Below are 57671 nucleotides of genomic sequence, written 5' to 3' on the forward strand. Positions count from 1 at the left end.
CTCCATCTGTGCGTAAGCTGCCTCTGCTTCTTCCAGTTTTGAAAGGTTGCTTACCTTTCCTTTTTCCTGCTCTGACAAGGCATCATATGCTGCTCTGGCTGCCTCTATGGCTTCTTTGCTGTCTGCTGTTATCGTTCCAATGGCTTCGATCAGACTTTCTACATTCTGGACCGGTGCCAGCAGCTCTGCATAACTGCTTTCTGCTTCTTTCAATGTTTCATATGCAGTTACCAGTTTTTTCTCCTCTTCAGACAACTTATCATATGCCGCTTTGGCTGCCTCTATAGCTTCTTTACTGTCAAGAGTTACGGTTCCGATAGCATTGATTAACTTATCTGCTGCTGCCGCATTGCTCTCCATCTGTGCATATGCCTTCTCGGCTGCTTCAAGATCAGAAATAGAATTTACCAGTTTCTTCTCTTCTTCTCCAAGTTTGTCATATGCTGCTCTTGCTGCCTTAATGGCTTTTTTGCTGTCCGCAGTTACATCGCCAATCGCTTTAATTAATGTATCAACTGCTGCTGCATTGCTTTCCATTTCTGCATAAGCTTTCTCGGCTGCAATTAAAACGCTTATATTTGTTACATTCTGTTTTAATTCATCGCTCAGCTTTTCAAATGCTGCTCTGGCCGTCTCAATGGCCTCTTTACTGTCTGCTTTCACCTCACCGATTTCATCTATCATTTTTATTACATAGTCAGGTGCAAAAATCTTTCCGTACGCTGCGATAGCAATTGCCAGTGTTGTGCTGTTTGTAACTTTTTCCCGATTCTCAGGAGATAATTTATTGTAGGATTCACGTGCTGCGTCAATTGCCTCTTTGCTGTCTGCCGTTACTGTACCGATAACATCAATCAGTTCTATTGTGTGTGCAACTGCAAGCTCACCGTATGTGATCTCTGCTGCCAAAAGCAGATCAACATTGCTGACTTCCTCCTTCTGTTTATCTGTCAAGGCATCATAGCTGTTGCGGGCTGCTTCTATGGCCGCTTCACTCTCAAGGGAAATCTGATTGCCAATTGCATCAATTAACTGAACCGTCTCTTTTGCTGCCAGAAGATCATATTCACGTTCTGCTGAAATTAACGTATTGATATTTTTAACTTCCTTCTGCTGCTCCTCTGTTAATGCATCAAAGCTTTCCCGCGCATCCTGAATTGCATAACGGCTCTTTAATGTTACCTTTCCGATAGCATCAATCAGTTTTTCTGTTTCCTGAACTGCAAATTTGCCGTATGCTTTTTCCGCAGCTTCCAGTATACTGTAATTTTTTACAAGATCTTTTTGTACACTTGTTAAAGAATCATAAGAATTTCTTGCAGCACTGATCTTGCTTCCGCTAGAAGCCAGTACTTCGCCAATGGCATCAATTAAACCATCTGTATAATCTGCCGCTTCATAATCTGCAAGCTTTTCCTCAGCCGCACATAATACATTGTAGTTTGTTACTTTAGCCTGTTCCTTCGCATCCAGCTGATTATAAGCTGCTCTTGCTGATACAATCTGTTCTTTACTGTCCAAAGTTACCGTTCCAATTGCTGTGATTGCAGCTATCACGGCATCTGCATTCTGTTCTTCCCATACAAGGCGGGGAACACTGTTCATAATCTTATATGCCGCGCCCAGAGCATCACCAAGAGCTGCAATTTCTGCTTCCGTTTTAAAGACTGCTTCTTCTGCCTGCGGGGTTTTACCGCCGATTAATTCATCTGCAGAGCCTTCCAGCGCATAGTTGTTTTTAAATAGATCTATTGCTGAGGAATTACCTGTGATTGCACCGGTATTGGCACTGGCATTTGTGCTTTCAGTTGAAATATTACCCGAATTATAGCAGTTTTCAACTGCATATTTACCGGTATTTCCCGCAATGCCGCCGATCTTGACAGCATATGTACTCTCCTTGCAGGCAACATCCCCTGTATTATAACAGTTGGTTATTTTAGTACTTGTATTGGTTCCTGCATCCCCGGCAATGCCGCCCATTCTTGCTAATTTACCGGTTACCGTTCCATGATTGTAGCAATTATCAATTACCACAGCTGAACTTATACGTCCGATTACGCCTCCGGCTGCATATGAGCTTGATGAGCTTGCTGCTCTTGCCGCTGTTACGGCACCTTCATTTCCACAGTAAAGTATCTGATTTGTTCCAGATACATATCCGGCGATTCCACCTACATTATATCCTGCATTAACCGGTGCTGTGTTCACACATCCTGTTATCATTGCATTCTCACTTACCTGTCCTGCAATACCTCCTACCGAATTTACAGATGTTGATGAGCCGATAAGAATTTCACCTTCATTTCTGCATCCGCTGACTACAGCATTTCCACGCAGTGTTCCTGCAATGCCTCCCCGGCTGTTCCCTGCCTGGATGGTACATTTATTTACACAGTTCATAATAGAGCCTTCCGAATTTCCCGCAATGCCGGAAACCGAAAGAAATTCTGCTGTACTGTCTACAGTTACATCTTTTACAACAGCACTGCTTCCAAGACTTCCAAAGAGCGCTCCGCTTCCTTTTATTACAACTGCAAATGTAATTGTTTTTCCATTTCCATCAAAGGTTCCCTGGTATACTTTTGCTGTTGACACGCTGGCGCTTGTTCCAACCGCATACCATGGCTCAGATTCTTCCATCTTAATATTACTTTCCAGTCTTGCATTCAGGTCTGTATTCTCAATGGAAACCTGATTTGAAAACCAGCGCAGATCATCCGCGGTCTTAATGACTACAGTCTGCTCACCTGTAGCGGTATCCGTTTCTATATCAGGTTTTTCACTTCCGGCAACAGTAACTGCAACTGAATCTGTCACCGTTTTTCCCTCATATGTATAGGAAATTTCAACCTCCTGGTCAGATGCAGACAAAATACCGCCTTTAGAAATTGTATAGTCTGTAATTTCAGATGTAATTCCGTTGCTGTATGTTGCTTTTACAACCATGCCTTCCGGATCGAATGTCTCTCCAATTGCATAAAAAGTATTCACCGGCTGTTTTGTAATCTGGATTTTTTCCACAGCACTTTTCTCAACGGTAACAGCAAAATCATAGTAAAATGCTTTTCCTTCATATTCGCCGGATATAGTAACAGTTGTATCTTCTGTAGTAAGAACATCCTGTCCTTTTTCATAAGTAATTGTATAATCTGTAATTTCTTCTTTTGTTCCGTCATTATAATTTGCCCAGATCTTCATATCACCAGCATTAAATAACTGTCCGCTGACATACTTTGTTTCCGGGAATCCTGTCATTGTAACATTTTTTACAACAGCATGATCTGCGGTAAATGCTCTTGGAACAGCAAGGCCCAGTGCATTATACGACTTCAGATCCACTGATAAAGAAGACACATTTTTTAATGTTTCTTTTAGATGGTCTGAAATCAGATTACTTTCCGTACTAAGCACCCAGCCGCGTCCGCTTCCGGAAAGCTTCTTCAAAAATTCTGCTGTCTTGTATTCATCCGGAGAACTTATCTCAAAAAAGGTGCTGTCAGCTGAAGGACTATATATAGCCGGTGAATTAACCGCTGCACTAGAACCGGTCAGCCAATAACAGTTATCAAACAGAGCTCCTCCGTTATTTGTTCCTAATGCCTGAGCCTGTTCTGCTTTTGTACTGCCCACATAACCAAAGTTATAGCAGTTATAAACATCTGCCTCACAGCTTCCGGAAATACCGCCGGCATTTTTATAAGTAGTATAAATATAACCAAAATTTACACAGTCTTTTATAGTAAGATCATTCCATCCGGCACCTGCAATACCGCCAACACCTTTGGAATCAGTATTTTCTACCATAGCAAAGTTAATACAGTTCTGTATCAGAACTTCTCCGCCTCTTCCGCTTTTTCCTACGATACCCCCAATGGAACGATTGCCATAAATATATCCGTCTACCGCTACATTTTTGACATTTGCCTTGACTTCGCCGTCATACATATCTGCCTCATTATCATGAAGTCCCAGCCGTCCGATCAAAGCTATCGACTGGTTATCACCGAAAGTATCTCCCCGGCGATTGCAGTAAATGTTATAAACCATATGTCCCTGCCCGTCAAAGCTGCCAAGGAATGACGCGCTCAACTTTGTATATCCATTGCTTGGAATCATACTGTACTGTCCGCTGACAGGCATATACAGCGGTCCGCTCCAGTTCTCCCGTGAATTTTTGCTTCCTGTATATGAGCCTCCCATATCAAGATCCGCCGTCAGTTTGATTTCCTTTTCAAAGAAATTTTCGGGGCCGTACCAGTAATCATTGGTTGTTGCCTGATTATTTCCGCCGGTAGAACCAGTGGAACAATATGCCTCCAGGTATTCTGCATCACCAACTACTACTGTAGATGCAGATTCTTTATCATCAGCTTTAAATACATTGTAACCAGATTCACTGTATCCTGCCGGGTGATTATTTTCATCTGTATTTGGGATCAGATTTCCATCTGTATTTGTTGTCATGGGGAAATTATTAAATAAACCGTTGTTTAATGCAGCTGCACCGGCCAGCTGTGCCCCATACTGTAATTCATATACTGATTTATTTGGATCATACCATGTTAAATCAATAGTTCCATCCCATTTTACGGAAATGCAGTCCGCTGCAACACTAACAGAACCGTCAGTAGGCATTGTAAATTTATAAGAACCGTCGCTCTTCTTTAGAACCTGATAAACCTCCCTGCCATCAGCAGTCTCATAATTTAAACGAACCTGCGCAAGATAGTATCCTTCTGCCGGTGATGCTGATACTGTAATTTCATCACCTTTTTTAGCATTCTGAGAAGATACGGAAATCTTTCCTTTTCCAGTAACAATAGAACCTACGTTACACTGTTCAAAAATGCCTTTTTCTTCATTCCAGGTATAAGAATAATTTTTGCCATTTACATTTACTACATGATTTTCTTTTGTCATATACAGATAAAGACTTTTATCTTCTATGGCCTTCCAGTTAGACTGAGTTGTAGTAATTGGTATCTGGTCATTTTTCTCTTTATCTTCATTTACATAGCCGTAGCGATGAAGACCACCCTGATAGTAAGTTTTTCCGTCAATTTTAACTGTATAGGAATCTGCGCTTATATCTGCTGTATCTAAAACAAACAGCTGCATATCTTCACCATCAGCATTTACCTTTTTAGCTGTAATTGCCGAATCATTGACTCCTGCAGTTGCAACTCCCGGCCACAAATTTGCCTCTACGGCATTTTGATCAATAAAGGTCCGGATAGAGCCGCCGCTTAAGATCAGCTCTCCGCCTCCGGCATCATTCCCAGCATCAAATCCGCCTCCGCCGATAGCAGCTCCCGAAAAATCTACATTCAAAGTAAGGGTTCCGCCGCTGACATAGACCTTTCCTCCCGCTGTGCCGCCGGCACTCCCTGCACTTCCGCCAATAAGAGCTCCTCTGGCATTTGCTATCAGATTTATTTCACCTCCGGTAATCCGGATATCTCCCGGAGTATTTCCCGCTGTCCTTGCTCCGGTTCCGATTACAGCGCCCTGTTTGCTTCCTTTCCCGAAAATTTTACCGCCGGCTATGGTAATCTTTCCATTTACTTCCTGCTGGTTACCCCCGATTCCTGAGCCCTGCTCATTTTTATAAAAATATAAGGTTCCAACTGTGCTGTCACCGGAAGCGTCATCTATTGTAAGTGCTGCATCAGGTCCTACATGAATCATTGCATATCCGGTAGCGTTGGTATCTTTCTCTATTAAATTCGTTCCCTTTAAATAGAGAAAATTATCTGCTCCGGTGAAATCTATGGTATTCTCACCGGTTGCAGCTCCCACTAAGGCTACATCCTGCAAGGTCAGTTTTGTTCCTTCTGAAGTACATTTAATTGTTAAATCATGAAATGCTTTTTCTGCAGTTCCTCCAAGTCCAACCAGTGTTACATTCTTTGCCGCAACGGTCAGAATACCGGATGCTCCTTCTTTAATCTCATAGATTCCGTCTTTGGAAATTGTATCCCCGCCGGTAACAGACGTATCTTCCAGATCTCCCTGTGCATCATTGGATATCTTCTGGGTTTTTGACTGCTGATTCCTTTCCGCAGTTTTCTCATTGGCTGCATCTGTAGTCTGCTTCTGATTTTCCGTCTTCTGGTCAGATGTATTCTGACTTTCTTCCGTCTGATTATCTGTTGTCTGTTCCTTCGACACATCATTCTGACTTTTCTTGGTCTCTTTGTCAGCAGAATTTGCGTTGTTTTCAGATAATACAGCGGCGTCATCCCGAACCATTTCCTGAGCGTTCAATGTCCCGACACTTCCAAATACCATGGACCCGGTCAGTGCAAACACCAGCAAACGCCTCATGTTTCTTTTTAACATGTTTCTCCTCCCTTTTCCTTTTTATCTTCAGGCCCTGCAGAGATTCCCTGCACCTGTATGAATAAACAGTTATTTCACTGTAAATTCTATCTTTGTAACCATTCGAATCCATTTCCCGGAATCTTCCTCCGGAATTACAATTCGAAGAGGCTGCTGTCCCTTCTCTAGAGACTCCCGCCCATTGGCAATCGAGAATACAATCTCTTTCTCTTCCAATGTTTTAACAAGTGCGGTTGTATAATCATCATCAGCATAGAATTTTATCTGTTTAAAATCTTCCCTTGTTTTTCCGTACTGGGCTAAAAACGTATCCAGTGTCGGCCCTACTCCTTTAACAGTTCCCGCTTTCTGGCTTTTTCCTACAGCAGTCACCTTCTCCAGTTCCAGATGTGACAATTCTTCCGGTGTCACATAAAAGTCTTCATCCGTAAGCCCGGTAATCAGAATCTTATCATCGGCATATGCTGAGATGTCTGCCCACAAAATAGTTGGGCCCACTGTAATCCGAAGTCCGATAATAATAACAGCCGCCACTGCAAGCAATACAATCCAACGCCGGATGTTTCTCTTTTTTCCTTCCGGATGTTTTTCACAGCTGGTATCTGATGCCACACTATGATCTATCCCGTTGCGCAGATTTAATTTCTTATAATCTTCTTTTTCCATAACAACATATCCTATTATTTTTCATTCACAACCACGTACATTTTCCCTGTATCCGGATCTACATAAACAGAGCCCTTTTCCTGCAGTCCTTTATCCCCGGTTATCTCTGACAGATCATCATCTGAGATCGCATCATAATCCTCAAGTTCAGACATCTGGCTTTTGTCAATTTCCGTAACGGAGCTGCTTCCCACATCAATATTCCAGTTAATAACAAGAGCCAGCATAATTCCCACTGCCAGCACAAGCATTGCATCAGCCAGGTTTGATATTCCGGACATAGGATTTACTTCTTCCCCTCCAAAAGTATCGTCCTCTAAATTCCCGCTTCCGAATCTTCTAAGCATACTTTTTCTCCACCTCCAGAACACATTCCATCAATGTTTCCAGTATTGATATATCATTTGCATACCATTTTTTGCGGATGGTAGTAATAACTGTTGCAATCGCGGCACACCCAAGCCCCATAACCGTTGTATCAAAAGCTGTCATCAGTGATTGAGACAGTGTATAGGTATCCCCCTGACCCAGAGCGATGATTCCCGGCCCTAAAGGAATCAAGGTTCCCAGCAGTCCAAATACCGGTCCAAGCCTTACAATTAATTCTGAAATTTTCAGGATTGTATCGTATCTTGATTTATTCTCCTGGAGCAGTCTTACTGCCAGCGCTTCCCTCATGTTCTCTGTAAGCTCCTTATGATCTGTAAGCTCGATCAGAGCAATTTTCTGGCGCTTTAGCAGCCCGCTTCTGCGTATGCTCTCTTCCGGCAAAACTTCTCCGGCCCGAAGTTCATCTACCAGTTTGGGCATCCATACCTTTAAATGTCTCCGCTCTATTATTACTTCCACAATCAGACTTCCCAAAATAATCAGCGTTACCGCCCCTATAATAAACAAAATAATAATTACGGGAACCTGCAAAGATCCACAGATAGTCCGCATCGCTTGTGTCAAACTTGACAAATTCATTTCCACTACCTCTTTTCAACTCAATCCTTCTTTATTTTTCCGTCCTTCTTCTGGCCGCTAAACCAGATTCCCTCAGACACCGCTCCGATTCCAAACAGCAATACAGCTGCCACTCCGATTCCTGCTGTCATAGAATTTGCCTCTTCTATCATTGGAAGCTGCCGGACCTCTTCAGACATCTCATACACTTTCACACGATTACTCCCATGTCCTTTTTCAGCACTGCTTCCTCCTGCTGCCTGTTCTGAAACAGATGCTGCCTGCCCTGCAGGCTCATCTCCCAAAGAGGCATCCTCTGCTTTCGCCAGCTGACCTCTGACCTGTTTAAAAGATTCTAACGCCAGACGGCTGTCTTTTTTCTGTATGTCATAGGTAATCTGATCTTTTTTCTGCAGGGAAGATTTATCCGAATTATCAGCATTGTCTCCCTGTACCTGTTGATCTTTTATTTCTGTATCCGTTTCTGAATCTGTCCCGCTATCCTCATTATTTTCATTATGATTAAGATCTTCATCTGTACTTCCATCTCCGGTCTCACTTCCGTCTCCGGCCTCACTTCCGTCTCCGGTCTCACTTCCATCTCCGGCTTCACTTCCGTCTCCGGTTCCGCTTCCATCTCCGGCTTCACTTCCATCCCCGGTTCCGCTTCCGTCTCCGTCTCCACTTCCATCCCCGGTTCCGCTTCCGTCTCCGTCTCCACTTCCATCTCCGGTTCCGCTTCCGTCTCCGTCTCCACTTCCATCTCCGGTTCCGCTTCCGTCTCCGTCTTCAGTTCCGTTGCCGGTTCCGCTGACTCCCACAGAAAAATATGCCTTTCCGTTATATTTCGCAGATATTTTAGCTGTTCCTTCTCCTACAATTGTGACATTGCCATCTGCATCAACTACCGCAACATCTTTATCACTGGATACCCATTCTAAGTCTTTAGCGATTTCCTGGCTTAGGAACTCATCCGGGCTCTGGACAGTAGCCGTTACCTGTTGTTTGCTTCCGATTTCTCCCTCCAGATCCGCGGAATTGCTGGTGATTGTGGGATATCCGTCAAACCAGATGTGAATCTTCTCTACTAATTTTGCCATTTTACTGCGCCCTGTATCTGTTCTGCTTTTCTGCCCAAACATCAAACACGGCCGTTCCTCTGATTTCATTTCTGTAAAGTCCAGATAAGATGCAATTCCATCACCGTTCCAGCGCATAGAATGCCCCTTAAGCATAAGCATTGGTTCCACACTTTCCCGGTTGTCCCATGCTTCCTGCAGATACTCTACTTCCCCGCGTTTATCTGAATCCTGAATAAAATCGGAAACTTTATAATGCGCTTCCGGATTTGCTCTGTAATCCTCCGGGTCAGCCAGATAGTCATCTACTGCCTGCTGAAAACAGGATGCAAAACTATATCGGGTTCCAAAAAGCTGGTCATTACTCCACTGCTCCCACGCCCCGTCATAGCTTCCGGCATCTGTTGTATAAAAGTTGTAATATAACACCGAGCTCATATCAATTCCCGCATAATCCATGACATCCCGCAGATAGACTCCTTCTGCCTCTGTTGTCCCTGCAGCGGGCAGATTATCAATCCATGTATATATAACCTGATTTGTTCCGCAGTTTGCTTCCAGCTCATCCATTGACACTATTTTTTTTGTATACTCCTTACCGCCCCAGTAACCTACCGTTATACTTACTGTGCTGCTTCCTGCCGCTTCTGAATGCAGAGCAGGAATACCTGTAATCCCAAATATTCCGGCAGATAAAATTCCCAGCAGACACCAGACCGCCCTTTTCATTTTCATCTTTGCTTTCATCGTTTTTTAAGCCTCCCGTCAGCAATAGGTATCATTCTGATTTTAGAATTGACCGTTCTGTCAGATGCTGATACTGCTCATCTGTAAGCTCACAATGGTAAAACAGCTTATAATATTCCTTAACCTTCTCTTTTAAATCAAAATCTGCCTCCTTTGGATACAGCAGCTTCGTCATCCACAACATTCCCAACACCCGGTTGCTGGATGGCGGAGAACCCATCCAGTTATAAGGACCATTGGGAACTTCATAATAGGTATCTGCATTTACCGCCTTCAGGGAATGCCAGACGGTATCCTCTTTTACATACTCATAATATCCATCCGGTGCAAATATAATAATCTCCGGGTCCCAGTTCATAAGCATCTCCATATCAACCTCATTTCCTGTTCCCTTGGCCGATGGATTTTTTAACACTGCCAGATTGTCTGACACCAGATCAATAATCTGCGACTGATAAGAATTTTTTGCAATTACATTTAGTCCATTTTCACCGGTACAGTACAAAAGAGATTTTTTCTCTCCGTTCTCGGTAACGATTTTCATAGTATCCTCTGTCAGCTGATATGCCTCTTCACAGTACTCTGCAAGCTTTTCTCCCTGCTCTTCCTGATTCAGCAGATCTCCCAGGGTTCGGAAAGCATCACCCATGGATTCAATGGACACACTGATATGTACAGCAGGTATCCCTGTTTTATCTGTAATCTCGTCCAGGTCTTCTTTTAGAGAATCCTTCACTTCACCTACGTCTATAATAATCTGAGGATTCAACTTGGTAATTTCCTCATAATTCAAATCATGTCCTACAAACAAAGCTCCTACATCCGGCAATTCAAGATACTTTCGGTCAATGTATTCTTCTGCATCATCAGACCAGGAACCCGAAATTCCCATCAAAGAATCCGGTGCAGCCGCAAAAAGCATAATCTGTGCCAGATTGCCCGATGAAACTACACTTGTGATTTCTTCTGGCACTTCCACTTCTCTGCCCAGAGAATCCGTAAATATGCGGGTCTTTGCTGTCTCTTTGTTATTATTTATATCCGAGCCCCCTGCACAGCCCCCCAGGGTACTAATTAACAGGGCTGCTGCCAGCAGCACCCCGGCTGTTTTTTTCCATCCTTTTTTTATTCCACCCATTTTTTGTCCTATCTTTTTCATTTTCCTCTTATTGTTTCATACTATCTTTTTCTTAATGCCGTAACCGGTACGCAGACGCGCATCTGATCGTCATAAAGGCTCTGCACATCTACGGTTACGTCATACAATGTATTTATAAAATCTGTAGTTATAATTTCCTTTGGAGACCCCTGTGCCAGTATTTTTCCATCTTTTAAGGCCAGTACTTCGTCTGCAAATAAAAATGCCTGATCCGGCTGATGGGTAGCCTGTATAATGGTATAACCATCCTCTGTCAGACTTTTTACCTGCTCCAGCACCCGGATTTGATTCCCGTAATCAAGATTTGCCGTTGGCTCATCCATAATCAGAACCTTCGTCTGCTGTACCAGCGCCCTGGCAATTAACGTAAGCTGTCTCTCTCCACCGCTTATCTGCGCAAAACCTCGATTTTTCAAATGTCCAATTCCAAGCCGTTCCAGCGCCGCCTCTACCAGTTCCCTTTGTTTTTTCCCGGGGATAGATATCAGAGACGTCTGGGAAGTGGTTCCCATCAGCACCATATCAAACACAGAAAAATTGAATGTCGTTTCATGAGACTGGGGAATATAGGCAATCAGCTTTGCCATCTGCTCAATACTAAGCCCCTCAGTGTTTTGTTCATTCACCAGTATGGTTCCTTTGTATCCTGAAAGAATACCAAGAATATTGCGAAAAAGAGTGCTTTTCCCTACTCCGTTAGGCCCCAGCAGACAGACCAGATTCCTTTTCTTTATCTGAAAGGATATATTGTGCAGGATCTCTCTGCTGCCATAAGAAAAACTTAAATCTATAACCCGGACACTCACATCAGATCCTCCTTTCTTGTGATCAGATAAATAAAGAAAGGTGTTCCAATAACTGCTGTTAAAATTCCAAGGGGTATCTCTGTTGCCAGCAGATTTCTGGAAACATTATCAACCAAAAGCATAAATCCTGCCCCTATCAGCATTGTTGCCGGAATCAAATGAACATAATTATTTCCTATCACTTTTCTGGAAAGATGAGGAATTACCAGACCGACCCACCCGATCATTCCGCTGACTGATACGCTGGCGGCAGTAATAAGTGTAGACGCAATAATTACCCAAAACCGAATCTTCTGAGCATTAACGCCAATACTTCTAGCCTCATCGTCCCCCATGGTCACTACATTAATCCTCCAACGGAACAAAACCAGCGGAACCAGTCCCACTGCCATGGGTACTGCCGCAAATAAAACATCTTTCATTTTGGCCCCCGCCAGACTTCCCATCAGCCAGTATGTAATCTCCGGCAGCTGGTTATTGGGATCCGCAATCAATTTTAGAAAAGAAGTTCCCGCAGAAAACAAAGAACTGACCATAATTCCGGCCAGAACCAGGCCCAGTATTTTACTGCCCCCCGCATGTTTACTGATAAATGTTACTAAAAGTACTGTTCCTATACTAAACACAAATGCACTAACTGTAGTCATTGCAGAAGGAAGATTTAATACAATAGCAAGGGCAGCCCCAAAAGCTGCTCCTGATGACGCCCCCAGAATATCCGGTGCCGCCATTGGATTTTGGAAAATCCCCTGGTAAGACGCGCCGGCCACAGACAGACTGCATCCTACCAGACAGGCTAAAATAATCCTTGGAATACGAACATTGAATACGGTATTTTCCATATTTGCAGCCCAGAAGGGTTCTATAGGAAATATCTTTGATCCTAAAATTCCAAACAATTGAGAGGGTTTAATGGGATATCTTCCTATAAAAAATGAAGCAAAAAAAAGTATTATTAAGATTATCACCATCAAAATAAATATCTTTTTTTTCTTCATCGGGCTGATTCCTTTTCAATCGTAAACATATACATCTCCTTCTTATTTGGAAGATAATACGGATATTTCCCACCGGGCAGCTCCTTTAAATGTGTCTTTAAATACTGGGACATGGTTATATGATCCGGCTTTAAACTATAATGAAGAACAAAACGCTCTGCTTCCCACCTGCTTGTCAGAGGCTGTCCAAATTCCATATCAAAAAATTTCAGCTGTGTGTTCAGACCGCACTGTTTTACAAACTCCACATCCTGTTCCATAACCCGCTTTCTGTTATATACAGAGGAAAAGCCTCCATCAATCTCTTTTGGTGATTTCCGAATTATAATAATGCGCTTTTTGCAGATCCCAAGATATTTTTCCAGATATGTATGCACATTTCCAAATGCGCACATCAGCAAAGTGTCACAGCATTCATCCGTAAGAACGCTCCAGTCAGCGCATCTGACAGTTAAATTAGTCAATTTACGCTCTGATACCTTTGCAGACAACAAATCTGTAACTTTCTTTTCTCTGTCAACTGCAGTAATCGCCTTTACAAAAGGCGCCAGTTCAAGGTCAAGATACCCAAGTCCGCATCCAATATCACAGACAGTTTCATTCTGTGAAAAAAACGGCAGCAGAGTCTTTCTTAAATTCACATGATACTGTGTATAAAAAGCAGCTCTCTGATACCACTCAATACTTTCTTTTGTCCACTTAAACATGTTTTACTTTTCCATTCATTACCTTGTTTTATATTGTTTTGTCTTGTTTTATATTTTATTACTTACCAAAATAACACATTTTTGTTCTGTTTTGTTTATTTTTATTCATCTTTTTCCATGCTTATTTATGCAATATTCGCATTGATATCTATTTCTACTTTCAAATAAAACTCTCCTAATTGTTATATTCTTAAATATCAATGTTTACTTCTCAAACATAAAAAAGGTCGCTTTTGCGACATGACTCCATTCTGCCGCAGTGCCATCCACAGCGGAGCGTTTTTTTACTCTATAGGAATCGGTACTTTTCAGCTTTATCACAACACAGTATTTCCTATAGAGCAAAAAAGCATCTCTGCAAAAGATTCTGATCTCTAAAGATCCTGAATCCCGCAAAAATGCTCTTCAATCTGCAAAAGATGAAACCTGACAGCGCCAGACACATCTTCTTTTGTATTTTATTTTTATGCTTCTTTTTTCTAATAAATTTCTTTTTACTTCTGAAGTATCTTTTTGGTTTTATCAACTACATATCCGCTTCCGCCTCTGTTTTTCACATCTTCGGTCATAGTAACAAGGCAGAAGGAATCCTCCTCTGAGGCATCTGGGGTAAACACCACAAACCAGCCCAGTTCTGTTCCTGTAGTATCATCCTTTGAAGCCTTAATTTCCGCTGTTCCCGTCTTCCCGGCAAGTTTCATCCCGTCTATTTTACATCCCCGCCCGGTCCCGTGAGAGCTTTCGATGACCTGCACCAGATCATCACATATTTCCTTTACTGCCTCCTCTGAAAATACCTGTTCTTTCCAATATTCCGGCTTATTTTCCTTTGTAAGCAGAAGTTTTGGCTTTATCATGTTTCCATCATTGACAAATGCAGAATAAATATCTGCCAGATGCAGCGGATTAACAAGCATCTGTCCCTGGCCGTAACCACTGTCTGCCAGCTGGATCTCTGTCTCAAAAGTATCTCCATTGGAAAACTGCGACTGACTCATCTGAATAGGGAACGCCAGCTGTTCACAAAATCCCAGTTTCGGCAGCTCTTTTAAAAATGTATCTTCTCCGATTTTTAAAGCCGCTTTTGCAAAATAAATATTGTCTGAGGAAATCAGTGCTTCCCGAAGCTTTCCGTCTGCAGCCTCATGCAGTGTTGTCACCTTATAACTTCCCCAGCTGTCATCCTTCTGCCAGCTTAAGCCGTCCTTTCCAAGACTCTCATCTGCCAGAAGCGTTCCCGTTGTCAGTCCAATTGCCGCCGTTACCGGCTTAAAGGAAGAGCCCGGACACCATACCGCCCGGAAACGGTTCTGGAGAGGTTTCTTCTCATTTTCATTCAGTGCACTCCATTCCTGTTGTGTCATCCCACGCACAAACAGATTGGCGTCATAGGAAGGCGTACTTACAAGCGCCAGCACTTCTCCGTTTTTTGGATTCATCACCACACTGCAGCTTTTATCAGAGGCATATTCTTCATAAATTTTCTTCTGAAGTGCGGCGTCAATGGTAACGGTGATATCTTCTCCATCTGTTTTCGGCTTTGAAGCTATAATTTCTTCCTCCTGACCGTCTTCTGAAACAATCTGAACCTGATATCCGTTCTCACCTCTAAGCCGGTCTTCGTATAGAACTTCAAGACCGCTTTTACCGATAACACTGCCGTCGGTATACCCCTCTTTCTGATGCTCCTTAAGATCTTCCGCCGTTACCGTCTGTACATACCCGGTAACATGGGCAGCGGCTTCTTTATAGGGATACACCCGCATATCCGTATCTGAAATCATTACTCCCGGTATCGCCAGCAGGTCCTCTTTTAATTTCACCAGTTCCTTTGTCTTTTCATCTATATCAGGCGCTTCTGCTTCCACAGCTGTTACTTTTTCAATGGCTTTTACTGGAACAAAGGAATCGTCTGTCACCCATTTGGCAGACAGTTTTTTCTCAATCACCTCTTCGGAAATATCTAAAAGCCCCGCCAGTTTTTTCACTGCTTCCTCTTTATGATCGCCCATCTTTCCGGGAACAAACCCCACATTCCAAGCGGTTCCGTCTTCTGCCAGCACCATCTGGTTCCGGTCATAAATAGTTCCCCGCTTTGCTTTCATCTTGCTGACCCGGACCTTATCCGTACTGGTCAGTTCCGGAAAGATCACATCATCACTCCATTCCAGCCTGTAATCTCTTTTTTCTTTTACCAGTTCAAAGGTTTTGTCAAAGGAAATCTGTCCGGCCACACTGTCCATGGATACTCGACAGTCCAGCAAAAAATCTCCGCCGGTTTTCTCCTCATTCTTCACCTGAACATCAAAATTTCCGGCCTCAATCCCTTCATAAATGTTCTGATTTCTGGTGATAAAATCTTCCTTTGAAATTTTACCCTGACTGTCCTGGCTGATCATCTGATACAGCTTCTCAAAATCCCGGCTTTCCACCGCCGCAAAATAATTCTTCAATATCTCTTCCGGCTTCTTTGATATTCCCGGCATCTGAAACCAGAAAACCAGAACCGGGATAACACAGATGCCTGCTGCCGCCAAAAGCCCCAGTGAAATTTTAAATTTTAATGTTCCCCCTCTTTTTCTTCTTATCTTTTTCATAGGATCCTCCATAATCTTACGTTTGTAAGATTATCCTACCTTTATCTTTCAAATCTGTCAAGCTCCTGACGCATTTCGCTTAAATTCTTCATAGGTCACGGCAAAATAAATCAGATAAATTATTCCAAAAAAGAGCAGAGACCAGCCAAAAAAGGAAGCGGACGCCGTTGCAATCCCGGAGTAAAACACAAATTGTCTGCTGATAAATACTACAATTCCTGCACTGATTAACACAGCCGCACCAAAAGGCACCAGATAATAGAGCATCAGCTGTTTTAATATAATTTTGTTAATCTCATCTTTCCGCAATCCAAGATTTTTTAATACCTGATACCGAAACCGGTACTTATCGGAGTCACTGATCTGCTGTACAGCCAGAATAGTCATAGCCACACAAATAAATACCAGTCCGATATAAAACAGTGGAAAAATAATTGCCGACAGTAAAAAACGCATATTCTGTGTGCTGGTCTCTTTGACATAGACAGGGCTGTCGTCTGAATAAATCATATCCGTTCCGCTTCCCCGGTCTTCATAGGTATACTCCACATCCATGCCGGTCTCAAAGCCCTGGAGCTTTAACAGGTCATTCTGAAGAGTATCCGGTACTTCTCCTTTTATCTGAGCCATCAGCAGATTATAATAGGGCGTCATTTTTTCAGCGGTCTCATCACTGACAACCAGCAGATAGTCCGCCCCGTTGTGTCCGTTCTGCTCAAAAGGCTCTGTATGCACTCCCTGACAGCTTAAGGTGCCCTCCTTGATCTTCAACGGCTGTCTGCTGATATTCTCCACAGTATCTTTGATCCGGCTTTTTGTATGAATCAGATACTGATCTTCCGATAGGGTAACCGGCTGATATAAAAGCATCTGCCTGAGTTTGTTGTAATCTGACAGCTTCATATAAGTATCATACTGAAAATATCCGGATGCATAAGCCCCTTTTACCTGATCTAAAAACAAAAGATTCATCTGATTGCTTCCGTTTTCATAAATCTGGTATGCATACAAATCTGCGGCATTTCCCTGGCTTTCTATCAGTTTCTTTTCTTCTGTAAAATCATACTCCGTATTCCCGCTGTAAACGGCAACATCAAAAGGCCACTTTTCCTGCGCCTGTGTATTCTGATACTCATTGAGCATCATGGCACAGGAACAGCCCACCAATACTACCGTAAATAAAATCGTTAAAGTTCCCAGTGTAAAACGCATAGTTTTCACTTTGGAAGCCATCTGGCGCAGCACAAACAAGTTTCCGTGACGGTAAATCCCCCGCCCCCCACGCTTAATATAACCAATTAAAAAGGCTGACAGACCTATATAAAGAATATAAATTGCCGCCACAAGACCAGCCAGCAGCCCAAACACATTTTCAACCGTTATCTTCCCCTGGTAAATCATCCAGATAAAAGCCGCAATATAAACGGCACCTGCAAAAAACATCCACTGCTTTTTACTTTTGTTTCCCGTTTTCAGTTCCTCATTCTGACGGTCCATATACATCATTTCCCGGATATTCATCTTTTTAAAACGGCGCCTGTTGCGAAACAGAGCCAGCACATAGGAAAGTGCATAAATACCGGCAGTCAAAAGCAGGGTAAATACATTCCATTCCACATGCAGTGTATATTCTCTGGCTACAATGGCGTAAATCAGTGTTGTTACCACCTGCTGCAGAAAAAATCCGGGCAAAAGCCCGATTACAAATGCTGCTGCTCCTATCTGCATATTTTCCCGCAGGAAGAGATTTGCAATCTGTTTTTTCCGAAATCCCAGCAGCAGATAGGTGGCAAATTCTCTGCTCCGCCTCTGAGCCATAAATCTCACCATGTAATGTACCAGCCAGATCACAATCAATACAATAAAAAAGGTTACAACCCCAAGCATAATCGCCATAATCCCGGCTTCCTGACACAAAGCCCACACTGACTTTGAAAAAATCATGGAATTAAAAGCAAACATCAGCGCTGTAATCAGTACCATGGTCAGCAGATACACAAGGTAATCCCGCATAGAACGTTTTGCGTTCCTTCTGGCAAGTTTACTCAGCATCCAGATCACCTCCTGTCAGCGAAAGTACATCCAGAATCTGGTTTAAAAACTCTTTTCTTGTACGCCCTCCCTTTATCAGTTCATGGAAAATCTGTCCGTCTTTTAAAAATAAAATTCTTTCACAGTAACTTGCCGAAAAAGCATCGTGGGTTACCATCAGGATTGTTGCCCCCATCTGCGTATTCATCTCCGAAAACGTTTCCAGAAGCATTCTGGCAGACTTAGAGTCCAAAGCCCCGGTAGGCTCATCCGCAAATACAATTTTGGGCCGGTTAATCAAAGCTCTGGCACAGGCACAGCGCTGTTTTTGTCCTCCGGAAACTTCGTATGGAAATTTGTCTGCAATCTGGCTGATTCCAAGACGTTTCAGCATTTCTCCGGAACGAGTTTCAATTTCCCTTTTGGAATGACTGCAAAGAGACATGGCAAGCTCCACATTCTCTTTCATGGTCAGTGTATCTAACAGGTTAAAATCCTGAAATACAAATCCAAGATTTTTCTTTCTGAACTCAGCTAATTCATCTTCGTTCAGGCCTGTAATATCCGTTTCCCCATAATATATATGCCCGGAAGTCACCTGATCCACAGTTGCCATAAGATTTAAAAGAGTTGTCTTGCCGGAACCGGACGCCCCCATAATCCCGGTAAACTCTCCTTTTTGAATCTCCATGGAAATCCGGTCTACGGCCTTTGTCACATTCTTTCCTTTTCCATAATATTTTTCAACGTCATCTACACGAATAAATTCACCCATATAATATCTTTCCTTTCTTTCAAATTCCGTTTTTCTGAACTGATCTTATCATACCCCGTTTTTCATACCACTGGTATCTGATCACCTTTCATGAATCTTACAGATTTGAAAGATTTCCTATTCGCCAAAATGACTGCTGCCATCGGGAAAATGTAGAGAAATACATGTGTACTCTCCTTCTTTTGATTCTGCCGATATGCCGATCCCCAGCCTGCGGCAGAGTTTCCTGCACAGATATAGGCCAATCCCGGTAGCGGCTGCCTGCATCCTTCCATGACTGCCGGTAAAGCCTTTATCAAAAATACGGTGGATTTCACTGTCTTTGATTCCCATTCCCTGATCCCATACAGATAACACCGTCTCATTCTTTTGCCTCTGCGTATATAAACGAATCTGACAGCCGTCATCCTTTTTGTATTTTACCGCATTGATCAGCAGCTGATTTAAAATAAATCCAACCCATTTATCATCTGAATACACAGTATCTGTTACCTGTTCCACATCAATCTGCGCATGGTTTTGAATCAGCCAGGAGCTTCCCCGCTGTATAACTTTAACAGCCGTCTGGTAAAGATCAATTTCCCGTATCATATAATCCTGGCTGACAGTATCTGATCTTGCGTAAAACAGCGCCTTTTCCACATCATTTTCCAACTGCTCCAGGCAGACTTTGATTTTTTTCATCTCTTCGTCTTTTTTTGTGCCGCAGATCAGATACATAGAAGTTAAGGGAACTTTCACCTCATGAATCCAGTTCTCTATAAAATCTTTATATTCTTTCTGGCTGTTTTCCAGTTCATGAACAGCGTCAATCACTGATTTATTTGATTTCCTCAGAATCTGATGATACAGGCGGTCCTCAAGCCGGAAGGATTTCGGCATCAGCTCTGAAAGCAGATAGGGTTTCTCCAGCTCTTCCAGCAGACCTGACACCTGATTCCAGTATGTTTTCCGCCGGATATAATCCACAGCCATCCATACTGCAAGCACACAGCACCAGGCAATTAAAAACAGAATGCTCTGGTTCTTTTCAAGCCCCAGCAGATAAAAAAAAGCAAAGCAGCCTGCCATACAGGCTGCCTGAAACAGCAGTATCATTTTTTTGTCCTTCAAATAGGCCAAAACGGTCATACAATATATCCCTGTCCTCTCCTGGTTTTGATTAGTTCCCCCGCCCCGATTTCCTGAAGCTTTGCCCGGATCCTGGTCACATTCACGCTTAACGTATTGTCATCTATAAAAATCTGATTTTCCCACAGATCCTCAATGAGATCTGCTCTGGGTACAATCTGGCCGCTGTGGCTGAATAAATAATAACAGATACGAAATTCATTTTTTGTAAGCTCTGACCGTTTTTCGCCAAAAGAAACTGTACTGTTCAGAATATTTAAGCATACTCCGCCGCATACCAGCTGATTTTTGACATCCACCGACTTCCGCTTCCCGGAGCGTTTTAACACCGCCGCAATTCTTGCCAGCAGAACCGGCGCATGATAAGGCTTTGCCACATAATCATCTGCTCCCGCCATCATGCCTTCCAGCTCATCCATAGATGTACTTCTTCCGGTGACAAATATAATGGGGATATCCGCTTTTTCTCTGATCTGCCTGCACAAAAACGTTCCATTTGCTCCCGGCAGATTTACATCCAGCAAAATAAGATCAGGAGAAGCTCTCAGAACATCCCCTGCTATATCATCAAAGCTTTCTGCCGCCGCTGTCCTGTATCCGGAATGTGTTAACAGCTGTACAAGCTCCATACGGATTGACGCCTCATCTTCAATTATATAAATCAACTCCACAATTTTATATCCTTTCCTGAGATCTCTGATACAGGCGTCTGCAATCCCTCAAAATAAATTGCACATTTAATGATATGATCCTGCTTCTGCTCAAATATACGGTAAGCCTCTTTTATTTTTGAAAAGGGGAAACGATGGGTAATCAGACATTCTGCATTTAATTTTCCCTCCTTAATAAGCCTTAGAATTTCATCGCAGCGGCAGGCATCTACACCGCCGGTTTTAAAGATCAGATTTTTTCCGTACATTTGGGGCAGCGGTAATACCTGTTTTTTTTCATACATAGCCTCAAGCACCACAATTCCATTAGGTCTTGCAGCTTTCCAGGCAAGTTCAAAGGTATTTTCGCCTCCGGCTGCTTCGATGACGCAGTCAGCCCCTCTGCCGGCACTGGTCTGTTTTACAAATTTCTCCAGATCTTCCTTCTTGGGATTTACAACAATATCCGCCAGCCCGTTCTCAAAAGCTGTCTTCAGACGAAATTCATCCGTATCAGCCGCAATTACATGCTTTGGCTGATACAGCTGTGCAGCCATCATAGTACACAGTCCCGCCGGTCCCGCTCCCAGTACCAGCACAGTATCCCCTTTTTTGATTTCTCCAAGTCCTGCGGCCCAGTATCCGGTGGAAAGCAGATCTCCTGTAAACAAAGCTGCCTCATCAGAGACCCCTTCCGGAATCCGGTTTAACCCCTGATTGGCATGAGGAATCCGCACATACTCCGCCTGGCCTCCGTCAATCCTACATCCAAGCATCCAGCCCCCTTCTGAATCCTCACAATTGTTTACAAATCCATGATTACAATAAAAACATGAGCCGCAGAAGGATTCCACATTCACGGCTACCCGGTCTCCTGCCGCCACCCCTTTTACAGCCGGGCCGGTCTGTTCCACAACACCTACAAATTCATGTCCTAGTATGACGCCCCGGGCGGCCTTGGGCACAGCTCCATGCAGTATATGAATATCGCTGCTGCAGATGGTTGTCAGTGTCACTCTGACGATAGCATCTGTATCTTTTAACAGGGATGGTTTTTCTCGTTCACAAAGCTCTGCCTTTCCCTCTTTCGTATATACAACCGCTTTCATATCAGCTGTCTCCTATTTCTTTTTCTTTCACCGTCTGATTTCTCATCCTGATTTTCCCCACCACCACACAAAGCAACGCTGTGATTACCATATCCGGCAATGTATTTCCCAAAGGCAGATCAATGGTCATCAGATATCGGTACAGCAAAAATCCAAGTCCCCAGACCATGAGATTTGCAATATCAAAATTTCTTAAGACGCACCTGTGCTTTAGCACAAAAAAATCTGCAATCTGAACTGCCACCATAGGAGCAAATACCGAGCCGATCAAATACAGAAAATCTGTAATATCATCCATGGGAAATATCATGGCTCCGGCAGTCCCCACAACAACAGCCGCCAGGGCTGCCCATTTCTCATTAATTTTCCCGGAAATTGACACACTAGAAACTCCCGCAGAAAATGCATCCAGAAACGTAGTAGTTACCGTTGAAAAAATAATAATTAAAAGTCCTGCCACACCCAGTCCTGCTTTTACCATAATAGAAGCAATATCGGACTCACCGGTAAAAATCGCAATTCCCATGCCGATAATATACATCCAGCAGCTGACAATACCGTACACAACCGTGCTGACTGCCGAAGCAGCCACCGGCTGCTTTGCCTCTCTGATATAATCGCTGATCACAGGCAGCCAGGACAGCGGCATTGCCACCGACAATTCCACAGCCGCCCCAAAGGTCATAGCCTCTCCCAGGGGTGAAGATACAGAAGTGTCTGCAAAAATAATCCGGCATAAGATCAATGTCAAAATAAAAAGAGCTGTCATAGCTATGAGATTTACTTTGCCAAGATTAGAAACGCCAATCAAAATCCATAAAGCAATCAGGCCCCCGATTACCAGACACCATACCCATTTTCCGGTATGGAAAATCCCGTCCGCAGCCAGAGCTCCATCATAAATCATAATGGCTGTCCATCCCACCAGCTGCAGGACATTTAAAAAGGAAAACAAAAGTCCGCCCCGTTTTCCAAAGCTGACTTTTACTGTTTCCATAGCGCTTTTTCGTTGTTTTCCACCAATCACTCCCGCCAAAAACAACAGAATGCATCCGATTAGATGCCCCAGAATAATTGCCTGAACACCCTTTGAAAATCCAAGGGGCGCAAGATAAGTTCCCGTAAGAATTTCCGCAATGGACACACCGGCCCCAAACCAGATCAGTCCATTGGCAAACAATGATGTTCCTTTTTTATTGCTGCTCATGAAACCCTCCATTTTCCAGAACCTTACAGATGCCAAAAGCATGATTCATAGGACCGCTTCCCCGCCCCAGATCAAGCATATCTTTCAGGGCCCCTGATATGTATTCCTTTGCCAGCATCACCGCTTCTGTCAGGCTGCTGCCTTTTGCCAGATTAGAAGCTATGGCACTTGACAGTGTACATCCGGTTCCGTGAGTATTGGGATTATTAATTCTTTTTCCGTAAAACCACTGTATCTTCCCCTTATCATACAGCAGATCATTGGCATCATTCAGCTGATGCCCGCCTTTGCATAATACGGCGCAGCCATACTGATTACTGATAAGCTCTGAGGCTTTTACCATATCTTCTTCCGTCTCAATCTCAATCCCGGACAGTACTTTTGCTTCTGGTATATTCGGTGTCAGAACTGCCGCCAGGGGAAGAAGTCTTTGCTTCAATGTCAGTACTGCCTCATCACTGATAAGCTTTGATCCGCTTGTAGCCACCATAACCGGGTCCACAACAATATTTTCAGCTCCGTACTCCTCCAGCTTGTCCGCAATCACGTGAATCAGCGCACTTGAGGACACCATACCTATCTTCACCGCATCCGGACGGATATCTGTAAATATGCTGTCTAACTGCTCTCCCATAAACGTTTCCGTAACTTCCATAACAGACTGTACCCCAGTGGTATTCTGGGCAGTCAAAGCAGTAATGGCACTCATAGCATATACGCCATTGGTTATCATCGTTTTAATATCAGCCTGTATCCCTGCGCCGCCGCTTGAGTCACTGCCCGCAATTGTTAATGCTGTTTTCATGTTTTACTCCTTCTATTAATCTGCAGGACATCATTCTGCAATCTGTTTTACTTTTGCCAGAAGTTCTTCTGTGGCAGATCTGATATCCGCAGCCCCAAAGACAGCGCTGACCACGGCCACACCGCAGATTCCGCTTCCTTTCAGTGTTAATATATTATCTGTTCCAATCCCTCCGATGGCCACCACCGGAATATCCACTGCCTGGCAGATCTCTTTTAATGTCTGTTTATCCACATCTTCTGCATCTGTTTTGGTTCCGGTGGGAAATACTGCTCCCACCCCCAGATAATCAGCCCCATGGGAAAAAGCCCGGACTGCTTCTTCTACTGTTCTGGCAGAAACTCCGATAATAGCGGTATCGCCCAGCTTTTTTCTCACATCCAGCGCTTCCATATCGCTCTGTCCTACATGAACGCCATCAGCCTGTATCTTTTGTGCCAGCTCCACATTATCATTAATAAGAAACGGAATTTGATACCTGCGGCACAGCTTCTGGATTTCAACAGCCTCTTTAAAAAACTGATCCTCCTTAAGCTCCTTCTCTCTTAGCTGTATCATTGTGGCCCCGCCCTTAATTGCTTCCTCTACCTGCTGATACAGACTCTGCCCCTTCAGCCAGCTTCTGTCTGTTACTGCATACAGCAGCAAATCTTTTTTATCGCACTTCATAATCTGCTCCCTTATCTAACATTTCTGCATTCATATTGTATACTGCATCAATCATCCGGTTCCGGTACGCAGCATTTCCATCCTGAGGCTGCATATAATTCCATCCGGTTTCTCCGGCGACACCCATAGCACACACGGCTGCGGCGGCGGCTTCCAGCCGGCAATCCGGATTGGCAGCCAAAAATGCTGTCATTAATCCCGAAAGCTGACAGCCGGTCCCGGTAATCCTGCCCATCTCCGGCCGGCCGTTTCGGATAACATAGCAAATCTTGCTGTCACTGACAAGATCAATGGCTCCCGTCACCGCAATGATACACTTAAATTTTTCCGCAGTTTCCTTTACAAATAAAACCGCCTGGTCCAGATTTGCTTCCGATACGGCATCTTTCAGATCTGCATCCACGCCTCTGGTGGAAGAATGCACACCCGCCAGTGTTTTAATCTCAGAAACATTTCCCCGAATAACCGTAAACGGAATTTCATGTATCAGATTCATGGCTGTATCTGTCCGCATAGTACTGGCCCCGGCTCCCACAGGATCCAGCAAAACAGGATGTCCAAGATCTGCAGCCCGCTTCCCTGCCAGCAGCATGGACCGCACCGTCCTGGAATTTAAAGTTCCGATATTAATATTTAACCCATTGCAGATGGAGGTTATCTCCTCTGCCTCCTCCTGTGCATCCGCCATAATTGGACTTGCACCGCAGGCCAGTATCATATTGGCTACATCATTTACCGTTACATAATTTGTGATATTATGAATCAGCGGCGCTTCTATTCTTACATTTTCAAGACACTTTCCCAGCATATAATAACTCCTTTTTTACTTCTTATTTTTTAATGATATGCTTTTTCAACTATATCCCGGCAGCTAAAGGCCCGCAAGACTTACCGCAGCCGGTGAATACGCATCAGGCACCCCGCCGTTACTACTGCTGCAGCCCCAATCCAGGCCAGAGGCTCCGCCCAGAAAATGGCTGTTACTCCCCAGAATCCAGTTAAAAACAGGGCCGCTCCAACACGCATAAAAAATTCCACTCCGCCGGAAATCAACGGTATTACGGCATTGCCAAGTCCCTGTACCGCGCTTCGAAACACATGCAGCAGATACAGCGCAAATAAAAAGATACTGAGCATTGTTAAATAACGGTAAGAGACCTCAAGAACCTGAGGCGCCGTCTTATCAGAAAAATCAATGAATATGCGGAGAATATATTTTCCCCACAGCAGCATCACCGTTGTCACTCCGGCAGCAATGACCATAGATGCCAGAAAGGCACTTTTCATTCCTTTCCGAATTCTTTTATGTAAACCTGCCCCAAAGTTCTGCGCCATATAAGTGGTAACAGCATAACCGAAAGAAAAACCGGAGCTTTCCATAAGCCCCAGTAGCTTATTGGATGCTGTAAACGCCGCCACATACACCGTGCCATGCACATTAATGGCAGACTGTAAGACCATCCCGCCAATGACAATTACTACATGCTGCAGCGCCAGGGGCAGCCCCATGCTGCACAGCTCTTTTAAAGACGCCGGGTCCAGCTTCCAGTCTTCCCGCTTCATCTGTATAATCTCTATCCGCTTAATCACTGCCAGGCAGTATAAAAAAGCAAGCAGCTGCGCCGTAACTGTAGCTGCTGCGGCTCCTATAATTCCCCAGTGAAATACCATAACAAATAAAAGATCCAGTACAACGTTAATACCTCCGGCAATTAAAACTGCAAGCAGAGGTGTTCTGCCATCCCCCAGAGCACGAAGTATTGCTGCCGCCATATTATATGCCATAATTACCATAGTACCGGCAAACATTACCGTAAGATAGGATACTGCCCCCGGCAGAATATCACCCGGAGTTTTTAAAATAGTTAAAATCGGCCGGATTAAAAGCTCTCCCGCTATCGTCAGCACCACCCCGATTGTTACACACAAAAATACTGACATAGTAACGGATTTCTTAAGCCGTTCCCGGTTACCCTCCCCGAAATGATGGGCAATCCGGGTGGCAAATCCCTGTGTCATAGCCATAATTACCCACAAAATCAGCCAATATGTCCAGTCCGCCGCGCCTACTGAAGCCAGCGCCTTAATCCCTACACCACGCCCTACAATGATTGCATCCACAATGGTATACAGCTGCTGTCCCAGGTTTCCAATCATCAGTGGAACGGCAAGGGTAATCAGTAATCCCAGAGGTTTTCCCTGGGTCATATCTTTTACTCTGCTCATCTAATGTTCTTCCTTTTTCGTATTTTTAAATCTTTTCGGATATTTCTAATTATAAATTAAATAAAGTAAAATTCAACTGTCCTAAATTCAAGTCTCGCTCTCGCAAGACTTGTACAAAGCTCTGACCAGCTTTCATTACCCCAAAGCCACATCCAGAATCATCATAATCACAAATCCTATGGCAAACCCAATGGTGCCAATATTGCTGTGTTCTCCCTGGCTGGCCTCCGGTATCAGTTCTTCCACCACTACATAAATCATCGCCCCAGCCGCAAAACTCAAAAGGTAAGGTAAAATGGGCGTCAGCAGGCCTGACAGCAGAATGGTTATACCTCCGGCTAAAGGCTCCACAATTCCCGAAAGCATTCCATAAGTAAATGCTCTCCCCTTTCCGATTCCTTCACTTCTTAAGGGCAGTGAAATAATCGCTCCTTCCGGAAAATTTTGAATGGCAATGCCGATTGCCAGGGCAAAAGCTCCCGTCAGCGTTATAGGTGTACTATCCGCAAGCATCCCGGCAAACACAACTCCAACTGCCATTCCTTCCGGAATATTGTGTAAAGTTACCGCCAGCACCAGCATTGTAGTTTTTTTCAAAGCAGCTTTGGGTCCCTCCGGCTGGCGGCTTCCCATATGCAGATGCGGAATAAGCCGGTCCATCAGCAGTAAAAATAAAATTCCGGCAATAAACCCTGCAGCGGCAGGAACAAATGCCAGCTTATCAAGCTCTTCTGACATATCCATAGCCGGAATCAGCAAAGACCAGACAGAAGCCGCGACCATAACACCGGACGCAAATCCCAGCAGCAATTTTTGTACCAGCGGCCGAATCTGTTTTCTCATAAAAAACACACAGGCTGAGCCTAGCATCGTTCCCGCAAATGGAATCAATAGTCCCGCTAATAGATACATCATCAGGTTACCTCTCTTTCCTTGGCAGCCTCCTTATCCATAGGAAGCCTGTAAAAAAATAAAACCGTAAACGGTATGCAGGTCAAAAAAGTCAGTATATCAGCCAGAGTCTGGGAAATCTGTACCCCCATAAGACCAATGGCAGACGGTAAAATCAGAATCAGGGGAATAAAATAAATACCGCTTCTTAATGCTGAAATCACAGAAGCCTGGACACTCTTTCCCACACTTTGAAGCATCATCGTATTACAAATACTAAATGGCTGAAAAAAGCAGGCTGCACACTGACAGCGCAGCGCAAAGGTACCTATGGCAATTACCTGAGGGTCATTCCGAAACAGCGCTACAATGCTGCCGGAAAAAATCAGACAGATTATTGCAGCCCCGCCAAGCAGCCCTTCCCCCATCAATGTTGTAAACCAGAAGCCTTTTTTTACTCTGGAATATCGTCCGGCTCCATAATTAAAAGCAGCCACAGGCTGATACCCCTGCCCGGTGCCAAGGCCTACAGAAAACATCAGCGAACTGATCCGGTTTACAATACTCATGGCAGCTACCGCCGTATCACCATATATGGCAGCCTGATGATTTAAAAGCATTGTGGACATGCTGTTAAATCCCTGGCGTATGAGACTTGGCACACCGGTTTTTACAATTTCTGCTACTTCCTGTCTATTCCTTGTAACCTTTCCAAAAGAAAGCCTGCTTTCTGTTTTTCCCGATAGAAACATATAAAGCAGCAGTAGAAAACTTACAATCTGAGAAACGCCTGTAGCCAGACCGGCTCCCCGGATCCCCAAACCCATTCCAAACATAAATACCGGATCCAGAATTATATTTAAAACGCCTCCGGCAGTTAATCCTATCATAGCATAAACTGCCATTCCCTCATACCTTAGAATATTGTTCATCACACAGCTGCTGGTCATAAAAGGCGCCGCCAGCAAAATAAAGACAGCATATTGTCTGGCATAGGGATAAATAGTATGCGTACTTCCAAGCAGATACATCAGCTGGCGCAGAAATAAAAGTCCCAAAACCCCAATCAAAAGCCCCGCCGCAGCCGCCAGAAAAAAACCTGTGGAAGCAAATCTAGACGCGCTCTCTTTATCTCTCTGCCCAAGCTTTCTAGAAATAATACTTCCGGCCCCGTGTCCAAACATAAAACCAAAAGCCTGCAGGATAGCCATCAGCCCAAACACAACCCCTACCGCACCGCTGGCACTGTTGCCCAGGCGGCTTACAAAATATGTATCCGCCGTATTATAAATATTTGTAATCAGCATACTGACAATTGTTGGCACTCCCAGCGTTACAATCAGCCGCGGAACAGGTGTTTCTGTCATTTTTTTATATTTTAAGTCTTCTGCAGACATATGTCTATCCATTACTGCAGCTCCTTTCACAATTTATGTACTATATCATGTTCTTACTTAATAGTATATTACAGGCTGATATAAAAGGTGTTTCCACCGGCCATAAAGAGGAAAGAGCGTCGTTTTCTATGATGCAAAAAAAATCCTGCCACGGCAGGATTCTCCGCCTGCGGCGGGTTGCGCAGGCAAAAAAGAGGAACTTCTTTTCTGCACTGCAGCTAAAAGCTCCTCCTGTCTATACTGATTATCCTGCCCTGACAGACAGATTTTAATCATTTTTATTCTAATCTACTCCATTTTTTTTGCAGATATCCTGCAGAACGCATCTCTCACAATGGGGTTTTGTCCGGGCTGTACAGACATCTCTTCCATGATATACAAGGCGATGGCAAAAATCGCTGCCCTCCTTGGGAGGCACCAGCTTCCAGAGGGCCATCTCCACTTTTTTCGGCTCCTTGATCTGATCAACAAGCCCAATTCTGTTCACCAGGCGGATACAATGAGTATCTGTTACAATCGCCGGTTTTCCAAATACATCTCCCATAATCAGGTTCGCACTTTTTCTCCCTACTCCCGGCAGCTTTAACAAAGCGTCAAAATCATCCGGCACATTTCCATGATACTGATCTCTTAAAATTTTCATACAGGCACTGATATCTCTGGCTTTGCTTTTTCCAAGACCGCACGGTCTGACAATTGCTTCAATGTCTTCCGGCTCCGCCAAAGCCAGAGCATCCACATCCGGATATTTTGCATAAAGGTCCTGCACTACCACATTAACCCTTTCATCGGTACACTGAGCTGCCAGGCGTACTCCCACCAGAAGTCTCCACGCATCGTTATAATCCAGCGTACACTCTGCATCCGGATATTCCTGCTTCAATCGTTCTATCACTTCTAAGGTCAATGCTTCTTTTGTCAATTCTTCTTTTGCCAATTCTTCCTTTGCCAGTTCTTCTTTTATCATTGTTTCTTTCGTCATATGTTCCTCCGTTTTTTCTCATAGCACCTTCGATAACAATTACGCTTTTTCTCTCCAATGTTTTTCTTCTAAAACTGAAATATGTTCCGTTTTAATCTCTCCTGTTAAATCCCATAACTGATCTTTGTTTGTCTGGTAATGACAAAATCCGCACTTTTCCTGAACTCTTCGAGATTGTTCATTTCCGTCAAAATATCCACACCAGAGCCTTACCAGCCCCAATTCTTGAAAAGCATATCTGACCAGTTCTCTCACTGCCTCCGGAATTAGTCCTTTTCCCCAATATGGAACCCCAATCCAGTAACCAATTTCCGCCTCATTAAATGGCAGGGCAAAATTACTGTCTTTGCCAATCAATAATCCGGCGCTTCCAGCCACACGGCCATCTTCCTTTAAAACAACTGCATAAGTACCTTCTGCAGACAATACCTGTTGAATTATATCCCGGCTGTTTTCCACACTTGTATGTACCGGCCAGCCTGCAGCAGGCCCCACCCTTTCATCCTTCGCAAGTTCGTACAGGCTCCCGGCATCTTCCGTTTTCCATGGACGAAGAATCAGACGGTCCGTCTCTAAAATATTTTTCATTTTTTTATCTCTCCGGTTAAATCTATTTTTGTAAGTACTGTATCATATCTGCCAAAAATCATCTACTGTTTTATATAAACGGGAAGCTGCATCCCGTTTTTCCAAAACACAAATACAGCTTCCCTATTTCATGGACGTATCAGATTTTTTCTATATCTATGCCACGGTTAACGAAACATCATCCAAATCCAGAGACTGAGCTCCTGTGGAAGTTACAGTAAATCTGACAGTGGCACTGGTGGCATCCGCCGGCGCCTCTGTAGAAATCCCCCTAAAGTAACCAAACTCCCGGTTATCACTGGTTAAATTCTGCTCCGATACCGTAATGGTCAAACCATCGACACTTGCACCGGCACTATCAGTAAACGTAAGCTCTGCCGTAAAACCAACCTCTGTCCCTTCTCCTCTGGCAAAAAAGGAAAGATTATAATAGCAGCCGCCCGTAATAGCAACGTCCTGTGACAGCACCGCACCGTTTAATAGATTTACAGCGGAAGTACCGGAATGCACCCTTCCTGTCTGTGCCACCCTATTAGATAAAGATGACGTATTCATAGTCCATCCGGTGGGAACCGTACTCGTGAAATTTTCCATTCCGCCATTTGTAAGCAGCTCTCCCCGTGAGGTACAGCTGCAGGTTCCTGTGGCGCCTGTAGCTCCAGTTGGGCCTGTTGGACCTGTTGGGCCTGTTGCTCCTTCTACTCCCTGCGCACCTTCTGCTCCGGTTGGGCCTGTTGGGCCTGTTGGACCTGTTGGACCCGTTGCTCCTTCTACTCCCTGCGCACCTTCTGCTCCGGTTGGGCCTGTTGGACCTTCTGCTCCCGGTGCACCTTCTGCTCCGGCGGCACCTGTTGCTCCTGTGGCTCCTGTTGCGCCTGTAGCTCCAGTTGGGCCTGTTGGACCTGTTGGGCCTGTTGCTCCTTCTGCTCCCTGCGCTCCTTCTGCTCCGGTTGGGCCCGTTGGACCCTCTGCTCCGGCGGGCCCGGTTGCTCCGGCAGCTCCTGTGGGGCCTGTTGGACCGGCTGGCCCCATTGCTCCTTCTGCTCCGGCGGCACCTGTTGCTCCTGTGGCGCCTGTTGGACCTGTTGGACCTGCAGCTCCGGTTGGACCCATTGCTCCATTTTGCCCATCTCTTCCTGCCGGACCTGCAGGGCCCGTGGCTCCAGTAGAGGCATTTATTTATGCCTAACCAATAATATTTTTATTTCATCAGAACTTTAACCACATTCATAACTTCTTTTCTTCTTAAGATTTTGCTTTCTGAATGTAAGCCTTTTCAGTCATTATTTTCTTCGTATTCTCCCTCTTCCTCCTCAATAAGAGCTGAGGAAGCCTCTATAACAGAAGTAAGAAGATTATAGAAATCAGCAGCTTTCATACTGGTAACCACCGGAACTCCCGTTTGTTCTTCCAGCGCTTTTCTTGCGATTCCCGCAACTTCTCCGCCTCTTTTAGCAACGCTTTTGCTTTCCTCAAAACCAGATGGACGAGCAGCAGCAGAAATATCTTTTGTGGAAGTTTCCGCAAGCATATTTAAAACTAATTCTGTAGTGCTCATATTATCTCTGAGATTTTCTTTTTTCAATCCTTTCAGGGATTTATATTGCCGTGTAGACATTCCAGCCCAGGCCTTCGTAATCTCATCTGTCAAAATGGCATACTCCCTTCCTTGCTGTACTCCTCGCTTTTTCCACTCATCCGTAAGCTCTTTACGAACACGAATAGTCAAAAGCCTCTGATTTATCCACTCTTCATCATATCCTTTTTTTAAATATGTAGAAAAAGCCCGGTCAATTGCTTTCTCCGGATCTATGGTTTCCTCAATACGCTCACTCCCCACCTTCGCAAGCCAGGCTTTTAATGGTTCTGCTTTGGGTGAGGTAACCGACTGGATAATACGGAAAATTCCTTCCATTGTTGCCGCATTTGTTCGATAATTTTTTCCATCACTTGCCAGCATTGGAGTTAGGGTACAGATTGTACCCCACCTGGCATTCAGTTCAGGGTCGCGGGAACGCATTTTTTTAATATACTGTTTTGGGTCTTTACTATTTGTTAAAACCGCAATCACATCTGTCACACAAAAATACCATTCTTCCTGTTTGGCATTCCATGAAGTACGAATTTGTTTATCTTCAAACATTTGGATCAAATTATTATTTCCGCTCATTTTTACGTCCTCCTGGTTTTACCAGATCTGAAATAGGGTACAATTGATACCCTGTCTGCAAAAGTTTGATGGTTCATATTATATCCCACGTCTATAAAATAAAAAAGCATTTTTAAATCTATTTTTCTCGTGAGATATTTCCCTATTAGTTTTATCTTTAACAGAACGCCAGCCGTTCCCCCTATACTATCTTTATTTTCTCCTCTGCCCGCAGCATAATGGACAATCGTGCTGGCATAAGCTGTAGCGTACAGATACAAATACTCTTTAAAAATGACACTTTTTATAAATGAAAAGGGGAGGTCCGCTGATGATCAACAGCAAACAACTATCACAAATGAGCCGGCAAGACATAAAAGAAATAAAAAAAGAAACTTTAATAGATATATCTACTATAAAAACAGATAGCACTCTGACACAGGAACAGAAAATAATTGCTTTTCTGGAACAATTAAAAAATCCTTATTGTTTTTTATGTGGTAATACCCCGGTTCGTGTCTGTTATTCCGATCAGGCCCCAGCTCTTGAGGAAATACTTACAAAATTTTTTATACAATTAAAACAAAGCTGACGCTTTCTCATAAATACGGTGCCGTACAAATATAGTTATACGGGATAGGAGGTCAGCATGGCACGTATACGAAAACAATCATTTTCAGCTGCACCAAAGAAAATAATCTGGTATATCGCTATCTATATCCGCATTTCCCGTGATGATGGAAGTGACGAAAGCCTCAGTGTTTCCAACCAAAGAAAAATTCTGCTGGAGTTCCTTAAAAAGTCTTTTCAAGACGAACATGTGGTCACGGACATTTACATTGATGATGGACAAAGCGGTACAGATTATGAGCGTCCCGGCTTTCAAAGAATGATACATGATGTGGAAACAGGAAAAGTAAACTGCATTATCTGTAAAAATCTATCCCGTGCCTTCCGTAACTATTCCGACCAGGGCTATTTTCTGGAAAGTTTTTTCCCTCGTTTTAATACCCGCTTTATTACGCTGAGCGATCCTAAAATTGATACTTTTATCAACCCGGAAACAGTAAATGGAATGGAAGTACCTATTAATGGTTTAATGAATGACCGCTTTGCATACAAAACATCCAGTGATATCCGGAGAACCTTTGACACCAAACGGCGCAACGGTGAATTTATAGGAGCATTTGCCCCCTACGGCTATGCAAAAGACACAGAAAATAAAAATCATCTGATCATCGACCCAGAAGCTGCACAAGTTGTAAAAGACATTTTCCATTGGTATGTTTACGGAGACGGAAGCACGGAAGTTATAACTGACAGAGATGGAACAAAATATAAGCGATTGACAGACAGTATGAGTAAAGAGAGCATCGCCCGAAAACTCAATAACCTTGGTATTCCAAACCCCGCTGCATATAAACGGAGCAAGGGTATGAAGTACCATAATTCCCAGGCTGACAAAAATGATGGTCTGTGGCAGTCATCAAGTATTACAACCATTCTTTCTAATGAAATGTATATTGGAACTATGGTTCAGGGCAAACAAAAAGTTATCAGCTATAAAGTACATGACAAAATAACAATTCCTGAAGATAAATGGTATCGTGTACCTAATACCCATAAGCCTATTATTAGCAGTGAATTGTTCCATAGAGTACAGGAGTTACAGGCAAAAGACACAAGGCGTGCTCCCGGCAAAAAGCAGAATTATCTGTTTTCTGGTTTTCTCAGATGCGCAGACTGTAAAAAAGCTATGACAAGAAAGCCGTCAAAAAACCTGATCTATTATAATTGTTCTACCTACAAACGAAAATCAAAAACAAAATGCTCCATCCATTCTATCCGTCTGGATGTATTAGAACCGGCAGTCTTAACTGCTATTCAAAGGCAGATTGAATTGGCTGTGCACCTGCCGGAAATTATTGACAAGATTAAAAAGGCTCCGGCTGCCGGAAATAAATCTGCACAGCTGGAGGCCTTATTAAAGCTACGTACTCAGGAGCTTAAAAAGACAGAAAACATTATAACTGATTTATACCTGGACTGGAAAAACGGAGATATCACTCACAATCAATACAGAAAAATGAAAGTAAAGTTTGAAACTCAGTCCAGACAGCTCAAAGTGATGATTAAGCATCTAAAAGAGAACATTAAGGTTATAGATGAAGATATCACTTGCGGCAATCCATATCTTAACGCATTCCTCAAGTACAAAAATGTACAGACTTTGACACAGGGTATTCTCCTGGAACTGGTAAAAGATATTTTCATTCATGAAGGCGGTGGGATTACCATTGTATTCAAATTTGAAGATCCGTTCAAACGGATTATAGATTTTATTGAAAACAATAAATACGTTCTAGCCGCTGCAGAGAACAAAGCAGACAGAGGAACTTAACCTGTCGTTTTATTCTCTATATCAGATGTGGGATGACTTCCGCCTCTGCAGGCGGTGAGTAACAAATTAGTATCAGTTCGGGTGCCAATCCCCCATCTGACATACGCTCCGAGCGGAGGTGCCGCGCTTAGAAAGAGAATGTTGTCAGCAAAGCTGACTCGAATCGCTCACCAAGTCTCGCAAAAGCGAGACTTGAATTTAAGCCAGTGATTGGGCATAAATAACCGGAGCAGTAGCCCCAGCCGCACCCGGCGCTCCGGTTGGACCCGTCGGCCCTGTGGCTCCTGCTGGGCCTGTTGCTCCCGTGGGACCCATTGCCCCGTTCTGGCCGTCTCTGCCGGCCGGACCTGTTATCCCCGCCAGGCCGTTAAAACCTCTAGGACCTACCGGCCCCTGACAGCCCCGGGGACCAGTAGGACCCTGGCAGCCTCTTGGTCCCATAGGACCTGTCGGTCCCCGCTGACAGCAGCAATTTGTCTGGCATCGGCCGCTGGCGGAACCTGCAGTAGTGCATCTGCCGTCAGAGCAGTCAGCCTGTGTGAGCTGTTCTGATTCATCGGCATTCCTGCTGTTTCTTTTATTTCTAAAATCATTAAACAATAGTATTTCCCCTTTCAAATGCTTTTGGCAAAAAATAATGCCTGATATACCATATGAAACGGGCCGCTTACTTGTGCATTTTTATACCGCTTATTCCCTTAAGCTTACCTGACATTTTCAATTTATCAAAATAGCTTATATTAAGCTGTACCTCCCTTGCATCCGGTTTTATCTTCATAGATTTTTCATGATATTTAAAGGCCTCTTCATATCTTCCAAGCCGGTCATAGCAGACACACAGCTGGATATTTGGTATATAATCATAGCAGTCCTGCTGCATGAACGCTCCATTATCAGGATTACGTCTGGCATTTAATGCCTGCCGGTACCAATACACAGCCTGGTTATATTTCTTCTGCTCTATAAAAATACGTCCTATCTCACAGCATATCTCTGCTCTTGGCTCGTCAAAGATAAAACTGTAAAAAAGTACTTCCAGCCTCTTTGGCTTTTTCAGAAATTTCTCATAACAATAGGAGAGCTGGAGGCAGGCATCTATCTTATTTTCCATCCAGCCGCCTTCTGACTGAAGAAATTCCTGAAATATTTCTGCTGCTCTCTCGTATTTTTGATGGTAATAAAGCTCCCTTCCATAATAAAACAGATGACGCGGTTCCAGAGCTTCTCCATTCTGAATCATAGCTTCATAGATATTCAAATTTCTGTCAGGATCCCCCGCAGCTATTTTTCTATGTTCAATTTCAATGGGAATATACTGAATTTTTCCGGCAGGTTCCACTGCTTCATGAACCTTCCCTTTCCAAAAAAATCCTCTGTTATTTTTAATCAGCCGTTCTCGGTAATAAGAAAATGAAACATTTCCATATTCGTCAAATCCCGTGAGGTATTTCATCATAACTACATCCGTTTCCGGCTCCAGTGTCTGTTTCAGCTGAATCAGCCTCTGTCTGTTTGATTCTGTAATCACATCATCTGCATCCAGCCACATCCAGTAATCCATACGTGCTTTCTCACAAGCAAAGTTTCTAGCTGCCGAGAAATCTCCAATCCAGGGAAAATCAAAAATCCTCGCATGAAAACCCTCTGCAATTTCTTTTGTTCTATCTTCAGATCCTGTGTCAACAATTATGATTTCATCTGCAATTTCCTGCATTTGTCCCAGTATTCTGCTCAAAACTTTCTCCTCATCTCTGACAATCATACACAGACTAATCGTAATCATATATTCCTTCTCCAAAAGAAACATTTTTTACTAATATATGTGCATTCTGATCTGCAGGTTCGGACAAAAGAAAGCAATATATGTCAATAACGTATTCTTATTCTCCCAGCAAAACCTCCAGATCCTTTTCAGGTGTTGTAATCGGTGCAATGTTATAATTTTCTACCAGATATTTTAGAACATTGGGCGATACAAATGCCGGAAGCGTCGGGCCCAGCCGTATATTCTTAATTCCCAGATGAAGCAAAGTCAGAAGAATGCAGACTGCTTTCTGCTCATACCAGGACAATACCATGGAAAGCGGAAGCTCATTCACTCCGCAGTTAAATGCTTCAGCTAGAGCCACTGCGACCCTGATGGCACTGTATGCGTCATTGCACTGCCCCATATCCATCAGCCGCGGCAGGCCGCCAATTGTGCCAAGATCAAGATCGTTGAATCGGTATTTGCCGCAGGCAAGTGTCAAAATTACAGTATCTGCCGGTGTCTGTTTTACAAATTCCGTATAATAATTACGTCCCGGGCGGGCTCCGTCACATCCGCCTACCAGGAAAAAGTGCCTGATAGCTCCGTTTTTTACGGCATCAATCACCTGGTCTGCAACACTTAATACCGTACCATGTCCGAATCCGGTTGTTACACTTTTCCCGCCATTGATTCCGGTAAACTCCATATCCTTCTCATAACCGCCAAGAGCCAGCGCCATTTCAATCACCGGTGTAAAATCTTTCTCTTCTCCTATGTGGACCATCTCCGGATAAGATACCACTTCTGTTGTAAATACCCGGTCAGCATAACTTTCCCTAACGGGCATCAAACAATTTGTCGTAAATAAAACAGGTGCCGGAATATTCGCAAATTCCTTCTGCTGATTCTGCCATGCGGTACCAAAGTTTCCTTTCAGATGAGAATATTTTTTCAGTTCCGGATATGCATGAGCCGGAAGCATCTCTCCATGAGTATAAATATTAATACCTTTTCCTTCTGTCTGTTCCAAAAGCTTCTTTAAGTCCAGCAGATCATGACCGGTAATTACTATAAATGGGCCTTTTTCAACTGTCAGAGGGACGGTAACAGGAACCGGCGTTCCGAAACTTTCTGTATTAGCCCGGTCGAGAAGCTCCATACAAGTCAGGTTATGCTGGCCTACTTCTAGTACTATAGGCAGCAGCTGTTCCATACCCCACTCTTTCTCAAGAGCTCTTAAAGCTTTATAGAAGAATCCGTTTACCGTCTTATCTCTATACCCAAGCACCATGGCATGGTACGCATAGGCTGACATTCCCCTTATCCCAAATAAAATCAGGGATTTTAAAGAACGGATATCCTCCCCGGCATCCCAGATCCTGTTCATATCATAATCCTTTGTCTGTCCGCAGCCGCTGATCTGCGCTCCGGCCGCTCTGACGCGTCCGGCTAATTCGCTGATAGTCGCATCATTGAAATTAACATTTGTTACAGCAGTAAATAATCCTTCCAGTACAAGGCGGTCCAGCGCCTCTGTTCTCTGCTCATCTGCTGCTGTACAGGCCAGGGAAATTAAAGCTCCTGTAAGTTCATCCTGTAATTTTGCGGTTCCCGCCGTCTTTCCGCATACTCCGGCCCCTTTGGTACAGCCTGTACATCCGGCTGTCTGTTCACACTGAAAACAAAACATGTTATGTTCCATCATATGTCCTCCTTATCCTTTTCCAATATTTAACTGTTAGATTATAAATTCAGTATAATATTGTTTTTCTCAAATTTATGTTGTTATAACAACGTTTTTGTCAAAAATAGGACATAGCACAGACTTATACAAAATTAAGAAATTCAGATCAGAATTGATAATTCAAGTCTCGCGAGAGCGAGACTTAGTGCGCGATTCGGGTCAGCTTTGCTGACAATATTCTATTCCCAAGCGCTGCACATCTGATATAACTACAAAAAAGGCAGAGGATAAATACCTGCCAAAGCAATTTACCCTCTGCCCTTCACATTATACTGCTATATTTAACCCATATTCCAGAACATAGCTGTATTCGCTACCGAAATCATAGTAAACAAAAATGTATTCAAAAACGATGCAAGCCAGACATTATTGGTTTTATCAAATACCCTTCTTGCAAATACTGCCGCAATTCCAAGGCAGGGTACCAGAGCAAACAGTAATATTCCGTTTAAAGCCTGTGTCGGCTGCAAAGACACACCTCTGGCAAAATCAAGACCATACTGAAGGGCCAGCCAGATTACCAGACCTCCTATGTTCATAAGAACTGCTATCAGGTAACCATTTTTCCTTTTTCTGCAATTTGCATTAAGTGCTGTTGTATTAATCAGATAATAAATAAAGAAAAACGGAAGATAGCATAACGCTGTGACTAAAAATTCAGGTTTAAATGTTCTGACGGCCAGTACCCAGATTCTGAAATCAACTCCAAAAGCTGCCTGAACCACAAACAATACAATATAAACAATTACTACTGCTGCCAATGCGGTAACAAAACTTGCCGCAATTGTTTTTCCTTTCAGCCTCACTCCATAGTCTTTTGCCTTTGTACCCAGGTTTTTTCTGGAAATGCCGTAAAACATAAACAGAATTATCAACGCTATTAATCCACAGCTTACTGCCCAATATGCGATCTGATTTGTAGTTGGCTCACAAAAGCTTCCATTCAGCGGAATTACCTTATCTGCCAGCGTAAAATTTAAAACTGCCAGAAGAGAAACTACCGCCCCGGCAATCATTGCAGTTCCCCGGCCCTTTTCCTTCTTCATAAAATATAACACTGCCAGTATTAAATTCACAGCACAGATAACGCCTCCGCCCACTGCAAGAATTTTTAATCCAGATGCGCTTTTATCCATCAGAGTAGAGAAAAATACTGCCGGATATAAAATGCTGCATACAACCATAATCCAGAAACCGGATTTTCCAAATGCTGTCTGCGGAACTCTCACCACATCTATTTCTTCTGTCACGGAATTTCTTAAAAACGGCGCTTTCAACAGTAAAGTAACAATCGGTACAATCATCAGGAAAAACCCTATCAATGCGATTAGATTGAAAAACTCTTTCCAAAACCAGATTTGATTGCCGGAAGAAAGATCCGCGTTTGTCATATCAGCAGTTACAGCATCTGCAAAAGCAGTTTGATAAAAATCAATCAGATTCCCTGTTGTAGTCTTTGAAAAATGATTCCACGGATGCGTCTGATTTGGCGTATAAATAATATGCTGTCCTGTCTGGGATTCGCGAACCACATTCCCGTCATAAACAAGCTCCCCGGATTCTACCGTATAGAACTTTTCAGATTCTGCAGACTCTGTTTGATCTCCCACACCCAGAAACATTTTTCCCGACGCTGTGGCTGCAAAATCTTTGTAGGTAACAGTTCCATTTACAGCCTTTTCTTCTTCTGTCTTTTCATCATCGGATTTGCCGAAGAAAAATTCATCATAATGTCCGGCAATCATGCCTACGGTGCGGTCTCCAAATGCCGCAATATAATCCTGTTCTGATGCAATAGCAGATGCATAAGAATAATCCGCTCCCACAGAAATTCCCGTATAAATATTTCTTGTTCCACGCTGGAGAGATGCCATTTCATCCATATAGAGGGCAACCAGCGACGAAAAACCGCCCATAGAATGTCCGCTAACCGCCACATATGCATTTCCATTATCATCTTTAAGGGTATAATCCTGCTGCGCCGCATAATTTGCCGCGTCAAGCTGAGAATAAATCCAGAAAGTAGAAAACTGCTCTCCCACTTCAAAGTGATCTTCCCATCTAGAGTCACCATGATCATACATATCCAATGCAAGAACAATGTAGCCCCTGCGCGACATCTCAATGGCCGGTGCATCCTGCATTTCTTTGGAATTCAAATATCCATGGGTAGTCACAATAACCGGCCGTTTACTCTCCTCGCCGGCTCCCTTTGGCATATAAAGGAGCGCCGAGAGCGTTCCTCTTTCCGTCTCAAATTCAATTTTTTTTACAGATACCGAGTACATGGATGTGTTGAACATACCGCCCAGCCAGCTGCCCAGCAATACCATCAGTACTGCAATGACTAAGATTTTTTTCGTTTTTTTCATATAGTCCTCCGCTTATTAAAAATACCTTGTGCTTCTTAAATATTTTTTACCATAATTAATCGTTTGTCAATGCTTCTGCAATTTCCGTAAATATAACCCCCAGCGCATATGCTCCTGCATCCGGATAACCAATGCTCCGCTCTCCCACAGTACCGGCACGGCCCATTCTTGCCACAATCTGTGCTGTCTCAGCGGCTCCCTCCTTTGCGGCATTTGCGGCATTCATAAATACTTTCGTTATTTCATCTGTATCTGATGAAGACGACCAGGTATCCGCACACGGAACTAAAGCATCAATCAGTGTTTTATCTCCTACAACAGCCCCTCTTCCAAAAGACCGCTCACCGGTTTTCTGGATTCCAGCAACTGCGGCCTGCATCATATCCGCAAATTCGGTAACAGAAAGCTCCGTTTTGTCTTTGACACAGCGGCCGGCAGCCCGGAATGCAGAACCCCAGATAGGGCCGCTGGCCCCTCCGCAGTACTCCATAATAATCAGAGAGCAGGCAGATAAAAAAGTTCCAATAGAATCCGAAGAATCTCTTATTAAATCCTTCCACTCCTTTTTCAGCTCACGAAATCCCTTTGCCACACTCATTCCAAAGTCTCCGTCACCGGCATGGGAATCCAGTTCGCAAAAGGGTATTTCTTTCTCAATAATAACCTGGGACATTTTATCCACTATAAAAATAATATTTTCCAGAGAGATTTTATGATTTCTTATTTTTCCATATTCCGGATCCGTTTCCAACTGATAGTTCACAGATTCCGCTTCTTTTTCTTTCTGGATTTCAAATCGGAAATTTACGTCCTTTTCTTCTCCTGTCATTTTAAATGCGGGAGTATCAGCAGGCGCCGTAAGATATTTTTTAAGCTCTTCATCCATTTTAAGAAGTGTAATAGAAGCGCCGGCCATATCAATACTGGTCATATAATTTCCCACAAAGATACGGCTCACCTTTATATCTCTTTCTGAAAGATATTTCATAGCCGAATCCGCTAAAAGATACAGTTCCTGTAACGGAGTGGCCCCAAATCCATTGACCAGCATGGCTGTCTCCCAGCCTGCATTCTCCCCGGTCTGTAATTCTTCAAGTAAAGGCTTTAGCATCCTGACAGCCAGCTGATCTGCCGTCAGGATCTTTTCTCTTTTTCTTCCGGGTTCTCCATGGATTCCAACGCCAAATTCCATTTCATCTTCCGCCAGTTCAAAAGTAGGAGTTCCTTTTGCAGGTACTGTACAGGGAGTATAGGCTGCACCAATACTCTTGATATTTCTGACTGCTTTCCCGGCAATGGCTTTCACCTGGGCAAGACTTTTTCCCTCTTCTGCAGCCGCCCCCGCTATCTTATGTACAAGAACGGTTCCGGCAACCCCGCGTCTGCCCACCGTATAAAGGCTGTCTTCTACTGCAATGTCATCATCGACTTTTATATAATCCACATCTATGCCGTCTTCTGCCGCCATCTGGGCAGCATTTTTAAAATTCATCATGTCTCCGCTGTAATTTTTAATAATCAGCAGGGTGCCTTTTTTTCCGGCTGTTTCTTTGATAGCCTTATAAATCTGAATCTGAGACGGCGAAGCAAAAATGTCTCCACAAACCGCCCCATCAAGCATACCTAAGCCCACCAGCCCCGCATGGGCAGGTTCATGGCCGCTGCCGCCCCCGCTGATCAGCGTTACTTTTTCTTTATCTGCCTCTGACCGGTTAAAAAATTTGTATTTTGGATGAAAGGCAAGCTCCGGATGGGCCTGCGCCATACCATAACACATTTCCATTACCATATTTTCCGGAAGATTCATAATTTTCTTCATTTTGTTATCTCCTGTCTTTAAAAGCTTTTCCAATCCGGTCCGCTGTAATTATAGCTGCAGCTACTGCATCAGGCGTTACTGGAAATGGCATAGCATAAACAGATTCTTCTGGTATACAGGCTTTTTTTGCAACCTGATTTAACTCTTCCGGGGTGATGGCATCCACTCCAATATCGTTAAGACACACCGGCAGACCAATTTCCAGACAAAAAGTCAAAACTGTTTCCAGCTCCTTTCTCGGTGCATTTTCCAGCACAAGCTGTACAATTGTTCCAAAGGCTACCTTTTCACCATGAAAATAACTGTGGGTTCCTTCCAGCACTGTAAGCCCATCATGGATTGCATGAGCCCCTGCCAGCCCGCCGCTTTCAAATCCCAGACCGGAAAGAAGGATATTTGCCTCAATAATATTTTCCAATGCCGGAGTAATACAATCAGCATCACAGGCCGCCTTTGCCTTTGCCCCGTCCGCAAGAAGGGTCTGATAGCACAGCTCTGCAAGAGCCAGTGCGGCATTGGTTCCTCTGGCCGGTTCACATAACTCTTCTCTTACACCACAGGGAAGCCCTGCATTTACTTTTGTACAGGAGGCCGCCGTCGCCCTTGCCTCAAAGTAAGTGGACAGGGCATCTCCCATTCCGGAAACCAGAAATCTTGCAGGCGCCTTTGCAATCACTGTGGTATCAATAAGTATCACGCTTGGACTTTGCTTAAAGTAGGCATAATCATCAAAAGATCCGTCCGGATGATATAGCACAGCAGAATGACTGGTAGGCGCATCTGTGGCAGCAATGGTGGGCACGATAATCAGACGTTCCCCCTTTGCTACACATTTGGCAGTATCAATGGCTTTTCCGCCTCCTAGTCCTACAATACAGGAACAATTATTTTCTTCCGCTGTTTTTTGAAGTCTGGCCACTTCCTGTCTTGAGCACTCTCCCAAAAATCCGCTTTCCTGAAAACGAACACCAAATTTTTTACAGGTTGCATCCAGTTTTTCTTTCACCCGGTTCACGTCATCCGGATGAGCAATTAAAAGCGCCGAATCCCCAAAAGTCTTTACAAAATATCCAAGATTTAAAATCTCATCTTCCCCCTGCACATATTTTGAAGGGCAGATAAATGCTTTCCTCATAAAAAAATACCTCCTCTTGTTTTCTGTTTTCAGAATAACAAAAAGAGGAGGTAAAATCATGAGAAAAACAAACCCAAAAATTACAATTTATTATGGTATTTTTCTGCTCAAACTTCACATCAATAATACTTTCGCACTATTTTAGTTAATTTTTTTACTATTTTTATTATTTTTTAGAAATTTTATAATTATCTGACGAATCCAGGAATCCGGTTATACTTGTTCTTTCTTTACAATATTTTCGATATAACCCCGGCGTAATATGCTCAGATTTTTTAAACATTTTTATAAAATATCCAGGTTCATTAAACCCCAGATCCTCACTGATCTGAGCAACCGGAAGATCCGTCTTTTCCAGCAGCTGTTTTGCCCAGCTGACTTTCAGTCCCGATACAAAAGACGTAAAGTTTTCTCCAACCTCTTTTGTAAAACTCCTGCCAAAATAGCTGGTACTTAGATGGCAGAGCTTTGCACATTCATCCAGTGAAACAGCCTTATTTTTGTTCAGAAAAATATAATCAAATGCCGGCTGCAGACTTCTGTTTTTTGAACTGTAAATCACCTGATCCGACGACAGGTATGTATCCGTAATGGCATTGGTCAAAGCCTCTTTGATGCTGTGTATTTGTGCGGTCTCTGATACAGCCTCCGTATTCTGGAAATATTGCGACTGTGCAGCCGGAAACACTCTTTTATACATATCCAGAATATAGTTCTTTCCTTTGGCTTCATCTACAATATAATTACTTAAAAGATGCAGCATCCCGGCCATGCGCTTCACATCCTCGTATGAATAAGCAGGAATCTGAAGATATAGATCCTGAAGTTCTTTCGACCTTTCCAGAAAGGCGATACTGGTAGGGGAATCTACAATCTGTTCTAGATCATCTGCCTTTTGCATATTGCTCAAACGGACCTGGCCTGCCATAACCGCCCCGATATATTTATCATCTATAGAAATTGGAATAGCAATATCAATAATATGATAATGACACAAATAGATATACGGTTCACCGGAACGCACCGCTTCTAGTCCGCCTCTGGAATCACATTTCTGGCAGCGTTTTGACAACTCCGGATTCTCCCGCACCCGCCGGCAGAACTCCTGGCAGCCGCTGTGTTCCGTAATGGGAACCCCTTTATAATTTACAGTAATAATAGCCAGCCCCAAAACATCAGACAACGCATCCTGCAGAGGCTGCCACTGTTCTAAGTTTAAAATACGATCAATCTGAAAAAATGAATGTTCCATATACACCGCCTCCCGCCGCTGGCTTTTATTGTATCATACAAAATCATAACGATTCAACTTTTGGATATTACAATCTCTCTTCTCTCTTCTTTTTGAATCATATACAGATTACCATTGTCAGAAATGGAAATGATATTATATAATCATACTATCTATTATGTTGTTTTCACAACAAAGGAGCAGATCAATGGATACAAAATTACTTGCCAACTCACTTTTATTCCGCGGAAATACAGAAACAGAGATTGCCTCTATGCTGAATTGTCTTGGCAGCCGCTTAAAAGCTTTCAAAAAAGGAGAACTGATCTTCCACGCCGGAGAAATCCTAGAGCACGTAGGTATCGTAATCTCAGGACATGTTCATATTGAAATTGACGATTTCTGGGGAAACAAAAGTATTATGAACATTATTGAACCGGGACAGATTTTCGCTGAAGCCTATGCCTGCACCCCCGGAGAGCCGCTGATGGTAAATGCAGCTGCCGCCTCTGAATGTGAAATTCTTTTTCTTAATATAAAAAAAATTCTGCAGACCTGTTCCAGCTCCTGCATCCACCATAACAGACTAATCCAGAACCTTCTGACCATAATGGCCCAGAAAAATCTGCAGCTTTCTAGAAGAATGCTTCACACCGCCCCAAAAACAATCAGGGAACGGCTGCTGGCCTATCTGTCCTTTCAGGCTCTGCGCCAAAACAGCCACCGGATTACCATTCCATTTAACCGGCAGCAGCTGGCTGATTATCTGAATGTGGATCGAAGCGCACTGTCCAATGAGCTTGGCAAAATGCAGCGGGACGGTATTTTAGAAGTGCATAAAAATCAGTTTATTTTAAATACGGAGCACCTGTAAAACTATATATCAATCCTTTTTATTTTCGTTTTACAGCCGGATCAGCTTTTCTAGCGACTCCATCCATGTATTTCCGTTTTTTCTGATTACATCAAGACTGCTGATAACAACAGAATTTACCTTCCGGACCTCATTCTCAGAAGTTCCCTCCGGGGCAAAGCTGCCGGTTGCGCTCAGACAGTAAAACTTACCCTCTGCCTCGCCCAGGTAAAGCATAATGTGCCCGGGAAAATAAAGAATTGAGCCAGGAGCCGCCTCACCAAGCAGATCTTCTTTTTCTTTTACTGTCAGATCTTTCAGCTCCCCATTGTCCTCTCCCGGCAGCATTGCAAGACCGCTTCCGTTTCTGGGCAGCTCAAATCCAAAACACTGATAGAGTTCCATTACCAGACTAGAGCAGTCCCTGGCATCCACCATTCCTCCCCAGCCATATACTTCTCCCAGCATTTTAAAAGCCTGCTCTAATACTGCGGGCTCTGTATATTCCAGATATCCGACACTGACGTCTGCAGAAACCGGAACCAGAACCTCTTTATAGCTTAAAGATCCGTCTTCATTTCTGACAGGAAAATCAATAATATAGCTGTCATAGGACACCCGGTTTCGAATACTTTTCACGGTTCCCGGCTTTTCTGCCAGAGCAAATTTCGTCCCCATGGTTAATTCTCTGTTAGAAACAGCCGGTTCATAGGGATCCTCATTTAACAGATAACGGCTTCCCGTTACAATCAAAAAGGACTGCGCATCCACGGCCTGCTTCCATTCATCATAATTTCTGCACAGACCGATGGCATCTGCCGATACCCAGCCCCGGTAATTTCGGATACATACATAATAAAATTTTCCGTCCGCGCTGGTATGTAAAATTGCTGCCGGTTCATTCAAAAGTATGGCCGTCTCCTGAAAAGTATCATCATATCTGTCATCCTGCTGTGCTGTCACCGCATCAGCTGTTGGAAATGTCCTTACACTGCTTCTTTCGGTGCATACTCCCCATCGTACTTTTGGCTCCTCCGGAATATGATCAAGGTTTTTATTTGCTTCTATCCGCTTCCAGTCGGCATCCGATAACTGCCTGCTGCCACTGTAATACGGGCCTTCAGAGGGAATCTCACTGCTCTCAAGCCAGCTTTGCAGCTGTGCCCTTTCCATTCCCTCCGCCAGGGAATCCAGATCATATAAGGAAGCCTCTTTTCCAATATTCTGCTGTATCATCTTATTATAATCGGATATTTCAGCAGCAGTCATCAAAACCGTATGATCTTCCCCTCGCCGGTTTATCCAGTATTCTGCCGTATGTATATCTGCCAGACTGACAGTTCCGGTTTTCACTTCTCTTTTCTCACTTTCTGGTCCTTTCTGACCGGCGCACCCGGTTAAAAACATAAAACCGGCAAGTACTGCCGCCAGATATCTTTTTTTAAATATAAACTTTTTCACCAGCAATTATTCCTCCATTTCTGACTGACTTTATATTCATAACTCAATTTATAATCTGTATTCCGGAAAAATCCTACAAATGCAGAATTATCTATCCAGCCAGATTGCTTTTGCAGCATACTTCCCGGCCAATCCAGTGCAATCCTGCAAATTATTCTCGATACAATTTCTTCGTGTGATATAAAAAGAAAGATCCGCTATACCGCAAACTGCATAATATAACGGATCTTTCACTCTTTCCTCTGCCTAAGAGCTCAAGTTCCAGACTATGGTCTCTGTCCCATGCCGCCTTCCAGCGTCAGTGTTTCTCCACTCATATATTTAAAATCCGGAGACGCAAGCTGTACGCAGACTCTTCCGATTTCTTTTTCTACATCCCCGTAATGGCCGGCCGGCGGCATTTTTACATTTGCTTTAAAAGCTTCCGGATACTCTTTTTCAAAATTCTCCAGCTGTGCAGTCCATGCAAGAGGGCAGATTACATTTGCATTAATCCCATCCTTCCCCCACTCTGTAGCCGCAACTCTTGTAAGACCTCTGATCCCTTCTTTTGCAGCCGCATATGCACACTGCCCGTAATTACCGAAAAGTCCGGCTCCGGAAGCAAAATTAATAACACTTCCCTTACTTTCTTTCAGATATGGATAGCATGCTCTCATATAATAAAACGCCGCATATAATCCGGAATAAAGAGAAAGATCAAACTGTTCCTTTGTATGATCTGCCAGCGTCACTCCGGAAGCAGAAGCCTGTGCATTATTAATCAAAACATCAATTCTGCCAAAAGTGTCTATTGTCTGTTTTACAACATTTGCCACAACAGCCTCATTGTCAGCCTGTGCACTGACATCTGCCTGTACCGTCAGCACTGAAATTCCATACAGCCTTTCCAGCTCCTCTTTTGCATCCTCCAGTTTTTTCAGGTTCCGCCCTGTAATTACAAGGTTTGCTCCCTCTTTTGCATAAGCAGTGGCAATACCATAACCAATTGAGCCACAGCGCCCGTCACTGAGCACAGCTCTGCCCGCCCCTGTAATAATCGCTGTTTTACCTTTTAAAAATCCCATACATTACCTCCTGTCTGCTATCCTGAATATAGTATTTTTTCCGGATAATATTCTTTTTTCATACAATATATTGTATCAGTCAGATATCCCAAAAGCAGATAATAAAGTTTTTAACCAATGCCTTACGCACACCTTCTGTTCTCCACGGTTCTTCATCCACCAAAGACATTCTCCCTGGCATATCTGCAAGAGAATTTATTGTATTTTCCATTTCATCAAGCAGGTTATATGCAGCATCCGGCGCACACAACTCATGTGCAATGTAATGTGTAATCTCTTGCATCTGCTCTAGTGCCTGTCTGGTTACTTTTACCTCATAAGTTATTGCCATGCATTAAACACCTGCTCTAAGGCTGGAAAATGCATCTGCCACTGATACAGACTCATCTGCTTTTGCCTGCTTTAACCCCTTCTCCATCATTGTATCAAATTCTGCTTCTGATAAAATATCTCTTGTTGGAATCGCTTTTGGTAATGTCATCATGAAAGGAATCCCATTATGATTGATCACCTGTCTATATGTCATATCAATAAATACAGAAACTGGTATACCCAATTTTTCAAGAATCGCTTCTGCGCTTTCTTTAATATCCGGCTGTATACGAGCTGTTACATTTGCTGTTTTTGCTGCCATAAAGATTACCACCTTTCCTTTTTTCTAAGTATAGAATAGTATTTTGTATCGCAAATTGCAATACATTTTCGAAAAATCAGCAATCTACGATTATCATACACACTCTCTGAATTAGTATTTCCACATCGGATTGCTCTATCCAATCCCATAATTACAGCAATGGCGCCATCCATCGAAGAACTGGATGACCTCCGCGAACCAGTTTCTGTTCCAGAGTCAACTTCGTGAGTTCCTTCGTAGGTGGTGACATATCCTTAAATCCCTGACTGAACGGAACTACTATAAATCCCATTCCTTCCAATTCTTCTTCATTCACTGTAAAGGAACAGGCATCCCACTTGTCCATTGGCATCCACCGGACTGCCTGTTTTACCCACTGATTCAAACAAAGCTGTCTGAATGCATTCTCTTCCCTCGGATTCTGTTTTGCCGAATCGCAGGCTGCCTGAACTTTATCAATACCAACGTAATCCCAAGAGACGGAATTTACCTTCTCCCATACCTCTGGTTCCGTCCAGCCACCATTCTCATCTGCACCATAAATCACCGGAGGTACACTCATCCCACACACATGCACTAGACGCTTAACACTACACAGGACTTTCTCCCGAGGCACTGAATCAATTACATCAGTATCGTGAAATTCTCCCTCAGGAACCCGATTGGATGGAAATTGTAGATGTAGAAGAAAACTGGGCTTCTCATAAAAACTACAGAGTCTTTGCACAATATCTTATTGAAAACACGATTATGGAAAAATTGCCTAAGGCTCTACATATCAACACTAAGTTTAATGTGTGAATCAGGCTTGGTTTTTTGGTTGTCCAAAAGGATGACAGTCTCCACATGAGTACCAAATCAAAACATATACCCACAAAATCACGGAAATATCGGCAATATTTATACAGTACTAATACTACTCATGCATCCGTTTTCCCACAAAATATAGATTCTATTAATTTTGTATCACCTTAATGCAAAATCTACTCCTCATTACCAATACTTTCTTCTACTGTCTTAATAGATTCCAATGCTTGATATTCCTGCTTTAATTCACGCAACAATTCTTCCTCGCTTGGTAAATACAATTTGTATTTTGAAGCGAAAATCTGTGTTTCATTTTCAGGTAACGTATACTTAACTACAGACTCACTTTTATCGGCACACAAAACAATACCAATCGGCGGATTATCTCCTTCATTCATAAGTTCTCGTTCATAATAATGAACATACATCTGCATCTGTCCTAAATCCTGATGTGTTAAGTCTCCAACCTTTAAATCAATCAACACAAAACATTTTAAGATGTAATTATAGAATACAAGGTCAATTCTAAAATGACGTCCGTCAAATGTTATTCTTTTCTGCCTTGCGACAAATGAAAATCCTCTGCCAAGTTCCAAAAGAAATTTCTGTAAATGTGTAATTAACGCTTGTTCTAAATCACTTTCATAAAAATCATCATTAGGTGTCAGTCCAAGAAATTCTAATACATATGGGTCACGAATGACATCTTCTGGTTTCCTTGCCGGCTCTAATGTCTGTATTTCTTCTGCAACCTGCTCCTTATTTTTACTGGATAATAACCTTTCATAAAAAAAGGAATTTATCTGACGCTCAAGCTGTCTTGTACTCCATTGAGATTTTACAGCTTCCTGCATATAAAATTCTCTTGCATTTTCATTCTCTACTCGCATTAGAAGGCGATAATGCGTCCAACTCAATTCGCTACGCAATGCGTAGCCATTTGGAAATGTTAAATAAAATTGCCGCATATTTTTCAAATTTGTAACGGTAAATCCTTTACCAAAATCCCGTGTCATTTGCTTTGACAACTCTTTTAACAAACCTGCACCATACGCAGCCTTTTCATTACCGCCTTGTTCTTCAATGATTGATTTTCCTATATTCCAGTAGGCTTCAACCATTGCAAAATTAGCTGTCTGATAAATCTTATTTCTTGCTGAGATTAAAATTTTTTTAATCTCATTATAAAATTGTTCATTCATAAAAGTCCTCCGCTAAGCCACACAAAACATTCACCTCATGTTTTATTTATACAGATCTCTTCTAAGTCGATTCACAAGTATATTAAACTGTTCCTCATTTTTCAGCTGAATAAGCAGGAAAAAGTACAATTTGAGCAAATACAATTATAGATTCGTATACCCTCTTTTTTCATCAAAAATATACTTCTTTCTGTCTTGCATTGGTTGAAAGACGAATGTAGACAACACTAACGTTATAACTGAAGATCCTAGTATGCTGATAATTATAGATAATGTTATATCTATACTCATTTTCTAATCCCTTCTGCCATGATTCAATAATTTCAAAATGCTTCAATGCATCCTTTATTGCCTCTACCTTCTCTGCTGTCGGATGTTTCTTCGGCTGTTTCAATTCCTCTACCGCATTAGGAGCATCATACATCGGTAAGCCTAAATCTCTCTTAACCTCTGCAATATATGCAGTATGTACTTTGAAGCCGTATTTTGCTTCTATGTACTCCTTAATCATCTTGTAGGTAACTCGCTCTTTTGGCTTGTATGCAACGGCTTTCTTAGCAATATTATCAAGCGGCACTTTGCCCTCGCCCTCGCCAAACTCAACTTTTACGTTGATATGACTGTCGGGCTTTTTGTGGGAAAGCAGTACTACCGTCTCCACATGAGTACCAAATCAAAACATATACCCACAAAATCACGGAGATATGGATAATACTTATACAGTACTAACACTAATCGCGCAACCCTTTTCACACAAAAATATATTTAATACCATTTTTACACCATTTATTTTCTTCTGCTTTTTCCTACTTTATAAATTCTACTTTTCTCTTTCTTCTAATTCCATCAAAAACTTATCATAATCAGACATAAAGAGTCTGTCTTGTACAATACGATATTTTTCAAATTCTGTTTCTGCATGAAGTTTTGCCTGCTCTGCACTAATCTTACCTGTACCTGTAAGTATCTCATTTCCATTAAATTCCAGAAAACCATCCAAGCGCTTTGCCCAATCTTCCATACTCATCGGAATGTGACGTTCTGCCTGTAATTCTGCATAATCAAGATATAAAGACACAATCCTTTCCATATAGGACATTTCTTTGTCATTCAAATAATTCTTTGCAATTGACACATCAGCTTTTACAATTTTTCCATTTGGAGCTGCTTCCCATGTAGACAATCCCATATGTTCCTCTTCTGCATTAGCTCGTTCAGCAATAAGTTCTGCTGCCGTATGTCTATGAACAGCCCAATGCATTTTATTTTGTACGTTCTGAAAGCCTTATCTCGCGGATGTTCTCTAACTGCCGCTCAAAATACTCATCTGTGAACATATGACCTTTTTTTAAACGCTCTTTATCCATTGACCAACCCTGAATGGTATAATCTTTAACAATTTGTCCCGACCATTTCCGAAAGCGAACCGCCCTGTCATTATTAACCTTAAATCCCACTGCAATAATCATCTGCAAATTATAATGGATAATTTCACGGTTTACCTGCCTTGTTCCTTCCGTTTGAACTATTCGGAATTTCCGAACAGTTGCTTCCTCCACAAGTTCACCATCGCCATATATTTTTTTAATATGCTCATTTATTGTCGGCAAACTTACGTCATAAAGCTGTGCCATCATTCTCTGCGTCAGCCATATATTCTCATCCTCATAGCGCATTTCCATACTATCCGCATTATCTCCGATAGATGCGACATATGTCAGATATTCTGCTGCCGAGCTATGAATAGCTATCTCATTTTTCTTTTTTGTCAATATATTTCTCCCAATGCAATTTTTCATCGTTACTCTAACACTAAAACCGCCTTTATCTAACGAGTTCAAATTTTATTTATAATAAGTCCTTTCTCAGCCGCATTACCAACACATTAAACTATTCTTCATTTTGCTGTTAGAAAAATCTTTCTACTTCTTTTGTTAAACCGTTATCCTTGGAAATCAGCTTCAACTTAGGAATTTAACTCGCTCTTTCGGCTTATAGGTTTCTGTCCTTTCGGAGATTGCCTTTAAAGGAACTTTACCCCTACCCTCGCCAAACTCGACTTTTACGTTGATATGACTACCAGGTAACTTACGGGACAGAAGTACTACCGTCTCAACATGCCCCGTAAACCCGAACATATCCACCGGCCACGCTTCTTTCATCTGATATCCTTTTTTTGTCAGATATTTTAAATCTCTGGCAAGAGTTTCGGGATTACAGGAAATGTACACGATTTTTTCAGGGGAAAGCCTCACTGCGGATTCCATAAACTCTTCCGTACTCCCGCTTCTTGGCGGATCCATAAAAACCACATCCGCTTTTTCCTTTTGCATTGCCATCTTCCGCATAAAAGCGCCGGCATCCCCCTGGAAAAAACGGATATTTTTTATCCCGTTAAGTTTTGCATTCCGCACTGCATCCCGGACTGCATCCTTATTAAGCTCCACACCTATCACTTCTCTGGCGGATTTTGCGGCTATCATACCGATAGTTCCGATTCCGCAGTAGGCATCCAGTACCCTTTCTTCTCCGGTAAGCCCTGCAAGCTCTATAGCCTTTCCATAGAGCACCTCTGTCTGCACCGGGTTTACCTGATAAAAAGATTTTGCTGAAATGCGGAATCTGCATCCGCACAGCTGATCTTCAATATATCCTTTACCGTAAATAACCGTTTCTTTCTCGCCCAAGACCATACTGGTTTTTTTATCGTTTACATTGATAAGCACCGTTGTAATTTCCGGGTGGAGCTTTAACAGTGCTTTCACAAAATTGTTCTTAGATGGCAGAATAGGAGAAGCAAGCACCAGCACCACCATGATCTCTCCGCTGGCAAATCCCCTGCGGATCAGTACATGGCGAAGGAGACCATAGCGGGTATCCTCATTGTATACTTTAATTTTAAAAGACTTTAACAGTCCCCTGATATCATTAATAATTGCATCCGCCTTCTGATCCTCAATGAGACACTCAGTAACAGGAACTACTTTATGCGTTCCTTCCTGATATACACCGGAGACAATGGTCCCATTTTTCTGTCTGTCAAACACTGCATGGACTTTATTTCTATAATGATATGGATTTTCCATCCCGATTATGGGCTTTACCTTCCCAAAGGGTTCTAGCAGCTTTCTTACCTTTGTCTGTTTTTGTTTTAACTGCTCTTCATAGGGGATTCCCTGATACTGGCAGCCGCCGCATTTTTTTGCCGCCGGACATTTCTTATTTTCCATAAAAACTCCTTTATATTCTCAACAGCTCCATCTTATTTTTTAGGTTATAGCAGATTATAGCAAAAACCCCGCCTACTTTTCCTCACATACCTGGAAAATATAAAATTTCAGGTAATAAGACTCATCTGCACACCAGAGAATCGGATGGTCCGGCGCCTGGGTTTTAAATTCCACCTGCCGCAGTCTTTTATGTACATTCCGGGCCGCCTGATGAATGGTTTTTGTAAATAACTCATAGGACATAAAGTGTGAACAGGAACAAGTGGCCAGATAACCGCCGTCTTTTACCAGTTTCATTCCACGCAGATTGATTTCCCGGTAGCCTTTTACCGCATTTTTAACAGACTTTCTTGACTTTGTAAATGCCGGAGGATCCAAAATTACCACATCAAACTTCTCACCTGCCGCTTCCAGCTTGGGAAGAAGTTCAAACACATCCGCACACTGAAACTTTACCCGCTCTTCCAGTCCGTTTAAAGCTGCATTTTCCCGGGCCTGTGCACATCCAAGCTCCGATGCATCCACGCCAAGTACCTCTTTTGCACCGGCGATTCCAGCGTTTAAAGCAAACGATCCTGTATGCGTAAAGCAGTCCAGTACTTTTGCACCTTTGCACAGTCTTTGAATTGCCAGCCGGTTATATTTCTGATCCAGAAAAAAGCCCGTTTTCTGACCGTCTTTAACATCCACCAGATACTTCACGCCATTTTCCGTAATTTCTACTTTCGTATCAAAGGATTCTCCTATAAATCCTTTCAAACGCTCCATGCCTTCCTGTTCCCGGACTTTTGCATCGCTTCGTTCATAGACGCCGCGGATTTTTATTCCGTCCCCAAGAAGTATTTCTTTTAATAATTCAATTAGTACAGGCTTTAACCGGTCAATGCCCAGAGCCAGAGATTCCACAACCAGCACATCCGAAAATTTATCAATAACTATGCCTGGAAGAAAATCCGCTTCTCCGAACACAATCCGGCAGCTGGAGATATCCACGGTTTTTTTCCGATATTCCCAGGCGTCCCGCAGACGCATAGTTAAAAACTCCCGGTCAATTACCTGATCTTTGTTCCGGGTCATCATTCGAATACGGATTTTAGAATTTTCATTAATAAATCCTTTCCCCATAGGATAACCGTCAAAATCATGTACAATAACAATGTCGCCATTTTCAAAGGAACCGGCAACAGAAGCAATCTCATTATCAAACACCCACATACCGCCGGCCTTTATCGTCCTTCCCTCTCCTTTTTTCAACGTTACCACTGCCAGATTTTTATGTTCAAACTGTTCCACACACTTGTCCTCTTATTTTTATTTTAACTATCTTTATACTATTTGTTACTTTATTTTTCTTGTTGTATCTTTTATAATTCACTGTCATATCCGGCCTTCTGAAAACCGACAGAGCATTTCATTGGTCAGGGTAAAATCATCACAAACCATAGAAAGTTCTTCTCTGGAAACCCATTTCGCCATTGAAAGCTCATCCTCCTGGATGGTGATCTTATCACTGCCGTCAAGTTCACAAAAAAAGCCAAACAGGAGGCTTTCGGAAAAAGGCCATGGCTGGCATTTATAATATCTCAGATTTTTTACTTTGACGCCGGTTTCTTCAAAAACTTCCCGGTGAACGGTTTCCTCAATGGTTTCTCCGATTTCTGTGAAACCGGCCACCAGAGCATACCGTCCCCGGTCCGGCCCCTTATATTTTGTTACAAGAATTTTATCTTCATGAATAACCGCAGCAATTACACAGGGGCTGATTTTAGGATATTCCATATTGTTACAGTCCGGACAGCGCATCATCCGTTCCTTTTCATCCGGCACCAGTTCCCGGCCACAGCGGCCGCAGTATTTGTGGCTGTCATACCAGCCTGCCAGCTGCATAGCAACCAGCCCCGCAAAGGCCAGATGCTTTGGAGCGGCAGGTCTGAGAAAATGAATTTTTCGCAGCTCATATCCATCCAGGAAAAGATTGCGGCACAGAAAGAACCTGGTATCATTGATGGCAAACAAATATGTAAACATTCCCATTTTTCTGATATTCTCAGGAAGTTCATTATAAACAGGATAGCTGATTGTCCCATCCTGCTCCTTTAACAGGATTTTTCCATCTGTAATTCCAATAACAAAATCCTCTCCTGCAGGACTCATATTCTGATATTCATTATGATAAATAAACGGTTCTATTTCCTGAAACATTCTGCCTCATTCTCTTTCCTTTGTATTCTGTATTTTTTATATCTCCAGGACTTTACTCCCCGGACTTTTACCCCAGATGGTGTTTTAACTTTATTACCAGATCTGTCAGTGAATCTATCGTTGCCTGTTCTGCCATATAAGTTTTCATGCCAAACTCATCCGCCGCAGCTTTCGTCTGTTTTCCGATGCAGGCAGCTGTCACCTTTGTATAATCCAGCCCCGGCACTGCATTGACAAACCCTCTGACAGTAGATGCGCTGGTGAATACCGCACAGTGCAGTCCCGTCTGTTCAAAAAATTTTACCTCATCCACCAGTTCTGACTGTTCATAAACAGTATCATAAATAGGCAGGTCTGTAACCGCCAGATCATCTCTGACCTGCAGCGCTTCCAGAAGTTCCTTTGTTCCAATAGCTGCTCTCGGAATCAAAATGCGGGCTCCGGGCTCACATTTAGCCGCCAGTTCTTCTCCCAGCGCCTTTCCGTCAAACACCTTTGGCATCAGATCCGGAAAAATTCCCCGCTCTTCCAATGCTCTGCCCGTCCCGGTTCCCAGAGCGGCAATTTTCAGATTCCCCAAACGCCGGATATCCATACGAAGCTCCCTCATATACTCATCAAAGAAAATCCTCACACCGCTTGGACTGGTAAAGGCCATCCACTGATAACTGTCAATACATTCCAGTTCTTTCTTTATTTCAGTCCGGTCCTTTACCGCAGATACAGCAATGGCCGGAAGCTCTAACACTTCAGCTCCCTGCATTCTCAGCTTTTCTGCCATAACAGAAGTCAGTTCTTTAGGTCTGGTAACCAGTACCTTACACCCAAACAGCGGGAGATACTCATACCAGGAAAACTTATCCGCATTTTCACAGACGCCGCCTACCACAATAATAGCCGGTGTTTTTATTCCCTGCCGCTCCACCTGAGCCTTTAACTGAGACACCGTCGATACTATTTTTTTCTGTCCTGCGGTTGTTCCCTGCTGAAGAACCGCCGCCGGAGTGTCGGGAGCCATACCGGCTCTGATCAGATTCGTGCAGATATCTTCAAGGGCTGTTACCCCCATTAAAAATACAAGGGTTCCTTTTGTATCCACCA

General features: G+C 43.2%; 46 protein-coding genes and 3 pseudogenes (1 of these 49 running past the window's edge). 4 read left to right on the plus strand and 45 right to left on the minus strand.

The window, feature by feature from the left end:
* The 26 genes from OCV88_RS13280 to OCV88_RS13405 all read right to left on the minus strand — a co-directional run.
* Window positions 1-6345 (minus strand): bacterial Ig-like domain-containing protein (locus OCV88_RS13280; protein ID WP_158426011.1); only part of this gene is annotated, 6345 nt, incomplete at its 3' end.
* Window positions 6346-6414: 69 nt separating this feature from the next.
* Window positions 6415-7011, minus strand: coding sequence for a molybdopterin-binding protein (locus OCV88_RS13285; RefSeq protein WP_158425929.1), 597 nt, complete (start codon window positions 7009-7011; stop codon window positions 6415-6417).
* A 14-nt stretch (window positions 7012-7025) separates the two neighbouring features.
* Entirely contained in the window at window positions 7026-7358 is a 333-nt protein-coding gene (locus OCV88_RS13290; RefSeq protein ID WP_158425930.1) for a DUF2149 domain-containing protein, read from the minus strand.
* Window positions 7351-7980 (minus strand): MotA/TolQ/ExbB proton channel family protein, encoded by a 630-nt coding sequence (locus tag OCV88_RS13295; RefSeq protein WP_158425931.1) that lies wholly within the window; start codon window positions 7978-7980, stop codon window positions 7351-7353. The genes OCV88_RS13290 and OCV88_RS13295 overlap by 8 nt, the downstream gene beginning before the upstream one ends.
* A gap of 20 nt (window positions 7981-8000) precedes the next feature.
* Window positions 8001-9785, minus strand: a complete 1785-nt coding sequence (locus OCV88_RS13300) for an Ig-like domain-containing protein (RefSeq protein WP_158425932.1) — start codon at window positions 9783-9785, stop codon at window positions 8001-8003.
* Window positions 9786-9816: 31 nt separating this feature from the next.
* Window positions 9817-10944, minus strand: coding sequence for an ABC transporter substrate-binding protein (locus tag OCV88_RS13305; protein WP_262591319.1), 1128 nt, complete (start codon window positions 10942-10944; stop codon window positions 9817-9819).
* A gap of 20 nt (window positions 10945-10964) precedes the next feature.
* Complete coding sequence (locus tag OCV88_RS13310) at window positions 10965-11750, minus strand: ABC transporter ATP-binding protein (RefSeq protein WP_158425933.1); 786 nt, start codon at window positions 11748-11750, stop codon at window positions 10965-10967.
* The gene (locus OCV88_RS13315) at window positions 11747-12748 is read right to left on the minus strand and encodes a FecCD family ABC transporter permease (RefSeq protein WP_158425934.1); all 1002 of its coding nucleotides are present in this window, start codon (window positions 12746-12748) and stop codon (window positions 11747-11749) included. The genes OCV88_RS13310 and OCV88_RS13315 overlap by 4 nt, the downstream gene beginning before the upstream one ends.
* Window positions 12745-13455, minus strand: a complete 711-nt coding sequence (locus OCV88_RS13320; RefSeq protein ID WP_158425935.1) for a class I SAM-dependent methyltransferase — start codon at window positions 13453-13455, stop codon at window positions 12745-12747. The genes OCV88_RS13315 and OCV88_RS13320 overlap by 4 nt, the downstream gene beginning before the upstream one ends.
* Before the next feature lie 494 nt (window positions 13456-13949).
* Entirely contained in the window at window positions 13950-16052 is a 2103-nt protein-coding gene (locus OCV88_RS13325) for a penicillin-binding transpeptidase domain-containing protein (RefSeq protein ID WP_158425936.1), read from the minus strand.
* A 57-nt stretch (window positions 16053-16109) separates the two neighbouring features.
* Window positions 16110-18104 carry an ABC transporter permease gene (locus OCV88_RS13330; RefSeq protein ID WP_158425937.1) on the minus strand — a complete coding sequence of 665 codons (1995 nt, stop codon included), beginning with the start codon at window positions 18102-18104 and terminating at the stop codon, window positions 16110-16112.
* Window positions 18094-18858 (minus strand): ABC transporter ATP-binding protein, encoded by a 765-nt coding sequence (locus OCV88_RS13335; protein WP_158425938.1) that lies wholly within the window; start codon window positions 18856-18858, stop codon window positions 18094-18096. Before OCV88_RS13335 ends, OCV88_RS13330 begins: the two co-directional genes overlap by 11 nt.
* A gap of 117 nt (window positions 18859-18975) precedes the next feature.
* Window positions 18976-19956 (minus strand): sensor histidine kinase, encoded by a 981-nt coding sequence (locus tag OCV88_RS13340; protein WP_262591320.1) that lies wholly within the window; start codon window positions 19954-19956, stop codon window positions 18976-18978.
* A gap of 29 nt (window positions 19957-19985) precedes the next feature.
* A complete protein-coding gene (locus tag OCV88_RS13345) occupies window positions 19986-20660 on the minus strand; it encodes a response regulator transcription factor (RefSeq protein ID WP_158425940.1) in 675 nt (224 codons plus the stop codon).
* A complete protein-coding gene (locus OCV88_RS13350; protein ID WP_158425941.1) occupies window positions 20651-21748 on the minus strand; it encodes an alcohol dehydrogenase in 1098 nt (365 codons plus the stop codon). Before OCV88_RS13350 ends, OCV88_RS13345 begins: the two co-directional genes overlap by 10 nt.
* 1 nt (window position 21749) lies before the next feature.
* Complete coding sequence (gene cytX / locus OCV88_RS13355) at window positions 21750-22967, minus strand: putative hydroxymethylpyrimidine transporter CytX (RefSeq protein ID WP_334307985.1); 1218 nt, start codon at window positions 22965-22967, stop codon at window positions 21750-21752.
* A complete protein-coding gene (gene thiD, locus OCV88_RS13360; protein WP_158425943.1) occupies window positions 22942-23760 on the minus strand; it encodes a bifunctional hydroxymethylpyrimidine kinase/phosphomethylpyrimidine kinase in 819 nt (272 codons plus the stop codon). The genes cytX and thiD overlap by 26 nt, the downstream gene beginning before the upstream one ends.
* Window positions 23761-23790: 30 nt before the next feature.
* Window positions 23791-24429 carry a thiamine phosphate synthase gene (thiE, locus tag OCV88_RS13365; RefSeq protein ID WP_158425944.1) on the minus strand — a complete coding sequence of 213 codons (639 nt, stop codon included), beginning with the start codon at window positions 24427-24429 and terminating at the stop codon, window positions 23791-23793.
* Window positions 24416-25237 (minus strand): hydroxyethylthiazole kinase, encoded by an 822-nt coding sequence (gene thiM / locus OCV88_RS13370; protein WP_158425945.1) that lies wholly within the window; start codon window positions 25235-25237, stop codon window positions 24416-24418. The genes thiE and thiM overlap by 14 nt, the downstream gene beginning before the upstream one ends.
* A gap of 80 nt (window positions 25238-25317) precedes the next feature.
* Window positions 25318-26655 carry an MATE family efflux transporter gene (locus OCV88_RS13375; RefSeq protein WP_262591324.1) on the minus strand — a complete coding sequence of 446 codons (1338 nt, stop codon included), beginning with the start codon at window positions 26653-26655 and terminating at the stop codon, window positions 25318-25320.
* Between the two features lie 135 nt (window positions 26656-26790).
* Entirely contained in the window at window positions 26791-27567 is a 777-nt protein-coding gene (locus OCV88_RS13380; protein WP_158426014.1) for a ZIP family metal transporter, read from the minus strand.
* A gap of 2 nt (window positions 27568-27569) precedes the next feature.
* On the minus strand, window positions 27570-28955 hold the full coding sequence (locus tag OCV88_RS13385; protein ID WP_158425946.1) for an MATE family efflux transporter: 1386 nt from the start codon (window positions 28953-28955) through the stop codon (window positions 27570-27572).
* 271 nt (window positions 28956-29226) lie between these two features.
* On the minus strand, window positions 29227-29865 hold the full coding sequence (locus OCV88_RS13390; RefSeq protein ID WP_158426015.1) for an endonuclease III domain-containing protein: 639 nt from the start codon (window positions 29863-29865) through the stop codon (window positions 29227-29229).
* A gap of 99 nt (window positions 29866-29964) precedes the next feature.
* Window positions 29965-30513: a GNAT family N-acetyltransferase gene (locus tag OCV88_RS13395; RefSeq protein ID WP_158425947.1), complete on the minus strand. Its 549-nt coding sequence runs from the start codon at window positions 30511-30513 to the stop codon at window positions 29965-29967.
* A gap of 156 nt (window positions 30514-30669) precedes the next feature.
* On the minus strand, window positions 30670-31626 hold the full coding sequence (locus OCV88_RS15990; protein ID WP_317258635.1) for a hypothetical protein: 957 nt from the start codon (window positions 31624-31626) through the stop codon (window positions 30670-30672).
* Between the two features lie 163 nt (window positions 31627-31789).
* Window positions 31790-32683: a BRO-N domain-containing protein gene (locus tag OCV88_RS13405; protein WP_158425949.1), complete on the minus strand. Its 894-nt coding sequence runs from the start codon at window positions 32681-32683 to the stop codon at window positions 31790-31792.
* A 310-nt stretch (window positions 32684-32993) separates the two neighbouring features.
* Between OCV88_RS13405 and OCV88_RS13410 the strand changes: the two genes are divergently transcribed.
* Both OCV88_RS13410 and OCV88_RS13415 read left to right on the plus strand, forming a co-directional pair.
* Complete coding sequence (locus OCV88_RS13410; protein ID WP_262591326.1) at window positions 32994-33254, plus strand: DUF6870 family protein; 261 nt, start codon at window positions 32994-32996, stop codon at window positions 33252-33254.
* A gap of 57 nt (window positions 33255-33311) precedes the next feature.
* On the plus strand, window positions 33312-35063 hold the full coding sequence (locus tag OCV88_RS13415; RefSeq protein ID WP_158425950.1) for a recombinase family protein: 1752 nt from the start codon (window positions 33312-33314) through the stop codon (window positions 35061-35063).
* A 198-nt stretch (window positions 35064-35261) separates the two neighbouring features.
* Here OCV88_RS13415 and OCV88_RS13420 read toward each other — a convergent pair whose 3' ends face one another.
* From OCV88_RS13420 to OCV88_RS13450, 7 genes are all read right to left on the minus strand, one after another.
* Complete coding sequence (locus OCV88_RS13420; RefSeq protein ID WP_262591327.1) at window positions 35262-35663, minus strand: collagen-like protein; 402 nt, start codon at window positions 35661-35663, stop codon at window positions 35262-35264.
* A gap of 67 nt (window positions 35664-35730) precedes the next feature.
* The gene (locus OCV88_RS13425) at window positions 35731-36846 is read right to left on the minus strand and encodes a tetratricopeptide repeat-containing glycosyltransferase family 2 protein (RefSeq protein WP_158425951.1); all 1116 of its coding nucleotides are present in this window, start codon (window positions 36844-36846) and stop codon (window positions 35731-35733) included.
* Between the two features lie 97 nt (window positions 36847-36943).
* Complete coding sequence (hcp, locus tag OCV88_RS13430) at window positions 36944-38515, minus strand: hydroxylamine reductase (protein ID WP_262591354.1); 1572 nt, start codon at window positions 38513-38515, stop codon at window positions 36944-36946.
* Window positions 38516-38838: 323 nt separating this feature from the next.
* Window positions 38839-40929 carry an alpha/beta hydrolase family protein gene (locus tag OCV88_RS13435; protein WP_158425952.1) on the minus strand — a complete coding sequence of 697 codons (2091 nt, stop codon included), beginning with the start codon at window positions 40927-40929 and terminating at the stop codon, window positions 38839-38841.
* Between the two features lie 55 nt (window positions 40930-40984).
* Complete coding sequence (dhaK, locus tag OCV88_RS13440) at window positions 40985-42748, minus strand: dihydroxyacetone kinase subunit DhaK (protein ID WP_158425953.1); 1764 nt, start codon at window positions 42746-42748, stop codon at window positions 40985-40987.
* A gap of 4 nt (window positions 42749-42752) precedes the next feature.
* Window positions 42753-43883 carry a glycerol dehydrogenase gene (locus OCV88_RS13445; protein ID WP_158425954.1) on the minus strand — a complete coding sequence of 377 codons (1131 nt, stop codon included), beginning with the start codon at window positions 43881-43883 and terminating at the stop codon, window positions 42753-42755.
* 166 nt (window positions 43884-44049) lie between these two features.
* The gene (locus OCV88_RS13450; protein ID WP_158425955.1) at window positions 44050-45135 is read right to left on the minus strand and encodes a PocR ligand-binding domain-containing protein; all 1086 of its coding nucleotides are present in this window, start codon (window positions 45133-45135) and stop codon (window positions 44050-44052) included.
* A 187-nt stretch (window positions 45136-45322) separates the two neighbouring features.
* On the opposite strand from OCV88_RS13450, the gene OCV88_RS13455 reads away from it, so the two are divergent.
* Entirely contained in the window at window positions 45323-45988 is a 666-nt protein-coding gene (locus OCV88_RS13455; protein ID WP_158425956.1) for a Crp/Fnr family transcriptional regulator, read from the plus strand.
* Between the two features lie 30 nt (window positions 45989-46018).
* Here the strand turns inward: OCV88_RS13455 and OCV88_RS13460 are convergent, their stop codons facing one another.
* The 5 genes and pseudogenes from OCV88_RS13460 to OCV88_RS13480 all read right to left on the minus strand — a co-directional run.
* The gene (locus OCV88_RS13460; RefSeq protein ID WP_158425957.1) at window positions 46019-47428 is read right to left on the minus strand and encodes an SH3 domain-containing protein; all 1410 of its coding nucleotides are present in this window, start codon (window positions 47426-47428) and stop codon (window positions 46019-46021) included.
* Between the two features lie 266 nt (window positions 47429-47694).
* A complete protein-coding gene (locus tag OCV88_RS13465; protein ID WP_158425958.1) occupies window positions 47695-48495 on the minus strand; it encodes an SDR family NAD(P)-dependent oxidoreductase in 801 nt (266 codons plus the stop codon).
* Between the two features lie 79 nt (window positions 48496-48574).
* Complete coding sequence (locus tag OCV88_RS13470; protein ID WP_158425959.1) at window positions 48575-48826, minus strand: type II toxin-antitoxin system RelE/ParE family toxin; 252 nt, start codon at window positions 48824-48826, stop codon at window positions 48575-48577.
* Between the two features lie 3 nt (window positions 48827-48829).
* The gene (locus OCV88_RS13475) at window positions 48830-49129 is read right to left on the minus strand and encodes a type II toxin-antitoxin system RelB/DinJ family antitoxin (RefSeq protein ID WP_158425960.1); all 300 of its coding nucleotides are present in this window, start codon (window positions 49127-49129) and stop codon (window positions 48830-48832) included.
* 71 nt (window positions 49130-49200) lie between these two features.
* A pseudogene (locus OCV88_RS13480) lies at window positions 49201-49679 on the minus strand (hypothetical protein); the annotation flags it as partial.
* A gap of 116 nt (window positions 49680-49795) precedes the next feature.
* Between OCV88_RS13480 and OCV88_RS13485 the strand changes: the two are divergent.
* Window positions 49796-49930 (plus strand): hypothetical protein, encoded by a 135-nt coding sequence (locus OCV88_RS13485; RefSeq protein WP_262591331.1) that lies wholly within the window; start codon window positions 49796-49798, stop codon window positions 49928-49930.
* 182 nt (window positions 49931-50112) lie between these two features.
* Here OCV88_RS13485 and OCV88_RS13490 read toward each other — a convergent pair whose 3' ends face one another.
* From OCV88_RS13490 to cobA, 7 genes and pseudogenes are all read right to left on the minus strand, one after another.
* Entirely contained in the window at window positions 50113-51138 is a 1026-nt protein-coding gene (locus OCV88_RS13490) for a PDDEXK nuclease domain-containing protein (protein ID WP_158425961.1), read from the minus strand.
* Between the two features lie 316 nt (window positions 51139-51454).
* Window positions 51455-51802, minus strand: a pseudogene (locus tag OCV88_RS13495) (23S rRNA (uracil-5-)-methyltransferase RumA); the annotation flags it as partial.
* A 156-nt stretch (window positions 51803-51958) separates the two neighbouring features.
* Window positions 51959-52910, minus strand: a pseudogene (rhuM, locus tag OCV88_RS13500) (RhuM family protein).
* Between the two features lie 189 nt (window positions 52911-53099).
* Window positions 53100-54368, minus strand: coding sequence for a 23S rRNA (uracil(1939)-C(5))-methyltransferase RlmD (gene rlmD, locus OCV88_RS13505; protein ID WP_158425962.1), 1269 nt, complete (start codon window positions 54366-54368; stop codon window positions 53100-53102).
* A gap of 72 nt (window positions 54369-54440) precedes the next feature.
* On the minus strand, window positions 54441-55661 hold the full coding sequence (locus OCV88_RS13510) for a class I SAM-dependent rRNA methyltransferase (RefSeq protein WP_262591333.1): 1221 nt from the start codon (window positions 55659-55661) through the stop codon (window positions 54441-54443).
* 84 nt (window positions 55662-55745) lie between these two features.
* Complete coding sequence (nudC, locus tag OCV88_RS13515; protein ID WP_158425963.1) at window positions 55746-56570, minus strand: NAD(+) diphosphatase; 825 nt, start codon at window positions 56568-56570, stop codon at window positions 55746-55748.
* Window positions 56571-56637: 67 nt separating this feature from the next.
* Window positions 56638-57671, minus strand: partial view of a uroporphyrinogen-III C-methyltransferase gene (cobA, locus tag OCV88_RS13520; protein WP_158425964.1) — the 3' portion only. Its footprint extends 481 nt past the window's final position; 1034 of the gene's 1515 nt are visible here — the last part of the coding sequence; its start codon lies off the right edge, out of view; the stop codon is at window positions 56638-56640.

Origin of the sequence: Brotonthovivens ammoniilytica (assembly GCF_025566885.1) — a bacterium.
Taxonomy (GTDB): Bacteria; Bacillota; Clostridia; order Lachnospirales; family Lachnospiraceae; genus Brotonthovivens; species Brotonthovivens ammoniilytica.

Coding starts and splice junctions, on each gene's coding strand:
- OCV88_RS13455 (WP_158425956.1), top strand. CDS start 45,323: ATGGATACAAAATTACTTGCCAACTCACTTTTATTCCGCGGAAATACA.
- OCV88_RS13315 (WP_158425934.1), bottom strand. CDS start 12,748: ATGAAGAAAAAAAAGATATTTATTTTGATGGTGATAATCTTAATAATA.
- cytX (WP_334307985.1), bottom strand. CDS start 22,967: ATGGAGGGTTTCATGAGCAGCAATAAAAAAGGAACATCATTGTTTGCC.
- nudC (WP_158425963.1), bottom strand. CDS start 56,570: ATGTTTCAGGAAATAGAACCGTTTATTTATCATAATGAATATCAGAAT.
- OCV88_RS13340 (WP_262591320.1), bottom strand. CDS start 19,956: ATGATACTGCTGTTTCAGGCAGCCTGTATGGCAGGCTGCTTTGCTTTT.
- OCV88_RS13300 (WP_158425932.1), bottom strand. CDS start 9,785: ATGAAAGCAAAGATGAAAATGAAAAGGGCGGTCTGGTGTCTGCTGGGA.
- OCV88_RS13410 (WP_262591326.1), top strand. CDS start 32,994: ATGATCAACAGCAAACAACTATCACAAATGAGCCGGCAAGACATAAAA.
- thiE (WP_158425944.1), bottom strand. CDS start 24,429: ATGAAGTGCGATAAAAAAGATTTGCTGCTGTATGCAGTAACAGACAGA.
- OCV88_RS13405 (WP_158425949.1), bottom strand. CDS start 32,683: ATGAGCGGAAATAATAATTTGATCCAAATGTTTGAAGATAAACAAATT.
- OCV88_RS13465 (WP_158425958.1), bottom strand. CDS start 48,495: ATGGGATTTTTAAAAGGTAAAACAGCGATTATTACAGGGGCGGGCAGA.
- OCV88_RS13415 (WP_158425950.1), top strand. CDS start 33,312: ATGGCACGTATACGAAAACAATCATTTTCAGCTGCACCAAAGAAAATA.
- OCV88_RS13295 (WP_158425931.1), bottom strand. CDS start 7,980: ATGAATTTGTCAAGTTTGACACAAGCGATGCGGACTATCTGTGGATCT.
- OCV88_RS13485 (WP_262591331.1), top strand. CDS start 49,796: ATGGAAATTGTAGATGTAGAAGAAAACTGGGCTTCTCATAAAAACTAC.
- OCV88_RS13305 (WP_262591319.1), bottom strand. CDS start 10,944: ATGAAAAAGATAGGACAAAAAATGGGTGGAATAAAAAAAGGATGGAAA.
- rlmD (WP_158425962.1), bottom strand. CDS start 54,368: ATGGAAAATAAGAAATGTCCGGCGGCAAAAAAATGCGGCGGCTGCCAG.
- OCV88_RS13395 (WP_158425947.1), bottom strand. CDS start 30,513: ATGAAAAATATTTTAGAGACGGACCGTCTGATTCTTCGTCCATGGAAA.
- OCV88_RS13385 (WP_158425946.1), bottom strand. CDS start 28,955: ATGGATAGACATATGTCTGCAGAAGACTTAAAATATAAAAAAATGACA.
- OCV88_RS13285 (WP_158425929.1), bottom strand. CDS start 7,011: ATGGAAAAAGAAGATTATAAGAAATTAAATCTGCGCAACGGGATAGAT.
- OCV88_RS13425 (WP_158425951.1), bottom strand. CDS start 36,846: ATGATTACGATTAGTCTGTGTATGATTGTCAGAGATGAGGAGAAAGTT.
- OCV88_RS13320 (WP_158425935.1), bottom strand. CDS start 13,455: ATGTTTAAGTGGACAAAAGAAAGTATTGAGTGGTATCAGAGAGCTGCT.
- OCV88_RS13290 (WP_158425930.1), bottom strand. CDS start 7,358: ATGCTTAGAAGATTCGGAAGCGGGAATTTAGAGGACGATACTTTTGGA.
- OCV88_RS13350 (WP_158425941.1), bottom strand. CDS start 21,748: ATGAAAGCGGTTGTATATACGAAAGAGGGAAAGGCAGAGCTTTGTGAA.
- OCV88_RS13470 (WP_158425959.1), bottom strand. CDS start 48,826: ATGGCAATAACTTATGAGGTAAAAGTAACCAGACAGGCACTAGAGCAG.
- hcp (WP_262591354.1), bottom strand. CDS start 38,515: ATGGAACATAACATGTTTTGTTTTCAGTGTGAACAGACAGCCGGATGT.
- OCV88_RS13490 (WP_158425961.1), bottom strand. CDS start 51,138: ATGAATGAACAATTTTATAATGAGATTAAAAAAATTTTAATCTCAGCA.
- OCV88_RS13375 (WP_262591324.1), bottom strand. CDS start 26,655: ATGAGCAGAGTAAAAGATATGACCCAGGGAAAACCTCTGGGATTACTG.
- OCV88_RS13380 (WP_158426014.1), bottom strand. CDS start 27,567: ATGTATCTATTAGCGGGACTATTGATTCCATTTGCGGGAACGATGCTA.
- OCV88_RS13435 (WP_158425952.1), bottom strand. CDS start 40,929: ATGAAAAAAACGAAAAAAATCTTAGTCATTGCAGTACTGATGGTATTG.
- OCV88_RS13335 (WP_158425938.1), bottom strand. CDS start 18,858: ATGGGTGAATTTATTCGTGTAGATGACGTTGAAAAATATTATGGAAAA.
- thiM (WP_158425945.1), bottom strand. CDS start 25,237: ATGCTGGGAAAGTGTCTTGAAAATGTAAGAATAGAAGCGCCGCTGATT.
- OCV88_RS13445 (WP_158425954.1), bottom strand. CDS start 43,883: ATGAGGAAAGCATTTATCTGCCCTTCAAAATATGTGCAGGGGGAAGAT.
- OCV88_RS15990 (WP_317258635.1), bottom strand. CDS start 31,626: ATGGGTCCAACCGGAGCTGCAGGTCCAACAGGTCCAACAGGCGCCACA.
- OCV88_RS13330 (WP_158425937.1), bottom strand. CDS start 18,104: ATGCTGAGTAAACTTGCCAGAAGGAACGCAAAACGTTCTATGCGGGAT.
- thiD (WP_158425943.1), bottom strand. CDS start 23,760: ATGAAAACAGCATTAACAATTGCGGGCAGTGACTCAAGCGGCGGCGCA.
- OCV88_RS13450 (WP_158425955.1), bottom strand. CDS start 45,135: ATGGAACATTCATTTTTTCAGATTGATCGTATTTTAAACTTAGAACAG.
- dhaK (WP_158425953.1), bottom strand. CDS start 42,748: ATGAAGAAAATTATGAATCTTCCGGAAAATATGGTAATGGAAATGTGT.
- OCV88_RS13325 (WP_158425936.1), bottom strand. CDS start 16,052: ATGAAAAAGATAAGAAGAAAAAGAGGGGGAACATTAAAATTTAAAATT.
- OCV88_RS13475 (WP_158425960.1), bottom strand. CDS start 49,129: ATGGCAGCAAAAACAGCAAATGTAACAGCTCGTATACAGCCGGATATT.